The sequence below is a fragment of the Novosphingobium resinovorum genome (assembly GCF_036352595.1).
Taxonomy (GTDB): Bacteria; Pseudomonadota; Alphaproteobacteria; order Sphingomonadales; family Sphingomonadaceae; genus Novosphingobium; species Novosphingobium resinovorum_B.
In genome coordinates this window covers 1-57671 of sequence record NZ_JAZFAX010000019.1, presented here as the reverse complement: position 1 = coordinate 57671, position 57671 = coordinate 1, and the positions used below count along the sequence as shown (strand labels likewise).

Sequence of the window (57671 nt, the reverse complement as noted above, 5' to 3'; positions counted from 1 at the left end):
ATAGCGCGGCCGGATTAGGCCCGCGATCACCACGAGACTGGCGAGGGCCTGGAGGATCACCGGCCCGAGCCGCCAGATCAGCCCCTCGACGACCAGCGTCAGGCTATAGGGCAGGCGTTCCAGCATGCCGGGAACGCGGCCGCTGCGGCTGTCGCGCGCCGCGGTGATCTCGGGCAGGGCCGCAGCGAGCGCGCGGATGGTGTAATGCCGCGCCAGCGCATCGACCATTTTCGCGGTGCACGACAGCCTCGCGCTCTCGAGGATCGATGCACCCGCCCAGCATCCCACGAACAGCATCACGGTGACGAACAGATACAGGAGCGATTCCGAGGGACCTGCCAGCATGTCGATCAGGAGCTTGAGGGCGTAGGGTCCGGCAACGCCCATCGCGATCACGAGGGCTTCGAGGGTGAAGGCCTCGAGCAGGCTTCGCCTTGCGCCGAGGCGCGCCGACAGCATCAGCTGCGTAAGCCGCGCCAATATAGCAAATGTCGTCACTGCACAGACCTCCTGGCGATCGATGAGCCAGAAGGAGGATTTGGAACGCGGCCGCTATCCTAGCGCCAAATCAGCTTCTTTGGAATGCGCGATCCCATGATCCGGAAAGGGGGGAAGGGGGTGCGGGAAGGTGACGGGAGATGTGGATCGTCCCGTTACCCTCAAGCTCAAGGAGATGGTTCCCATGGCGAGCATGGCCCGCACGACCGACACGCCCCCCGTGTCCGCTCCCTATCGCATCGACGTCTCGCGCGGCGGCCGCAGTGGTCGCGTGTCCTCGGAATGGTTCTCCCGGCCCGACGACGAGAAATTCCTCTCGCTCTCCAGTCTTTACGACAGCGTGCGAGCCCGCGCCGATCGCTCGACCACCCGGACCGTCGAAAGCCGCGCGATCCGGGTCGAGGCGAGAAGCGATGATCCCGAACGGCTCACGCTGATCGCCCCTGGCGACGAGCGTCCGCTCACACCTACCAACTGGTCCTTCGGCCAGGTCGCGAGCCTCGTCGGCGCCCCGGCCTCCTATCTGCGCCAGCTGCCCGCGGCGCTCGCCGGTATCAATCTCCAGCACGGTCTGGTCACTCACAGAGGCGAACAGGTCAAAATATTGCAGACCGACGATGGCCGAACAGAACTGCGTGCCGCGACCGGAAGCCAGTATGGCAGGGTGTACGACTGGGAACTGATACAGGCCATCATGGCGTTCGCCGGGGACGGCGTTGGCGATACACGATGGAAAGTCCCTGGAACTATTGATTGGGGAAGCATGAGTTATAACCCCTATGTCGATATCACCAAGGAGACGACCACGCTCTACGCATCGGACAGGGATGTCTTCGTGTTTCTCGTCGACGACACCCATCCGATCGAGGCCGGTAAACTGCCGAATGGTGATCCCGACCTCTATTTTCGCGGGTTCTACGCTTGGAATTCCGAAGTCGGCTCCAAAACGCTCGGCATCGCGACATTCTATCTACGCGGCGTGTGCGCGAACAGGTGCCTGTGGGGCGTGGAGAATTTCGAGGAAGTGAACATCCGCCACTCGAAGTTCGCCGGCGCCCGCTTCGCGCACCAGGCCGCCCCGGCGCTCGAGCACTTCGCGAACTCCTCCCCGCAGCGTTTCATCACCGGCATCAACGCCGCGCGCGAACGTATCGTCGCGCGCAAGGACGAGGACCGCGACGCCTTCCTGCGGCGGCGCGGCTTCTCGAAAACCGAGACGACGAAGATCATCCAGACGGTCCTCGCCGAGGAAGGGCACCCGCCCACGAGCGTCTATGATTTCGTGCAGGGCATCACCGCGGTTGCCCGCACCAGGCCGCATCAGGACAGCCGCCTCGAGCTCGAGGGCAAGGCCCGAAAGCTGCTCGAACAGGCGCTCTGAGGCGCACTTCCCGATCCGAATTTTCCCTCCATCGCCCGCTCCGGTCTTCGACCGGGGCGGCTATGCTCATGAAAGGATGAGGCCATGCGCGCCCAGTCCGATATTTACCTTTCCGATTTCACCGTGGACGTCGCCTTCTTCAGCGACGGCGAGCATTATGCCACCCAGAGCTACACAGTCACCGCCTCGACCTGGTTCAGCGCCCGCCAGCAGGCGCTGCAGATGTCGGTAAGCAGCGTCTATGACGACCCGCGCATTCCCGGGCTCAGCCGCACCGCCACCCTGCGGCCCGGCTCATGACCCGCGCACGTACCCGACGCCTCGGCACGGGAATCTCCGCGCTGATCGCCGCGTCGTCCCCGCCCGCCACCACGCTGCCGCTCGCCAGCATCAGCGCCGGGTATAATCCGCGCCGCTATTTCGACAGCCGAAAGCATGACGAGCTCGTGGCATCGCTGCGGCTGCGCGGAATGCTCCAGCCGATACTGGTTCGTCCCGCCACGGAGACGGGTGAGGGCTATCTCATTGTTGCCGGGGGGCGTCGTTACCGTGCGGCGCTGGAAGCCTTCGGGCCCGAGGGCGAAGTCCCCGTCATCATCCGCGAGATGACCGACCAGGAGGCCCTCGAGGCAGCGATCGACGAGAACGACGTGCGCGACGATGCCTCGGAATCCGAACAGGCCGATGCGGCGGTCCGCGTGCTTGCCGCCTGCCAGGACGATCGCGGCGAGGCTGCTCGCCGGCTCGGGTGGTCCAAAACCAAGCTCGATCGCCGTCTCGCGCTCGCTGGCCTCTGCGAGCCGGTCAAGCACGCGCTCGACGAGCGCCGGATCAAGCTGGGTCATGCCGAACTGCTCGCCGCCGTTCCCGCCGACAAGCAGGAGAAAGCGCTGGAGACGATCCTCACCTCCGGTCTCGACGTCGGGAAGACCCGCGACCTGCTGATGCGGGTCACCCAGGATCTCGCCCATGCCTGCTTCGATAAGAGCGAGTGCCTGGCCTGCCCGTTCAACTCCGCGGCGCAGCGCGCCCTGTTCGAGACGCATATCGAGGACGGGCATTGCACCAATGCCGGGTGTTTCGAGCTCAAGACCCAGACCGCCGAAATGATCCGCTTCGAACAGGAGGAATGCGCTGAAAAGGCCGCACGGACTGCGAAGGTTTCCGCTGACGACGATACCTGTGGTGATGAGGCCGAGGACGAGATCGACGCTATCGAAGGTCCGGATATCGAAGCCGATGCCGATGCTGCTGACGCTGCCGATGGTGATGACGACGACCACAGCGAGATTAGCGGTGCGCCCTCCCTCCATCTCCAGGATGAGCAGGCCGCGTCTTCTGCGAATGATGCCGAGAAACCGACAGCGCCGATCGCCGCGAGCGATACTGGCGCCAGGAAGCCGGACACGCCGAAGTCTTCCGTCACTGCCCGGTCGATCGCCATCCGGACCAGGGAACTGCGCGAGGCGACCTGGCGCATCGCGCTCGCCCGCGCGCTCGCCGCTAATCCGGCCCATGCCCAGGCCACGATCCTGGTCGCCGCGATGTCAGGCACGCTCCCGCAGATCAAGGCGGAGACATTGCGCGGGCGGGCCGGGCTGCTGGTTGGTACGTCCTTCCCCGATCTCGATTTCAGCGAGAAGATCGCGGTGGTCCAGGCGCTACCGGAACCACAGGCTGCGACAGTGCTGTCCGCCATCGGCGCGGCCTATGCGAAGGATGTCACCAGTTTCGATCATGTCGCCGATCTGGCGCGGGTCTTCGCCGTCGACCTGCGCGACGCCTGGCAGGTCGATAAGGCCTTCCTCGAACGCTACTCGAAGGAGGAACTCAGGTTCGTTGCCCGCGAATGCGGGATGATCGCACACATCGGCGAGAAGGCGTTCGCGAAACTGCTCGGCCAGAAGAAGACCGATCTCATCACCGGCATGCTCCATGCACTCGGTTTCGAGTGGGCAGGGCGTCTGCCGAGCGCCATGACCCTCGACGGCGCATATGGGCCCCCGCCTGCGCGCCCAGTTGCACCGGCGAACGAGGCTCCGATTACGGACCTCGCCGCCTGAACGCTCCCTCGCTCTTCCAGAAGGATTTCTCCCATGCTGATAACCAGCCTGCTCCCGCTGCTCGCCCGCTATTCGCTCGGCTGCGATCTTGTCGCCGGGCCCGAGGGCATGGTCACGCTCACCATCATCCCGCGCATGATCGAAGGCGGCGGCCACAAGCCCGAAGCCGGTGAACTCCGGCCGATCTCGCTCACTGCGAGCGCCGCCGAGATCGATGCCGAACTTGCGCGGGGCGAGGACGGCGCGCTCGGCCAGCTCATCGCGGGTCGCAAGGCGCTCGCCGACCAGCTGGAAGAGCAGCGCCAGGCTATCGAAGCCGCCCGCGCTGCCGCGGCCGCGAAGACCAGAGCTGCGACATCGACGCCGAAACCGGCGACCGCCGACACCCAGCCTCCCGGCAATCCGCCGTCCGACGCCAAGCCCGAAGAGCCGGCCAGCCTTTGGTGATGCACGGCGCGGAAACCTCGCCCCATCGCTCCCGTCCATCTCTGGAGACAGTCATGCAGATCGATCATCTCACCCGAACCTATCGCTATGACGGCATCGACCTGCCCGTCCCGCCGCATCTCGCGCAGGACCCGGCCGCGCTGCGCGCCTATCATGCGACGCTGTACCCGGCGATCCTCAACGCCGCGATGGTCGATGCCGGGGTCATGGGCGGCGCGCATGTCACCGAATATCGCCGCGCCATCGGCACCAAGGGCTGATCGCGGTGCCGACGGCGCGGCGACGCCCCGGCGCGGCCATCCCCCCTGCGCTGCGCAAAACCCTCCTGGACTGGATCGAGACGGACGATGGCGACACTGCCGGCTTCACCCCGCCCGCCTGTAGCCCCCGGGCCCGAGCCCTCCATGCGCGGATCGTCGTCGACCCGCCGGGGCACGCGGGCGAAACCCGCGAACTGCTCCAGCCGCCGGCCGGACTTCGCCTCCCGCCGCTTGGCTGATCTTGCCAGTGATCTTGCGGGCGATCTTGCGGGCAGGGCCGTCGCGCTATCGTCCGATGTCCCGGCGATCTTCGACGCGCCGCTCGCGCCCCATCACCGGGTGATCGGGCGCTGGGCCGCGTCCCGGGCACAGGATGCGAGAGCCTGTACGCGGCTCGAAGCCCGTCGCCACATCGAGGCGGTGTTCGATGCCGCCGTGCGAGAAATCCTGGACCCGATCGATATCGTCGATCTGCGCATCGCGGTCCTGGGCAGCGAGGCGGATGGGCCGCCCGCGATCGCCATCATCTGCGACAGCATGGGACAGCTTGATCTGGGATGGATCGAAACCGGCGATGCGCCCACCGCCTGGCGCGCCGCTGCCTACCGGGCGCTTGAGCAGACACTCGGGCGGATGCTGCCGGTCTTCAGCTACCAGGATCTCTTGGACGAGATGTCCATGTACTACTGGGAGGGGGAAATCGATGACGAAGCTGCCCGCCGCAGCCTGATCGAATGTCACGGCGCGGACGCCGAGGATCTCGACGGTCACATGCTTCCTTCGCAACTGGACGAGCGCCGGCCGCCCTGGATGATCGCAGCGAACGCGGCGCCGCTAAAGCGGCTTCCCGCTGCCTTTCGTCGCAAGCTGGCAGATCTGCGTGCTGCGCAGGAGGTGCTTGGCACACTCTCGCCCGAAGCCGGCGCCTGGCACTTCGATTTCGAGGTCGCGAGCGCATATCTCCCCGGTATCGAGGAATGCGCCTCGCTGCCGCCGCTGACCTTGGTTCCCTTCGTGCCGTTCGCCCGCGAACTCGACGATGTCATGCGCAGCGGCATGGAAATGGGGTTCACGGATATCGCCGGTATCTGCCCGCTGCCGGATGTGGCCTGCATCGACGACTGGTTCGCCTCACTGCGGCTCGGCGCACAGTTCCTCCTCACGGTCCAGAACCTCATCCGCTTCGATCCCCCCAAGCCCAGGAGCCACCCATGTCCGACCATAGCACCCACTTCGAAGCCAGCGGTGGCGGTCTCGTCCTGACGAACGCCATCCTGCTCTATACGAACCAGGCGCTTCGACATCTCAAGCCCTACGGCGCCTCTTCGATCGATACGGCTGCCTTCGCCAGCATCCATGCAGTGGAACACGATGGCGATGGCCGGCCGACCATCGCGGCCGGCAGCCCGCTGACGCGCGCGCATCTGCGGCAGTGGTCGGAAGCGCTTGGCCGTACCGTCGTGCCGGAACTCCTCCCTGAGCATGTGCTGGTCGCTCATCCCGACATGCTGGCCTGGTGGGTGCCGGCTAAGGTGCGCCCGGCTCATTTCGCGCTTTCCGATCCTCCTGCCGATCTCCATGCGCTCGCTGCGCGAACGACGCTGCCGGTTCCCTATCCACCCCATCTCCTGATCGCCACACGCCATGGGCTTGGCGTCTATGCCCTCCCGGCAAATGAACGCCCGGGCGCCGACACGCCGGTGCTGCACTCGCCGATCCTCAACGTCTTCGTCGACGGGCGTCTCTGCTGGGGCAATATCCCGAAACCCAGGGTGCTCAGCATCGCCTCCATTCCCGCCTATGAGAGCGCGCTGTTCGACTCCTGGTCGACGCATCCCAATCCCGGGCAGGACCGGACGATACGCGGGAAGGGCGGGCTGGTGCGGCTCTGGGACGATCTGGCGGCGCGGGGTGCGCGCCGGTTTCCGGTGAGCCGTCTCAAGCCATTTGGCGCCGGCACGGCCGGGCAGGGGATAGGCCCGCGAAGGACCGCCGCCTGCGCGGTGACGGTAGGCCGGCTTATCGCGCGGGGCCGGGTATGACGATGCTCACCGATGATGCGACGGCGGCGGCGGTGCTTGAGGCCATGCCCTGCTATCCGGTGCCGCCATTTGGAAGGTCGCCCGCCATCGAGGCGCTGCGCGCTTCCCGCGTCGGCCATGGTCTCGCCATCGGCCATGACGGTGTGAAGCTGATCCTGCGTCGCCCGTGGCTGGCGCTGGACGTGCCGGTTGCGGCGCCCATCGCCGGCTATGTTCCTTATGGCAGCATCGGGGCACCGCGGGCCGATCTACGCTGCGGCCTGGTACCCCGGCGTTATTTCGTGCAGATATTGGAATTTCTCAAGGCGGCCCTGCCGAATGAGGCCGCCGCATTCATCCTGTGGAACGAGGCGAGCCGTGAATTTGCCGTCGAGTTCCCCGATATCGATGAAGCGACGCCGACACGACTCGTATATCGCATGCCCAGACTGCCGCCTGACTGGCACATGGTCTGTGACATCCACAGCCACGCGCGCGGCCGTGCATTCTTCAGCGCCACCGACGATGCCGATGATGCCTATGCCACCAAGATAGCGATCGTCTTCGGACGTCTCGACCATCCCGATGGTCCCACCATGGCTGCGCGGCTCTGTGCGGGCGGTATGTTCCTGCCCTTGCCGCGCTGTCCGTTTGCAGGAGCTCCCGATGCAGACTGATCAGGCACGGCGGCACTATCTTCCTGCCGGCTTTGACGATCGTGCGATCACGATCCTGCTAGTCGGATGCGGCGGGAACGGAGCGCAGATGCTGATGGGTCTCGCCGCGCTTGATACGGCGCTACGCGCGATCTCCTCGCGCTCGCTCGACGTCACCGTGGTCGATGACGATATCGTCACCGAGGCGAACCTTGGCCGTCAGCCATTCTACCGCTGCGATATCGGCCATTCCAAGGCGCGTACGCTGACCGAGCGCATCAATCTAGCGCATGGCCTTGCCTGGGAGGCGGTTCACGGACGCGCTCCTGAAGCGATCGGGATCGACGGCTTCGACATGCTCATCAGCTGCGTTGATACCGCCGCGGCCCGCCGCGCGCTGGGGGCGGCACTGCAGACCGGCAGAAATCCGCCCGTCTACTGGATGGACCTCGGCAACCGCTCCGGCGACGGCCAGTACCTGATCGGCTGTCCGCAGCGCACCAGTCACAGCGATCGCCCCCGTCTTCCCACCGTACTCGAAGCCTTTCCGGAACTCGCCGACGAAAGCCTGGCTGAAAACGATGCGCCATCCTGTTCGGTCGCCGAGGCGCTCGAGCGTCAGTCGCTGTTCGTCAACCGCGTCCTGGCAAGCCATGCTCTCGCGCTGCTCTTCGATCTTTTCGGGCGCGGTTCGATCGGGCATGCCGGGGCCTTCATCAATCTTGCCGGCGGTCAGACCGTTCCGATCCCACTTCCCTTCGCGAATGGCGCATCACTTGCGGCAGCCGGGCACGCAAACATCTCGCATTCTTAGCCTGTATAGGCTATGTCATATGCCAAGGAGTCGCCATGAACCTCGAGCGTCACGTCAAACTGTTCAAGAACGGCCGCAGCCAGGCGGTCCGCATTCCCCGTGAGTTCGAGCTTCCGGGCGAGGACGCCATTATCCGCAAGGAAGGCTCGCGCCTGATCATCGAACCCGCGCGTCCGCGCTCCCTGCTTGCCGTTCTCAAGACATGGGAGCCGCTCGATGAAGAGATCGGCCCGATCGAGGACCTGCCCGCAGAATCGGTCGACATCTGATCCATGTTCCTGCTCGATACGAATATCCTGTCGGACCTGATCCGGCAGCCCGATGGCATGGTCGCCCACGCTATCGCCGACGTCGGCGAGGACGCGGTTGCGACCAGCATCATTGTTGCCGGCGAACTGCGCTATGGCGCAGAAAAGCGCGGATCGCCGCGCCTGAAAAGCAAGATCGAGGATTTGCTGTCTCTCATTGCGGTGCTGCCGCTCAAGGACGATGCCGACGCCTGCTATGGGCGTCTGCGTGCCGACCTCGAGCGTCGTGGCACGCCGATCGGCGCTAATGACATGCTGATCGCCGCTCATGCGCTCGCAATCGACGCGACCCTCGTTACCGACAACATCCGCGAATTTGAGCGCGTCGATGGGCTGCAACTGGTGAACTGGCTCCGAACCACCTGACGCCCGGTTCACGCGGCGTTCCCGGTCTGATTCCCGTGGTCAGCGAGCATGAAGAAGGGAAGGGAGCCGCCGGGTGAAACCTCGCCCGCTTACGCCCAGGGCTTCCGCGATGGCGGTGGTTGTTTCGAAGATCTGTTCGACGGGGCCAGGCGATCCTACGCGGCTGCCGCACGAACCGGAGACCCATTGCCGATTTCCGCCACGCCTCGGGTTTCAAAGCCATCTCCGAGCAGTTGGCCGTCTCCGACAGACGCCCCGCGTCCCGCCCGGTGGTCGAAGCGCACCGTGATCATCGGTGCTGCCACTGCATCCGATGCAAAGGCAGGCTTGATGACGATGCTCCAGGCACAGCCCGGGCATGAAATGGCGCACATCATCATAGCCGACGCCGGTAGGGGCTTTCGGACGTGGCGTGGTGGGGAGCCCGCCCAGACCTGTGATCCGGCCGATCAGTTACGTGCGTTGCTCAGCGGCATCGAGCCCGACGACTTGCTGATCATCGCCGACGACAAAGATCTCGCCTGGATAGATCGACATGCCGGCGTGCTTCCGCTCTGCCGGACCATGGAGCGCATGCGTAATTCGGCGATCCAGCAGCGCGCGCAATTGCGCGCCTGGCTCGAGCGCGGACTATGCGAGGGGGAGGTCCTCGCCGGCGGCCATATCCGCTGGACCAAGCTCGCGCAGGGGCTGTCCGGCCGCCTCGGCGAATTCGTCGCCCGCTATGCCGATAAAGCCCAGCCACGCGGACACCGCCTCGTTATCGAACTACGCGATGGCGATCCCGCCATCGGCTTCATGACGCCGCAGGGCGAACTGCTGAACCCCGAACCGATCATCACCAACAAAGCGCATATGCGCAGGCACATGGCGGCGATGCTGCGATGCTTTGCAGCCGCCATTCCGCATCACCGCGACATGGCTGCCCGCACAGCACGACCAGACAATCCGGGAGTACCCCATGAACGAGATGACCAGCTTGCCCGTCATGCGGGGCAAGGACGCGCGAGCGGCAATCCTCCTGCCGGGACCGATCGACGATGGCCGTTGAACCGAGCGGGGCACAAGCGGACTTCCCGAGATTGAGCCGCGCCGAAATCCGCAACGCCATCCCCACACTTCCCGCTGCGTGCTTGTCGCGCTCCTGCCCGGTGACCTTCAGAAGAATGCCCGTGCGAAAGCACACCAGAACTGGAAACGGTATCACCGCTTGGGCCGGGTACGTTTGGCGAAGCCTTGGTATCCTCCCGACAATCGCAGTCTGATATACGAGCTGTTACCGCAACCGAGTTTTCCGACGATTCCGGTTGATACCACTCCTTGGCTGCGAAAGCCCAGCTCGGGCCGGTAGGCGACTGTCGCGTTCGGAGCGCAGATACAGAGATAGTTGCCGCTCAGCTGCGTCGCCTGCCGACCAGACCCAGTCGTTCGTGGCTAACTTTTTGAACGGCTGACTATTCCGATACCTGCCGGTGGCTGCAAACCAGCATTGAGGCAACAATCGAGCTATCCCAAGCCATCTGATCTTGCTTCGAAGACGGCGCACTGTGCTGTTATTGATGATCAAGTCTTTGGGGCTGCGTAGGCGCCACCTCACACTCGCTATCTCACGCGGCGAACCATAGTCGCAAAAAGTGCCGCCCGGATCAAACGTCCGGGCGGCTGTCAGGTGAGGGTATCAATTGCGAAGGCCGGCTCAGTTCGGGGCGGTTGCCGGAAACACCAAGGCCTGCATGTTGGGGTAGAAAGCGTGCAGTTCGTTGCTCTCGCCTTCGATGCGCTGCACGACTAAGGCGATTTCGTGGTGCCCGGCATTTAGCGGGAAAACGAATGAGCCGTCCGCGGACTGGCGATCGACCTGATACTTGTCGCCGATCATGGTCCTGGCAGTACCCAGATTGACGCGCTTGATGACGATGGGGTCCATCCCATCGAGTTGCAGCGAGACCCGCACCGAGCACGGGCATCCTTCGGGAACTACGGTCGCCAGCCCGCTGGTGAACTGGACCATGACGTTGGACGACTTCTTCAGATCGACAGTGACTTTGCCCAGGGTGATGGGATTGCCCTTGGCGATCAGCACATGCTTGCGGTTGGGGGTATTGTAGAACGCGATCTGCGAGGTGGAGATGGCATAGGAATCCGGCAGTTCGGCATCGGCATGGACGGGATGCGCCATCGAAGGTGCCGAGGCGGCCAGCGAAACGAACGCGACGGCGGACAGGCCCAGTTTCGACGTAATCTTCATTGTGGCTCCGATGCTTGGTTTACAGGCCGATGGTAGCGGTGGCCGGGCGGCGAACAATTTATCTGTGGTTGTAGGTCTATGCTGCCGGGTTATGCCTTGCCCGCCTGTCTTCCCAGTGCGCGATCACGCCCGTGGCAATTGCGTTGCCCAGGGCATTGGTGGCGGTGCGGCCCATGTCCATGAAGTGGTCTATCGCAAGGATGAAGGCGACGCCCTCCACGGGAAGATTGAACTGGCCCAGCGTTGCGGCAACCACTACCAGACTGGCCCGCGGGACTGCGGCGATGCCCTTGCTCGTGACCATGAGGACCAGCAGGATGGTGATCTGGGTGGCGATCGACAGGTCGATGCCGTAGGCCTGCGCGATGAAGATGGTCGCGAAAGTCGCGTACATCATCGATCCGTCGAGGTTGAAGCTGTACCCCAAAGGCAGAACGAAGCTGTAGATGCTCCGGGGAACGCCGAACTTGTCGAGCTGTTCCAGCATCTTGGGATACGCGGCCTCAGACGACGCGGTGGAAAAGGCGATCAGCAGCGGCTCGCGAATGCATCGGGCCAGCACGACCATGCGCCTGCCCAAGAACAGCGCGCCTGTGCCGAACAGAACGATCCACAAGGCGACCAACGACAGGTAGAACTCGCCAATGAGGGCGCCGAACGTTGCCAGCACGCCCAGACCCTGCCGGGTGACGACCGCTGCCAGCGCGCCGAACACCGCAAGCGGCGCGACGCGCATGACGTATCCGGTGATGCGCAACATCAGCCCGGCGATCGCTTCCACCAGCACCACGACGGGTCGGCCTTCCGCCCCCATCGCCATCAGGCCGACGCCAACGAACAGCGAGAAGACGACGATTTGGAGGATCGAGTTTTCCGCCATCGCGCCCACCATGGACACCGGGAAGACGTGCAGCACGAAGCTGATGAAATTCAGGGCCTCCGGGTTCACGCCGGGGGCCGCCGCCGAGCGCACCAGATCTAGGCCGCTGCCCGGCGCGAAAAAATTGATCGAGACCAGGCCGATCGTCAGGGACAGCAGACTGGCAATCATGAACCAGGCGAAGGCGCGCCCGCCGACGCGCCCCAGCGCCGCGCCGTCGCCCATGTGGGCGATACCGGCGACCAGCGTCGAGAATACGAGCGGGGCGATGATCATCTTCACCAGATGCAGGAAAATATCGGCCAGCAGGCTAAAGTACCCGGCCACCTGTTCCACCCGCGGCGCATCGCTGCCGATCGATATATGTGTGACGAACCCGGCTGTCAGGCCGAGCACCATGGCGATGAAAATGGACTTGGTCGCGTTGATGCGCATGACGTGAAGGTCTCTGAAAAGGAATGCTGCAGAAAAAGGCGGGTAGGGCAGGGCGCAGGCAATCTCAGCAGCATTTCCCCGCGCCGGTTCCGAAGCGTGCCTGCTCCCGGTTGCGGAAGAACTCGACGCGGCTCATCGGCGCGGCCTCCGGATGGTTACGCGCCATATGGGCGAGGTAGACCTCATAAGGCGGCTGCCCCACCATCAGGCGCAGCATGTTGCGCAGCATCCTCATTCCGCCGGGACCATCTGCACGGGGGCCTCGTTCACGCTGGGCCGATCTTCGCGCAACGCGGCAAGGCACGTCCGCACGGTGAAGACCAGCAGCGAGACGACCACCGCCAGAAACACCATGCACAGCCCCGCATCAACGCGGTCGTTGAAGACGATGGCCTGCATCTGCTCCATCGATTTCGCCGGGGCCAGCACCGTGCCGGCATCGATCGCGGCGCCGAACTTGGTGGCATGGGCAAGGAAGCCCACGGTCGGGTCGCTCGACAGCAGCTTGAGCGAACCAGCGCTCAGCGTGCAGATCAGCAGCCACGCGGTGGGGATCACCGTGACCCAGGCGTAACGCTGCTGCTTCATCCGGAACAGCACCGTGGTTGCCAGCATCAGCGCCACCGCCGCCAGCATCTGGTTGGAGATGCCGAACACCGGCCACAGCGTGTTCACCCCGCCCAGCGGATCGGTGACGCCCTGGTAGAGGAAGAAGCCCCAGCTCGCCACGCACAGCCCGGTCGCCACCACACCCGGCACCCAAGAGGTTCCGGCGCGGAACGAAGGCACGAAAAGGCCGATCAGGTCCTGCAGCATGAATCGCCCGGCGCGCGTGCCCGCGTCGACCGCGGTGAGGATGAACAGCGCCTCGAACAAGATCGCGAAGTGATACCAGAACGCCTTCATCGCCGCCCCGCCCGCGACATGGCTGAAGATCTCCGCCATCGCCACCGCCAGCGTCGGCGCGCCGCCGGTGCGGGATACGATGGTATACTCGCCCACGTCGCGCGCGGTCTGGACGAGGAGGTCGGCGCTCACCGGGAAGCCCATCGCGGTCACCGCATGGGCGGCGCTGGCGGGGTCGGTGCCCAGCACGGCAGCCGGGCTGTTCATCGCGAAGTAGATGCCCGGATCGAGGATCGAGGCTCCTACAAGGGCCATGATCGCCACGAACGCCTCCATCAGCATCGCGCCATAGCCGATGAACGGCGCGTCGGTCTCCGTGCCGATCAGCTTGGGCGTGGTGCCGCTGGCGATCAGCGCGTGGAAGCCGGAGACGGCCCCGCAGGCGATGGTGATGAACAGGAACGGGAACAGCGCGCCCGACCATGCCGGGCCGCCCCCGCCGACGAACTGCGTCAGCGCGGGCATCCGCAGCGGCGGCGCCATCACCACGATGCCGACAGCGAGCGCCGTGATCGCGCCGATCTTGAGGAAGGTGGACAGATAATCGCGCGGCGCCAGCAGCAGCCACACCGGCAGCAATGATGCCAGCGCGCCATAGCCGATCAGGATCCAGCACAAAGTCTGCGGGGTGAAGGTGAACAGCGGTCCCCAGACTTCGGAGGCGGCCACGTTCTGACCGAACACGATCGCCGCGATCAGGCCGATGAAGCCCAGCACCGAGACTTCGCCGATGCGGCCCGGACGTATCCAGCGGGTATAGACGCCCATCGCCAGCGCCAGCGGGATCGTGGCGGCGACGGTGAACATCCCCCAGGGACTTTCCGCCAGCGCGCGCACCACGATCAGCGCCAGCACCGCAAGGATGATGACCATGATGAGGAAGGCACCCGCCAGCGCGATCGTGCCCGCGGCCGCGCCCATCTCCATGCGCACGAGTTCGCCGAGCGACTTGCCGTCGCGCCGCATCGAGATGAACAGGACCATGAAGTCCTGCACCGCGCCCGCCAGCACGACGCCGAAGATGATCCACAAGGTGCCCGGCAGATAGCCCATCTGCGCCGCCAGCACCGGCCCCACCAGCGGCCCCGCGCCCGCGATCGCCGCGAAGTGGTGGCCGAACAGCACGCGCCGGTCGGTGGCGACATAGTCCAGACCATCCGCGCGGTAGATCGCCGGGGTCGCCCGGTTCGGGTCGAGCCGCATGACATGCCGCGCGATGTAAAGCGCGTAATAGCGATAGGCGACAAGGAAGCAGCTTACTGCCGCAACGACGATCCACAGCGCGTTGACCGGCTCCCCGCGCGATACTGCTAGAACTGCAAGGCAGATCGCGCCCACGATCGCTAGTATGATCCAGGGAAGATGTCGGGTCATGCAAGGCTCCCTTGTGGCAGCCAAACCCGGCTACTCGCTTTGCCCGCGAAACGAGCCGACCGCGCCGTTGATTACAATTGATAGTCCAGCACTACTCCATGCCGGAATGTTATGCGGTCCGCTCAGGAGCTGGTTCCGCTGTGCAATGCGCACCCCCGGCAATTCTCATGGGACGGGGGGTAAGCCATAACGAAGGTTTATGGACTGCGAACAAGTCGCCAATTGAGGTCACGGATCGGACCCTGCAATATGCCCTCACGCAAGAGGACACCGATGAAGGATCTGACCAAACTCGTTCATCGCCCGGAAGTGGAGGTGGCAGGCTTTTCAAGCCTTTCGGTTCCGACGCATCGTGCCTCGACGATCGTGTTCCCCACGGCAGAGGCCTACGCAAAGCGGCGCCTGCGCGAGCCTGACGGGTATGCCTATGGTCTTGACGGGACACCGACCACGCGGGCGCTGGAAGCGCAGATCGCCGCGCTCGAACAAGGTCGGCGCACGATGCTGCTGCCCTCGGGCCAGGCCGCGATCGCGCTGTTGTTCCTGACGGTTCTGCGCCCGGGCGACACGGTGCTGATCCCCGACACAGTGTACCCCCCGGTACGTGCCCTGTGCGCGAACGTGCTTGCGCATCAGGGCATAGCGCATCGCCTCTATCCCTCCCTGACAGGGCGCGGGATAGAGGACTTCATCGACGGCAGCGTGCGCCTGATCTGGACCGAATCTCCCGGCTCGGGGACGATGGAAGTGGAGGATATTCCTGCCATCGTCGATGTCGCCCGCCGTCGGGGCCTCCTTGTCGGCTGCGACAACACATGGGCCACGCCGCTCCTGTTCAAGCCGCTTGCGGCTGGCGTGGATTTCTCGGTCGAAGCCCTGACGAAATATGCGGCCGGGCACTCCGATGTGCTGCTTGGCTCCGTGACGGTGCGCGATCTTGACTGGCATGCGCGCTTGCGGGCGATGGCCAAGGTGATGGGGATCGGCGTCTCTCCCGACGACTGCGCTCTGGTGCTGCGCGGGATCGAAACGCTGGGTGTGCGCCTTGCGCACATCGGCAGAGTCTCGATCGGGATCGCCGAAGCCCTGCGAGATCATCCCGCCGTCTCGCGGGTGTTGCACCCCGCGCTTGCCGAGTGTCCGGGGCATGGCTTCTGGAAGCGTGACATGTCCGGCGCCAGCGGTGTGTTCTCTCTTGCCTTGCAGCCGGCACTGGATGCCTTGCTGAACGAAGCGCTGGCGGACCTGCGCGTATTCGTCATAGGCGGTTCCTGGGGAGGCACGCGCAGTCTGGTCGCGCCGATGACGGTTCAGGGAAGGCTCGGCGGAGATCCGGCAGGCCGCTTGCTGCGCATCAGCATCGGGCTTGAGGACCCGGACGATCTTCTGGAGGATCTTGTGGGCTTGCTTGACCGTCTGCTCATCGCGGGCAATCCGGCACATTCATGACCCATACTCGCGCCTTCCTTGCCCTGGCCTGCGCGGTGGTCGGCGGCGCATTACTGTCGGCCTGCTCGGACGGGCCGACGGCGGCGGCGAGCGGCCCCACGCTCGCGGAAGTGCGGGCGCGGGGATATGTGCGGTGCGGAGCGGGCAAGGACACGACGGGTTTCAGCGCTCCCGACGGGCATGGTCGCTGGCTGGGGCTGGATGTCGATACCTGCCGGGCGATCGCGGTGGCGGCGCTCGGCGATCGGGACAAGGCGCGCTTCGTTCCGCTGACCGGCCAGCAGCGGATCACCGCGTTGCTAACGGGCGAGATCGACGTATTGCCCCGCACGACGACATGGACCCTCCAGCGCGATGCGGGCGGGATCAATTTCACGATACCCAATTACTACGACTACACGGCATTCATGACCGGCGCGGCCAGCGGCGCGAAGACGCTGCGCGATCTCGATGGTGCCACGGTCTGCGTGCAGACCGGGTCGCTGACCGAGATCGTCTTTGCCGATGTCGCCCGCCGCAACCACATCACCCTGCATCCGGTGATCTTCGATAACGTGCAGAGCACGCGCCAAGCGTTTCTGGCAGGGCGCTGCGATGCGCTGGCCACGGACCAGTCGGCGCTCGTCGCGTTGCGGGCGATGAAGCCCGGGCAGCGTTTCACCATCATTCCCGCAAGCGATGACATCGCCCCACTGACCCCGGCGGTGCGGCATGGCGATGATCAGTGGTTCGACATCGTCAAGTATGCGATCGAGGCGATGATCGTGGCAGAGCATCTGGGGATCAATCGGACAAACGTCGAGGCGATGAGCAGTTCGCGTGACCCGGTGATCCGGCGTTTTCTGGGCGTGGAGCCGGGCAATGGGCGTGCGCTGGGTCTGCGCGACGATTTCGCCTACCAAATCGTGCGGCAGGTGGGCAATTACGCCGAAGTCTACGATGACAACCTCGGAGCCCGCAGCGGGCTGAACATCCCGCGCGGTCCCAACCGTCTGCGGCGCGACGGTGGGCTGATGCTGTCCATAGGGTTCTACTGATGCAGCGGAGCAAACCCTCTCGCGATATGCTGCGCTGGTGGCTGCCTCAGGCGCTTTTCGCGCTGGTCTTCATGGCATTCATCGCGGTCATGGTGGGGATGGTCGAGCACAACCTGTCGGTTCGCGGCATGGCTCTGGATTTCGGCTTTCTGGGGAGCACCGCGCGCTTCCCGCTCTCCGAAACGATAGTGCCGTATTCGCCCTCGGCCACCTTTGCGCGCGCCTTGCTTGCGGGGCTAGGCAATACCGTGGTGCTGGCGCTGGTCGTGATCGTCCTGTCCACATTGCTGGGCGTTCCACTGGCTCTGGCCCGGCGGTCAGGGCATCCGCTTGCGGGCGGCGTAGCCTGCAGCTTCATCGATGCCGTGCGCAATACGCCGCTCGTGGTGCAGCTGCTGTTCTGGTATGGGGTGCTGACGGTGGGATTGCCGCCGCCCGGCAAGTCACTCCAGCCCATTCCCGGCATCTTCCTTAACGATCGCGGGCTTTACCTCACGTCTTTCGGGATCACCGGGACGGCGTTGCCGCTGCTGCTGGTGGCCGTCGGAGGACTTGTCGCGGTGGCCGTTCTTGCATGGCGGGGCCGTCTGCATCAGGCGAGCCTGGTGACGCTGGCCACGGTCATCGCGGCGGCGGTGCTGTGGGTGTCGCTCGGCCTTGGCGTTGCGCCCGACGTGCCGCACCTTGATCGCTACAATTTCATCGGCGGGTGGAGCTTCACGCCGGAATTCGCGGCGGTAGTGGTCGGCAGCGTGCTTTATGCGAGCGGCTTCGTTGCCGAGATCATCCGTGCCGGTATCGCGGCGGTCCCTTGCGGACAGTGGGATGCCTGCCGCGCCATGGGCCTGAGCGACCGGCAGAGCCTGCGGCTCGTCATCGTGCCTCAGGCGCTGCGGGTTATGGTGCCGCCGATGACCAGTCAGTTCGCCTCCATCCTCAAAAATTCGACGCTGGCACTCCTCGTCGGGTATCCGGACCTGAACTCGGTGGCGAACACGACGATGAACCATACCGGCCATGCACTGGAATGCGTGGTTCTGGTTGCCTTTGTTTATCTAATCCTCGCAGCTGCGATTTCATTGGGCATGGGGCTTCTGGAACGGCGCAGCGCAAGGTGGGCGCGGTGAACTACGTACAGACCTCGCCCGAGCCGCAGCTGGCTCCTACACCCGTTCGCAGCCCGCGCGGTTTCGGGACACTGATCAACGGCGGTGCCAATCTGCTTGCGACGCTGGTTCTGGTGGCGGCGCTGGAGCAGGCGCTGCCGCACCTGATGGCCTGGGCCGTCACGCATGGGGTATGGCAGGGCAGTGCCGGGACATGCCGCCATGCGGGTGCCTGCTGGCTGTTCCTGCGCGAAAAGGCGCCGTTCATTCTCTTCGGCATTTACCCGGAAACACAGATGTGGCGACCGATCGCCGTCGTCACCGTTCTGGCAGCGCTCACGCTCTGGACGATGCCGCGTGCGCACTGGACCCGGTGGACGCTGGGCGCATGGGGTGCCGGGCTGATGCTCGTGCTGGTGTTGATGGCGGGCGGGATCGCCGGACTGGCGCCCGTGCCGGTCTCGTCGTGGGGTGGGTTGCCGGTGACGCTGCTGCTGACGGTGCTTTCGTTGGCGCTCGGCTTTCCGCTGGGCCTTGCGCTGGCGCTGGGACGGCGCAGCCCGCTGCCGCTGATCCGGTATGGAGCAACCGGGTTCGTGGAAGTCCTGCGCGGCGTGCCGGTGGTGACGCTGCTGTTTGCCGCCTCGTTCCTGGCTCCGCTGCTGTTTCCCGAGACGGTCCGGCTAGAAAACCTCACGCGCGCGCTGGGCGTGTTCACGCTCGTGAGCGCCGCCTACTTGTGCGAGGTGTTGCGCGGCGGCTTGCAGGGGGTCGCGCATGGCCAGTGGGAATCGGCTCAGGCGCTGGGCCTTCGCTATCGCGATGTCCTGTTGGTCGTGATCCTGCCGCAAGCCATCCGCAAGGTGCTGCCGCCGCTGACCAGCACGATCATCGTCGTCATCAAGAACACCAGTCTAGTCGTGGTCGTCGGACTGTTCGACCTCGTCAGCGCGGGCAGGGTGGTGCTGAACGACCCTGCCTGGCCGATGCCCTACGCCGAGACGTACCTGATGGTTGCGCTCGTGTATTTCGTGATCTGCTACGGAGTTGCCTGCTATTCGCGACACCTTGAAAAATCGCTGGCGGAGAGCCGGCGATGACGGCGCTCTCCCTGACCGGTATCCACAAGTGGTACGGCGACTTCCACGCCCTGCGCAACGTGACGCTGCATGTGCAGCCGGGTGAGCGCGTGGTGATCTGCGGTCCGTCGGGATCAGGCAAGTCCACCCTGATACGCTGCGTCAACGGCCTTGAGCAGCATCAGACGGGAGAAATTCTCGTCGGCGGCCATGCCGTGTCGGACGATCCGATCACCTTGCGGACCATCCGTTCGCGGGTGGGCATGGTGTTCCAGGACTTTAATCTGTTCCCGCACCTGACCGTCCTGCAGAACTGCACGCTGGCACCCGTCCGCGTGCGTGGGCTGTCCGAGCAGAAGGCCCGCGATGTCGCCTGTGCCATGCTGGAGCGGGTGCGGATCGCCGATCAGGCGGACAAGTTTCCGGCCCGGCTTTCCGGCGGCCAGCAACAGCGCGCGGCTATCGCGCGGGCCTTGTGCATGGACCCCGAGCTGATGCTGTTCGACGAGCCGACGTCCGCGCTCGACGCCGAGATGGTCAAGGAAGTGCTCGACATCATGAAGGCCCTCGCACGCGGCGGCATGACGATGGTGTGCGTCACCCACGAAATGGCGTTCGCCCGCGAAGTGGCCGACCGCGTCGTGTTCATGGACGAAGGCCAGATCGTCGAGATCGCCGACGCTGAAACCTTCTTCACCGATCCCCGGCACCCCCGCACGCGGGCGTTCCTCGACAAGATACCGTTCTAAGGAGATTTCATGCTTCGCATCGCGAACAGGCTTGCCCAGCTCGGCATCGCCTTGCCCGAGCCATCGGCGCCGGTTGCCAATTACGTCCCGTACACGCGCTCCGGGCGGATCGTCCATGTCTCGGGGCAACTGTCCAAGGGCACCGCGCAGGAAGTGAAGGGCATCGTCGGCGAAGACGTCACGCCCGAACAGGCGGTAGAAGGCGCGCGGCTTTGCGCGATCAACCTCATCACGCAGTTCCGCGCGGTCTGCGGCGGCGATCTGGACCGGGTCACGCAAGTGTTGCGCCTTGGCGGCTACGTTCAGGCCGGGCCTTCGTTCTTCGCGGTCCCCGCTGTCATCAACGGCGCCTCGGACCTCATGGTCGATGTTTTCGCGGAACACGGGCGGCATGCGCGCTCGGCGGTCGGCGTTTACCGGCTGCCGCTGAACTACGCCGTCGAGATCGACGCCATCATCGAAATTCGCGCCTGATCAGGCGCTTCATCCAGATCCCACGTTTCGGAGTGACAAGATATGAATAACAGGCGGCAGTTCCTTGCCGGGGCCGGAGCAGTGTCCATAAGCACGTTGCTGGCAGGCCGCGCGCTGGCGGCGCCGGCTCAGGCAGGCGTGCGCAGCGTGCTGGGTGCCGGGCTTTCGTTCGAGCAGACCCAGCAGCGGCTGGCAACGCTTTACGACATCGACAGATCGATCGTGAACTTCGATGCGGCCTATTACGGGGCGATGACGAAGTCGGTTCACGCGGCCTATCTCGGCAAGGTCGCGTGGGTGAACCGGTACAATTCCACGTTCCTGCGCAGCGGCGTTCCCGACATGCCGCGCGATCAGGAACTCGACAAGTCCCGGCAGGCGGTGGCCGACCTGATCGGCGCGTCGCTTGACGAAGTGGCGCTGAGCGGCGGCGGGACCGAGGGGCTCTATGCGCTCATCACCAATTACGCGCTCCTCAAGCCCGGCGATGCGGTGATCTACTGCGATGCCGACTATGACGAGATGCAGTTCGCGATGGACTACCTCGAACAGAGCCGGGGCGTTCGAGTCGTGCGGTTTTCCCTGCCCGAGCCGCATACCCGCGCCAATATCCTGGCGGCGTATGAAAAGGTCCTGAAGCAAACGCCGCGCGCGAAACTGTTGCTCCTCACGCATGTCTCCAACCGCAACGGGCTGATCCCCCCGGTCAGGGAGATCGTGGCGATGGCGCGGGCGCGGGGGGTCGATACGATCCTCGACAGTGCTCAGGCGGTGGGTCAGATGCCGTTCGACGTTGCCGATACCGGCGCCGATTTCATCGGTTTCTCACTGCACAAATGGGTGGCGGCCCCGCTGGGGACCGGCGGCATCTACATCCGCAAGTCACGCCTTGCCGACATCCAGCCCTGGCTCGGCAACCGCATCTATTCGGCGGACGAGATACGCTCGCGCATTCCCAGTGGAACCGTCGATTTCGCGGCGCGCCTGACGATCCCCGCGGCGCTGGAGGTTCAGGCTGCAATGGGCATTGAACGCAAGTTCGCGCACCTGAAAGCCTTGCGGAACTACTGGGTCTCGCGCGTGCGCGACGTGCCCGGCATCCAGCTGATGTTGCCCGACGAGCCGGGCAATTACGGCGCGATCAGCGCGTTCAGGCTGCCCGGTATGGACACGCCCGCAAAGGCCAAGGCGGCACAGGCGCTGTTCGTGGAAAAGCACAAGCTGCTTGTCGTCGCCAAGGCGGGGCTGGCATCGGGCGCGGGGCTGCGCGTCACCCCGGCGCTGTTCAACACCAGTGCCGAGCTCGACCGGCTGGTCGCCGCGATCCATCAGGAACGAGGCACCTTCGCCTGACCCTGCGCGCCAATTACCACGACAGTTTCGGAGTAGATCCATGACGCTTACTCGTTTCGCGGCGATGCCGTTCGTTTTGCTGGCGGGCCTGATATCTACCACTGCCTTGGCCGCCGATGGTGCCGTGCTGTTCAAGCAGCGCTGCGCGGCATGCCATGCCACCGAGGCGGGCAAGAAGTCGGGCTCAGGGCCTAACCTGTCCGGCATCGTCGGGCGCAATGCGGGCACGGGGGCCTATCCCTATTCGCCCGCGCTTAAGAAGGCGCAGGTCCGCTGGGACGCGCGTACTCTCGACACGTGGCTGTCCGGTCCCTCGAAGATGGTGCCGGGCACACGCATGTTCACCAGCGTTCCCAAGCCCGATGAGCGCAAGGCCATCGTCGCCTATCTGGCAAGCCTGAAAGGGCACTGACGGAGCAAATTCGTATGAAGGTTATGGGATCGCGCAAGGCCCATAACCTTCATGCATGGACTCGTTCAAACCCGTCACTTGTCCCTCACGATGAGCAGGGCAAGATGGCGGGGACGGGCAGGATATGGGCAAAGACCCACGGTATCAAAAGAATACCAACCTTCCGTCCGCAGGAGCGTGCAATTCTTTACCAGGGGGTAGCATGCATTTGAGACTGTACACCTCGCCGGAGCCACACGGCATCCGAAACGACTGCAGCTGAACACAGGCAGACGTTCGGCCGGTGCCAAGCATCGGCCTGGAGTTAGGCTGTCCTAGCGGCAGCCAAATAAAATCCGATCATCGCCATCCGGCGTGGCGGCAAGATTGTGTCCGCCGATGACGGGCGGGTTGCACGCGTCTATCGATAAAACAGGGAAAGCTAAGAACATGAGGCAATTTCGCGGCATCGCCATGGCGTCCACCGGACTGGTGGCGCTCTCCTGCATCCTGCCGAGCGCGGCTGCGCTGGCACAGGAAGCGGACGCAGGCACCGACATCGTCGTCACCGGCTCGCGCTTCGGTAGCCGTTCGGCGGCGCAATCGGTGGTGCCCATCGACACCATCAGCGCAGACGATCTAGCCCGGGGCGGCCGCTCCGAAGTGCAGGACATGCTCAAGACTTCGGTACCCAGCTTCAACACGCCCCGCCCCAGCGCGTCGGGCGTTGGCGATTTTACGACCCCCCCGACGCTACGCGGTCTGTCGACCGGTCAATTGCTACTGCTTGTTAATGGCAAGCGTCGCCATTCCACCGGCGATCTGAGCACCAGCAACGGCATCGGCCGAGGCGACGTCGCCTATGACTTTAATGCGATACCGAGCATGGCGCTCAGCAACGTCGAAATCCTGCGCGATGGCGCGTCGGCCCAATACGGTTCGGACGCGATCGCCGGCGTTATAAATCTCACGCTCGACAAGTCGACCGGGGTGAAGGGCAAGGTCTCGACCGGCATTACCAAGGAAGGCGACGGCGAGTACGTCGACGTTGGTGCCAGTGTCGGGTTGCCGGTTTGGAATGGGGGCGTGATCCGCGCGACCGTCCAGTACCAGAACCATTCCGCGACCGATCGCTCCATGGACGATACGCGTCAGCAGTACTTCGGCACCAATGCCGCTGGCGCGCTGGTCATGCCGTCGGCATTCTACGGTTCGGGGACTGGCCTGACAGCCTCGGCCGGCAGGCTGGACGCGCGCGAGGCGACGGTAGATCGCCGCACATCGCGGCAGGGCAACTCGGCCTACGAGATGAAGTCGGTCTTCCTCAATGCCGAAATCCCGACCAACGGTGACGGGGCGACCATCTATGCCTTCGGCGGCTACAGCGATCTCGACGGTAAGACCCCGTATTTCTTCCGCCGTGCCGGTCAGGACCAGACCGTGCGGGCGCTGCATCCCGACGGCTTCATCCCCTATGGCAACATCCGCCTGCGGAACGTTTCGGCGACCGGGGGCCTGCGCGGCGAAGACCTTTTCGGGTTCAATTGGGATGTCTCGACCGGTTATGGCAAAAGCCTGATCGACAACGGGACTATCAACGCCAACAACGTCTCCTACGGTCTCGCGAGCCCTACCAGCGCGCATCTGGGCTCCACCCGCTATGACCAGTGGACCACCAATCTCGACCTCACGCGGCAATTCGACCTGGGTGACGGCGCGCCGCTCAACTTCGCCCTCGGCGCCGAGTACCGCGAGGAGACCTATCGCCTGATCGCGGGCGAGCCGGTGAGCTATGCGGACGGTGGCGCCGTCATCCTCGACGGTCCGAACGCCGGCAGGCCCGCGCCCGTGGGCTTCCAGCCCAGCCCCGGCATCAACCCGCTCGACGAGACCTTCGGCAAGCGCGACAGCAAGGCTCTTTATGCCGAGCTGGAGAAGGAACTGTTCGGGCGCCTGACGCTCGATGCCGCAATACGGCATGAGAACTTTTCCGACTTCGGCGGTACGACCAACTACAAGCTGTCCAGTCGTTTGCAGGTTATCGAGCCGATCGCCGTCCGGGGCTCGTTCAGCACGGGTTTCCGCGCACCGCATCTGGCGCAAATCTTTTTCAGTAACACCGTCAACGACTTCATAAACGGTGCCCCGGTGCTGCGCCGCAACCTGCCGGTCAACAGCGCCGCCGCCCAGCTCATCGGTGCTGAGCCGCTGCGGCCTGAAAAGTCGAAGAACATCTCGGCGGGTATCGTCTACGACCAGGGCGGGCTGACGATAACCGTTGATGCCTACCAGATTAAGCTGAAGGACCGCATTGTGCAGTCCTCGGCGTTCCAAGGGACGGCGCTGACCAATCTGCTGGCGGCGAACGGCGTCAGCGGCATCGGCAGCGCCAGCTACATCACCAATGCTGTCGATTCCACCACGCGTGGTATTGACGTGACGCTGACCAACAGATTCGACTTTGGGTCGCTGGGCGAACTTTCGGTGCTGCTTGCGGGCAACTACAACAAGACCAAGTTCGACAAGGTCGCCGGCACGCCAGATGAGATCGCAGCGCTGGGGATCACCACGCCTCTGTTTGACCTGACGCAGCAGGTACGTATCTCGGACAGCCAGCCACGCTCGAAGGTGCTGCTCAACCTGAACTGGAAGTCGGGCGACTTTTCGCTGGGCCTCACGAACACTTACTATGGCAAGGTATCTGCCGTTGCCTTCACTAGCCTGACGCCCGCGCAGATCGAAGCGCTGACGACAGGTTACGACGTCACGCTGGTGCCGGTTTCCTCGACCAGCGCCAACTCGCAGGTGATCCAGCATTTCAAGGGCAAGATCATCACCGACATCCAGGTGAATTACGACTTCACGCCGGGGATTACTCTCAGCGCAGGCGTGAACAATCTGTTCGACATCTATCCTACGCAGAACCTGCGCTCAACCGTAGCCAGTGTCGCGGCAGGGACCAACGGGTCGGACAATGCGGGTACGCTGCCGTATAACGCGATCTCGCCGTTCGGCTTCAACGGCATGTCGTTCTTCGCCTCGGCTGCGTTCAAGTTCTGAGCGGTCGACAGATGAGCATGCGCCGTACCGTCGTTCTGAAGCTCGGGCTTCTCGTGACGGTCTGCGCATGCCTCCCCGGCGGGATCGCCTCCGCCCGATCTTCCGGGCCGGGCGAAGTTGCGCGGATCGAGGCGCAGCTGGCTTCGGGCAAAGTCAGCTGCCTGTCCGTCATCCAAGCCCGCCTCGATCGCATCGCGCGGCTCGACGGATCGCTGCATGCGGTAGTCGCGCTGAACCCGACCGCCCGCGACGAGGCCCGGCGCATCGATGCTCTGCCCCGCGCCGCGCGGCAGGAATTGCCGCTCGCCTGCGCGCCGTTGCTGGTGAAGGACAACATCGACGTCGCCGGGATGCCAACGACGGCTGGCTCGGTGGCGCTGGCGGAAAACTATGCGACTGCTGATGCCGAAGCCGTGGCGAAGCTGAAGCGCGCGGGCGGGATCGTCATCGCCAAGACCAACATGTCGGAATTCGCCTTCAACTATCGCGGGCGATCGTCCATCCGGGGGCAGACGACGAGCCCCTTTGCCTTTGCCGAAAGCGCGGGCGGATCGTCGTCGGGAAACGCAGCGGCGCTCGCGGCCGGTTTTGGCGTGATCGCGCTGGGCACGGATACCTCGGGATCGGCGCGGGTGCCGGCGGCGCTGACCGGAACGGTCGGTCTGCGCCCGTCTTTCGGTGCGATGCCGATGGGCGGTGTCCTGCCGCTCAGCCCGACGCAGGACGTGATTGCGCCGATGTGCCGGCATGTCGCGGATTGCATGGCGATATGGTCCGTGCTCGTCGACACAGGCCGGGCCGGCCCCCGACATCCGCTGAAGGGACTGCGCGTCGGGGTCCTTGCCGCGTTCATGCGGGCCGGTGGCTATGCCGAGGCGCAGGCGCTGGATCGCATGCGTAAAGCAGGCGCAGTCGTCGCAGACATGCATCTGCGCGATGAGACGGTCCTGACCGGCAAGGACGCGCCTTCAGGAGAGACGGCCATGTTCGCAAGCCGCTCTGCCTTCGATTTTCCGGCGGTGATGGACGCCTATCTGCCTTCGCGCGCGGGCGTTCCGCAGGATGCTGCCGCTTTGCTCGCCGAACTGCGCCGCCTTCAGGCAGCCGGGAGCACCGATCCGCGTGTGGTGGAAGACGTGGCGACTTTCAGCGCCAACCGGGCCGGTGCGGCAGCCGATCCGCGCTATCGCGTGAACGGCGCGTTTCGGGATCGCTATGTCGCAGAAAGGCTGGATGAGGCGTTCGACTGTGAGGGCGGCCATCCTTGCGTGGACGTCATCGTCTATCCATCCGTGCAGGCACCGTCCGCTCCTGTGGATCGGGGGCCGGAGACTGCCGGAACCCACCGTCTTGCCGCCTATTCCGGGCGTCCCGCGATGGCGATTCCGGTCGGCGTGGTCGGGACGCCTCAGGGACCGCGCCCGGTTTCTCTGGAACTGCTGGGTAGGCGCGGCGACGAGGCGCGCCTGATGGCGATTGCCGCGGCCTGGCAAGCGCGCCTGCCTTTGCACCGCATGGTTCGTTGCGAAAGCGGGCAGGCGCTGGTGTGCCTTACTGCCCCGGCCCGGACCGCAACGCGCCGTTGAGTGCCGATACGAATTCGCGGACCAGCCGCGCCCGCTGGGCGTCCGGCCGGAACAGGATATAGGCCCGGAAATAGACCGCCGGTTCGTAAGGCTTGATGACCAGCCCGCGCTGTTCGAACCCGTCCGCCGCGAACGGATTGACGAGCCCGAGGCCCACGCCTTCGAGTGCAAGAGCGCATACGGTCAACGATGCGGGGGTTTCGACCACGATATGCGGGTGCGCACCGACCGCGTCGAAGGTCTCGGTCATGCGCGCACGCGCCCGATCTTCCGGGGCCAGCGCGATGAAGGCCATGTTGTGCAGGTCTTCGGCACGGATCACGTCCCGGTTCGCGTAAGGATGATCCGGCGGCATCACGCAGACCGCGCGCACGCTCTGGAAGACGCTGTGATCGACGCCCGAAAGGTCGACCTCGTCTGCGGCAAGGCCAATGTCGAACTGCTGGTTGACGACATGGTCGCGTACCGCCGCCGATGACAGGATCTGCAAGGTGATCGAGACCTGCGGGTTGGTCTCGCGGAACTTGCGCACAGCACGCGGCACGAGCGTCGAGCCGAGCGCGGCGAGGCTGGCGATGCGCAGGCTGCCCGAACCGAAATCGCGGATGCGTGCGGCCGACGCGCGCAGGGTGTCCAGCCCGGTGAAGGCATTGGTGACATCGCGGAAGAACAGCTCGCCTTCGGGCGTCGCGATGAGGCGGCCCTTTACCCGATCGAACAGCGCGAAACCGACGCGGTGTTCGAGTTCCGAGATGGCCCGGCTGACGGCAGGTTGCGTGATGTTCAGCAGTTCCGCGGCGCGTGACGCCGAACCGCCGATCATCAACGCGCGGTATATCTCGAGCTGCCGGAAGTTCATGCGAGCCTGATAGGCCCGGCTCGCGGCGCTGTAAATTCGCCGCGACAGGGCGCGGATCGCCGCCCGCACGGGACGCGGGGTCTTGCTCCCGTGTGGGCGACGAAGGTCATGCGGTGATGTACCGCGAAGGACGGTAGGGCGCCAGGATCGGCGCTTCCACGCCGGTCATGATCTCCTGCGCGGCATAGCGGCCCAGGATCGGGGCGAGGGTGATGCCGCTGTGCGTGACCAGCACATAAGCGCCCTTGATGCCCGGCACCGGCCCGGCGATCGGCTTGTTGTCGAGCGGGTAGGGGCGGAAGCCGAGCAGCACCTTGGTGGCCTTCGCCTCGGCAATGGCGGGCATGTATTCGGCGGTGCGGGCGATCAGCATGTCGCCATGGAACTGCTGGAGCGCCGGGTCCGGGTAATTCATCTGGTGCTTCAGGATCTCGGCGTGCTGGGGCAGGTTCGGCGGACCGCTGGTGAAGCTGGTGAGATAGCGCCCGTCCGCATACTGTTTGAATTCCAGGATGCTCGAAGCTTCGTAGACCAGCTTCGTGGTGACGGGACGCGGCGTTGTATGCACCACGAGGCCGGGCTTGTGCGCCAGTTCCAGCTTGCGGTCCATCAGCGCCATGATGCGCGGCGTATCGGTGCCGGTCACGCTGACGAGATGGTCGAGTTCGAAATCGCCCTTCGTCGTGGTCACGCCGGCGATTGCGCCGCCGACGACCTTGATCGCGGTCACTTCGCACGGATAGAGAACCTTGGCGCCGAAACGCTTGGCTGCCGCCAGATAGCGCTGCGTGGCGAAGACCGGATCGACATGACCGTCCTTGGCGGTCTGGAAGGCAAGCTTGACCTCGTCGCCCGGAAACACGCCGGGGCTGGCCTTGGTGATGCCGGCAGCGTCGAGATAGACCGGGGGATCGTCAGTCGCCTCCAGCAGCTTCGCCTTCACTTGCAGCGAGTCTTTCTTGTTCGCGTAGGCCCAGCTGATCGAACCGCCCCAGATCGCCTTCATGCCGAGCGCACGGTCGTCGTCGAGCCAGGCGTCCATGCTTTCGAGGCGCAGCTTCATGTAGTGGGCATCGTTGACCACCGGATTGATCCACGCGACCGACTTCTCGGTTGCACCTGCGGCGGGCCGGGTCTTCTCGAACACGATGACCTCGGCGCCGGCCTTGGCCAGTTGGGCGGCGACCGAAGCGCCGATCAGGCCGCCGCCGATCACGCCGACACGCAGCCTGCGGCCCGGCTTTGCGCAGGCGCCTGCGGCCTGCAGGGCGGCCATCGCTGCGAAACCGCCTAGAATGGTCCGGCGCTGAAACGTCATGGTGATAGGTACTCCGAATTTCGATTGATCGTCGATGTTACTTTATTACATGAAGGCGTCCGGGTCAGGTGATGAAAGCGCCTTGGTCCATGCATTTGCCTTATGGCTTGAAGCGCGCGAGCGCGGCGGCGGCGACTTCGCCGTCCTGCGCCGAAGTGCCTCCGCTGATGCCGAGGCCGCCTGCAACCGTTCCGTCGATAAACACCGGCAGGCCGCCTTCCAGCGCAACCGCGTTGTCGGCCCCGGCATAAGCGACGGCCCCTGCCGCCGCTGCGTCCTGCAGGACCTTGGTGGGCTTGCGGAAACGCGCCGCCGTTCGTGCCTTGGCGGGGGCGATCGCGGTGGAGGCATACTGGGTGCCGTCCATCACTTCGAGCAGTACGGGATCGCCGGCAGGCCCCGCTATTGCCACGGCCATTGCCAGACCGCGCGCGCGAGCCTCTTCACGAGCGATGCGCGCCAGTTCCTGTGCGGCCTGCAACGTGATCGCCTCGCCATAGCGCGGCGCCTGCTGCGCCACTGCCGGACCGGAGGGCAATGCGGCCAGCGGCAGGAGAGACGCCAGCAGCGCTGCGGGACGGGACAGGCGAATGTTCATGAAAAGCAGCGACCTTTGCGAGCGGGCGAATGTCCTGACCTTGTGTTCGCTCGCATAGCGATTACCGGCAATGGGGCATCCGTTGTAAGTCCATGCATGAATATTATGGAATTGCGGGCCGTGCGCCTTGCAAATCACTGGTCATGACAAAGGAAATGGCGGATTTCGGTCGAGTACGGGATTTTCTCCGTCGCCCGGGAGCGCGACAGGCTGGATTGCCCCCCGACCAGGGCGGGTGACAGCGCCGGGGGCCGGTGTTAAGCGAATGGCCGTGCGCCGCTCCGCCTTCCTCATGCTGCTTGTCAGCCTGCTTCTTACGCTTGGCGTAGGGGCGATGGCGCATGCCACGGAAAGTCTGGCGCAACACGACGTGGAAAAAGTCGCGTGGCACTGGGAGGGCGATGGCGATCATTCGCCTCCCGATCAGGACAGTCCCGTTCCCCATCACCATGGCGGGTGCCATGGCCACCATATCGGCACGCCCACCTTGCTGCCGGTGGTCGCAGGGATCGGGGCTCTGGCCCTTGCCGGCGAGGCCGAAGTCATGACAGCGCTGCGGCCGGTCGAGCGCCAGCCCGAGATCGACCCACCCATTTTCTGAACGACGCCGATCGGCTCCCGGAACGCGCATGCGACCGGGGCCTCCAATGACGTCTTCAGGAGATTGATCCCATGTATCGTACCATCGCGGCCTTTGCGGCTGCGGCGTGCTGCGCCTGCGGCGCCCACGCGAGCGAAGGTGCGCCTTCGCTCACCCTGGCGGGTGCGCTTGAGCTGGCCGGTGCCGGTTCACCCGTCGCCGAGGCCGGAAACGCGCAGGTTCGCGCAGCCGATGCCGCCCGCGCCGTCGCCGCCCTGCGTTCCAACCCTTCGCTGAGCCTCCAGACCGAGAACGTCGCCGGAAGCGGCATCTATCGCGGTTTCGACAGCGCGGAGACGACCGCGCAGTTCACCATGCCGCTGGAGATGGGCGGGAAGCGTTCCGCCCGCATTGCCTTCGCCGATGTTGGGCAGGAACGGGCATTGGTCGAACGCGCGGTTGCCCTTGCCGATCTCAGGCTTGCGGTGACGCAAGGCTACGTCGCCGTGCTTGCGGGGGAAAACCGCGCGCGGATCGCGGCGCGGCAGGTGGAAATCGCAGGCGAGGCGCTGCATGCCTCGCAAGTGCGGGTCCGCGCCGGGCGGGCGTCGCCTTTGGAAGAACAGCGCAGCCAGCTGATGCTGGCCAATGCCCGTCTCGCCGACGAGCAGGCGAAGCGGCTGGCGCAAGTGGCGCGCGAGAATCTTTCACGCCTGATCGCCGCGCCGGTGGCAGGGGATCTGGATGCGGCGTGGTTCGATCGTCTCGATCCCGCCGGGCCGGTCGAACGGGTCGTCACCGAGGATACGCTGGCGGTTCGCGCGGCAACGCTCGATGTCGCGACGGCTGAAGCACAGGTCCGACTTGCCGCCGCCCAGCGCGTGCCGGACATTCAGGTCTTTGCCGGACCGCGCCGACTGGAAGCCACCCGCGACACGGCGATGACCTTCGGCATCTCGATCCCCCTCCAACTGTTCGACCGGGGGAGCGCCGCGCTGAGGCAGGCGCGTGCCGAGCGGGACCAGAGCGATGCCCAAAGGCGCGTTGCACTGATCCGCATCGCGCAGGCCGTCGCCACCGCCGATGCCGAAGTCGCCAATGCCGAGACGGCGGCCCGCATGGCCGGCGGCGCCGCGCTCGCCGCCGCGCAGGAAGCCGCGCGCATTGCCCGCATCGGCTACCGCGAAGGCAAGTTCGGGCAGCTCGACCTGCTCGATGCCGAACGCGCGCTTGCCGAAACCCGTCTGGCTGCCGTCGATGCGCTAGCCGCCTATCACGACGCTGCGGCGCGCAGGGAACGTTTGACCGCGCCCGCGCCACACCTGACCGAGGATTGATCCGATGAAGATTGTGAAACGCGCCGTACCGCTGGCGCTCGCCCTCATGCTGGGCGCCTGCAATTCCGCGCCTCGGGAAAGCGAAGGCCATGCCCACGAGGAGGGGCATGATGAGGGCAGCGAAGAGAACCATACGGACCATGAGGAAGGTACCGTTTCCCTCAGCGCCGCACAGTTGCAGGCTGCGGGCGTGGAGGTGGTGACGGTCAGTTCGGCGGGCGCGGACGGAGCGGTCGCGCTGCCCGCCACGATCGAGGCCGATCCGCAGGGTATCCGCATCGTCACCGCTGCTATAGGCGGCCGGATCGTGACGCTGGGCCGCAACCTTGGCGATACCGTTCGCGCGGGCGAAACGCTTGCCATTGTCGAAAGCCGCGAGGCGGCGCAGATGCAGGGCGAGATCGAGGCTGCGGCGGCGCGCCTGACGCTTGCCAACAGCAATCTAGCCCGCGAACGGCGGCTGTACGCCGAAAAAGTCTCGCCTGAGCAGGATCTTATCAAAGCCCGCACGGCTGCGACCGAAGCGGGAATCGCGCTGCGTCTGGCGCGCCAGCAGCTGGCGGCGACGGGAAGGGCGGCTGGCGGGCTCAATCGCGTGGCCTTGCCTTCGCCGCTCTCCGGGCAGGTGATCGCGCGCAGCGCCACGCTGGGTCAGGTGGTGGCGCCCGACACCGAACTCTACCGCGTCGCCAATCTCGGCAAGGTCACGATCGCGCTGTCGCTGTCCGCCGCCGATGCGGCCCGGTTGCGGCCTGGTGCGGCGGTAGTCGTGACGGCGCCGGGGCGAAGCGCCGAGGCCAGCATCCGGTTCCTCTCGCCGGTGCTCGATCCCGAAACCCGGCTGGTTCCGGCGATAGCCGAACTCGACAACCGGGCGGGCCAGTGGCGCGTCGGCGAGACGGTGAACGCCGAAGTGACGTTGCCGCTGGAGGCGCGCGCGAAGGCGGTTTCCGTCCCGCAGGTTGCCATTCAGACCGTGGGCGGGAAGCCAGCCGTCTTCGTGCGCACGGCGAAGGGGTTCCGTGCCGTCGCCGTCGAAACCGGGCAGGCAAGCGGCGGCAATGTCATCGTCACGCGCGGCCTCAAGGGCGGCGAGCGGATTGCCGCGACCGGATCGTTCATGCTCAAGGCCGAACTCGGCAAGGGCGAGGCGGAGCACGAGCACTGAGCCATGATCAACGCCATCGTTTCCTTTTCCGTCGCGCGGCGCTGGCTGGTGCTGCTGCTGACCCTCATCGCCTGCCTCGTCGGTGGCTGGGCGCTCCAGCGCCTGCCGATCGACGCGGTCCCCGACATCACCAACAACCAGGTGCAGATCAATGTGCGCGCGCCCGCGCTCTCGCCCGAACTGGTCGAGAGCCAGGTGGCTTTCCCCATCGAGACCGCGCTTTCGGGTATTCAGGGGCTTGAATATACAAGGTCGCTGAGCCGCAACGGTTTTGCCCAGGTTACCGCCGTCTTCACCGACGCCACCGACATCTACTTCGCGCGCCAGCAGGTGAGCGAACGGCTGGCGACGATCGGCGGCACTCTGCCCGAGGGCGTCGCGCCCGAGATGGGGCCGATCGCCACGGGCCTTGGTGAAGTCTACATGTGGACCGTGCGCCTCGATCACCGCGCGGACGACCGCCATGAACCCGGCGAGCCGGGCATCCAACCCGACGGCAGCTACATCACGCCCGAGGGCGAGCGTCTGGTCACGCAGGCCGATCAGGCGACGTACCTGCGTACCGCGCAGGACTGGATCGTCACGCCGCTGCTCAAGAATACACCGGGACTGGCCGGGATCGATGCCATCGGCGGCTATGTGAAGCAGTTTCAGGTGGTGCCGGATCTGCAGCGCCTCGCCGCACTGAAGATCGGCATCGATGAACTCGCCCGTGCACTGGAAGAGAACAACAGCGCGGTCGGTGCGGGCGTGGTCGATCGCAACGGCGAAGGTCTGGCGGTGCGCTCCGACGCGCGGCTGCGCGGGCTGGCCGATCTGGCCGACACGGTGATCGCCACGCGCGAGGGCACTCCGATCCTGTTGCGGCAGGTCGCCACTGTGAAGGCCGGGCAGGCGCTGCGGATGGGCTCGGCATCCGAGAACGGGCGCGAGGTGGTGGTCGGCACGGCGGTGATGCGCGTCGGTGAAAATAGCCGCAGTGTGGCATCGGCGGTGGCCAGGCGTCTGGACGAAATTAACGCATCGCTGCCGACCGACGTGATCGTCCAGCCGGTTCTGGACCGCACCGCACTGGTCAATTCGACCATTGGCACTGTGGCCCGCAACCTCGGCGAAGGCGCGCTGCTGGTCATCGTCGTGCTATTCGCACTGCTCGGCAACTTCAGGGCCGCATTGATTGCGGCGCTGGTGATCCCGGTGACGATGCTGCTGACCGGCTTCGGCATGTTGCAGGGCGGCGTTTCGGCCAACCTCATGAGCCTTGGCGCGCTGGACTTCGGGCTGATCGTCGATGGCGCGGTTATCATCGTCGAGAACGCCCTGCGGCGCATGGCCGAGGGTCAGCACCGCGAAGGTCGCGTGCTGACGCTGGCCGAACGTCTCGAAACGGTGGCGGGCGCGGCGCGGGAAATGATCCGGCCTTCGGTCTTCGGGCAAGCGATCATCATCCTCGTCTACGTCCCGCTGCTCACGCTGACGGGGATCGAGGGCAAGACGTTCGCGCCGATGGCGCTGACGGTGATCTTGGCGCTGGTCTGTGCCTTCATCCTGTCGCTGACGTTCGTGCCGGCGATGCTGGCGACCCTGCTCTCGCGCCCGGTGGCGGAGAAGGAGGGGCGCATCATGCTCTGGCTCAAGCGCCGCTATGAACCCGGTCTCGATCGGGCGATGCGTCGCCCGCGCCGGACCATCGGTGTGGCGCTGACAGCCTTCGCGGGGGCGCTCGGCGTGTTCGGACTGCTGGGGCAGGAATTCCTGCCGCAACTCGACGAGGGCGACGCGACCGTCCAGGTGCTGCGCGTACCGGGTGCCTCGGTCGATCAGAGCCAGGCGATGCAGTTCCAGGTGGAAAAGGCCATCGCTGCGCTGCCGCAGGTGCGTTTCGTCTTTTCCAAGACCGGGACGGCGGAACTGGCGTCCGATCCGATGCCGCCCAACATTTCCGACACCTTCATCATCATGAAGCCGCGCAAGGAATGGCCCGATCCGGTGCTTGCCAAGGCCGATCTCGTCGCCCTGATTGAAAAGCAGCTGGAAGCCCTGCCGGGGCAGAACTTCGAGATCAGCCAGCCCATCCAGATGCGCTTCAACGAACTGATCGCAGGCGTGCGCGGCGACGTTTCCGTCAAGGTTTTCGGCGACGATCCTGTCGCCATCGGGCGCACGGCAGAGCGCATCGCCGCAGTCCTGCGCCGGACCGACGGGGCAAGCGACGTGCGGGTCGAGCAGACCGAGGGCCTGCCGATGCTGGACATCCGTCCGCGCCGCGCGGCGATGGCGCAACTGGGCGTCTCGGCGAAGACCGTTCAGGACGTTGTGGCGGCCGCGGTCGGCGGGCGCGATGCCGGGATGATCTTCGAAGGTGACCGGCGGTTCGCCGTGACCATCCGGCTCGGCGATGGCGAGCGATCCGATCCGGCGAGGCTGGCGCAGATACCGGTTCCGACACCGGGCGGTGTGCATGTGCCGCTGTCCAGCGTCGCCGACATCGGCATCGTAAGCGGTCTCAACCAGATCAGCCGGGAGAACGGCAAGCGTCGCATCGTCGTGCAAGCGAACGTGCGCGGGCGCGACATCGCCAGCGTCGTGGCCGATGCGCAAGGCTCTATCGCGCGCGACGTGCGCCTGCCTGCCGGGACGCATGTTGAATGGGGCGGGCAGTTTGAGAACCTCGCCTCGGCCCGGGAGCGCCTGATGCTGGTCCTGCCAGCCTGTTTCGCGCTGATCCTGCTGCTGCTTTACGGGGCACTTGGACGCGGGCGGGATGCAGCGATCGTGTTCACAGGAATACCGTTGGCGCTGGTCGGCGGGGTGTTCGCACTCCTTTTGCGCGGCATGCCGTTCTCGGTTTCCGCAGCGGTCGGCTTCATCGCGCTGTCGGGTATCGCGGTGCTCAACGGTCTGGTCATGCTGACGGCGATCAGGGACTTGGTGCTTCAAGGCATGGACCCGGCGCAAGCTGCCCATGAAGGCGCGAGGAGCCGACTTCGGCCGGTGGTGATGACGGCGCTGGTGGCATCGCTCGGCTTCGTGCCCATGGCGCTGGCGACCGGATCCGGTGCCGAAATCCAGAAGCCGTTAGCTACCGTGGTCATTGGAGGACTAATTTCCGCGACGCTTCTCACCCTGTTCGTGCTGCCTACGCTTTACGCCCTGTATGGCCGCAAGGATGTGCCGCTCGACGACAACCAAGACGAGCCACAGCATCGGCCCAATGGAACTGACATCGTCCCAAAGGCTCACTGATGTATGGTGGGAGGATATCGTCTAACCGCCGACTTCCTCCCCAGCTATCGAGGATAAGAAACCGCGTCAGCTGGCTATCGTGATCTTAATAGATCGGCGCGCTCCGCGTTGAGGTAGTTCTCCGGCTTTCGCCGTGAAGGTCGGCTGTTGGCAGATGCCGACCTTCACAGGAACATATTTGAACGGCAGTTATGTCCCAAGAGCTCCCGGCAGCAGTCGACCAGCTTACGTCATTGCGACGCGGGCGCGCGAACGGCAGGTTATGTTAGAAGCTGCCGGAACGGATTTCACCTGATTCCCGTTGGAGCGTCACCGCGCCGGTGGCATAGATGGCGGTGCTGCTGATAGGGAAAGCTCGTGCTTCGAAATGCTGTCATAAACATTGCGGTATTGGCTTTGACGGTTCCGGCGTGCGCGAACGCGCAGAATGGCGACGCGCAGGTGCTTGCCGACAATATGCCTGCAATGGAGCTTCAGACCGACGCGACTATCAGTTCGGCCTACAAGCCCTATCTCGACTGTTACGCGCGGACGATAGAGTCAGGGCCAGGATCGAGCTTGACCGACGATGGTGAAGCTCGGGAGACGTTGCAGCGTGCAGCGGAGCACTGCGCAGCCTCCAAACAGACCGGCACCGATCTGGCGGTTTCCCATCTCACTTCCAGCAAGCCTGAAATGTCTGAAGGGCAGCGCAATGACCTTCTGACGCGCTATCGTCGGCAGCAGGGAGTTTTTGCGTTGATAAACCCCTACCGAGAGCGAGGGCGATCCCATTTGCTCCAAGCGTATTTCGAGCGCATCGGACGTGCCGAACGTGAAAACAGGACATTTGTGATGCTGTCTGCTGAATAGTGCGGACCTGCATCTGCCTTCGGAAACAGCCTCATTGCCGGTAGTATCGAGAGGGATTAACCTGACGGTCGGACAATTGTGCAATGAATGCGGGGCTCGACCCACAGAGAAGCACTGACAATGAACGTGGCCCCCTTGATCCCAACAGAAGATGAAATCCGAAAGCAGCAGGCTTGGGATGAATTCCACATGGAAGATGAAAACGTGTGGCGGCACTGGCTTTGGCTTGCCCACGATCTTGCCAAATCGCCTGAAATTATGCGGCGCGTTCAAAATGATGATTTTGCAAACAAGCTTCTGAACGCACTGTTCAAGGGGAATCATAGATATGCGCCGGATGGCAAGCTGGTTTGGTTCGCCGGAGAGGATGGGCACCGAGACATTGTTGCCCGTCTGCGGCCCTTTGGTGAGCACCATAGCGATTTCGTCGTAGGCGGCCTCTCGCGCGATGATGGCGAAGCGGCCGATCTATTAGCCCACATGGGCTATGTCCCAACCTAACGGCAATCACATCATTCCGGACCTTTCGAATGAGGAAGCTTTCATTCGAAGGGTGAAACGAGAACGGCGGCTTCCTCCAGGGTGTCGGAAAACCCTTCGCGTACGAAATGCCGTCATCCGATCTACGTTTCATGTGACAGCTCGCGACCAAACCAGGTCGTTCACTAGGGTCGTAGGAATTGCCGGATCAAACTGGAGCGGAGGATTAAGGCCAACGTCACGCAAACTGAGCAACCTCCTGAGTGCCGACGAAGTGGGGACTCAGGAGGCTTGTCACCGCTGAAAGCGTATGCCGCGCTCAACTCATCCTATACGGCGCGACACCGCCAAGGGGTTAGTGATCATGCGTCGCCCGATGATAGGCGTCGATGATGAGCGAGCAGACCGCCCCTGGGGTATAGCGATGCTCACCGATCTCGCCGACCGGGGTAATCTCGGCGGCAGTCCCGGTCAGGAAAGCCTCATTTGCAAGCGCAAGCTCGCCCGGATCCATATGCCGTTCGACAACCTCGAGACCGGCTGCACGGGCAAGGTCAATGACCGTCCGCCGCGTAATACCGTCGAGGAAGCAGTCCGCAGTCGGCGTATGGAGCTTCCCATCGATCACGAGGAAGAGATTTGCACCCGTCGCCTCGGCAAGGAAGCCGCGATAGTCGAGCATCAAGGCATCGTCGAACCCTTCCTCCTCGGCCTTCTGCTTGGCAATCGTGCAAATCTGATAGAGTCCAGATGCCTTGGCTCGTACCGGCGCCGTATCGGGCGCGGGACGACGCCAGTCGGAGTGGGTAAGGCGAACCCCCTTCATCTTCTGCTCGGGCGAGAAATAGGAAGGCCAAGCCCAGGCCGCGATCGCGAGGTGTACGCTCGCACCGGCTGGAGACAGGCCAAGCTTGTCGGAGCCGCGCCATGCGGCGGGCCTTAGATATCCATCGCTCAGCCCATTGGCGGCGAGGACGTCCTTGCAGGCCTGGTCGATCTGGTCGGCGGTGAAGGGAATGGTATACCCCATGATCCGCGCGCCATCGATCAGACGATCTGTATGTTCGCGCAGCTTGAAGATTTTGCCCCCATAGGCGCGCTCGCCCTCGAACACGGTACCAGCATATTGCAGGCCATGCGTGAGGAAATGCACTTTTGCGTCACGCCAGGGGATCATCTTGCCATCAAGCCAGATGCTGCCTTCGATATCGGCATAGTCGGTCATATATGCTCCTTGGAAAGTGGGTCATCGGATTGCGGACGGGCTTTGCTATCGCCGCGGAGGGAAGGCGACATGGCAAGATAGCGGTCGGGGCGGTGCCAAAGCGCCACCACCGCGCCCATGACGATGGCACTGAGCCCAGACCAGGCGATCTGGTCCAGGGTCAGGAAATAGGTGGATGCGGCCAGGATCAGGGCGTCGATAGCGATTTGGACAGCCCCCATGTTCCAACCCCGCCGATGATGAAGCCAGAAGGTCACGATCCCGACGCCGCCAACCCCCGCGCCATGGCGAACGAAGGCGAGAGCGCCCATGCCAAGCAGCGTGCCAGCCCCGATTGCCGCGACGAGCGGGTCATGGACAAGGATCGTCATCGATCGCTCGGCAACGGTCGAGAGCAATGCGATGCAGCAGCTGCCAAGGACCGTACGCAAGGTGAAGAGGCCGCCCAGGACGCGCAAGGCCAGAAGAAGGAAGGGTATGTTAAGCAGCGCAAAGAGCAACCCTGGGGGCAGTTCGACCCAATGACGGACCAGCAGGGCGAGGCCAGCCATTCCTCCGGTGACAAGGCCAGCGGCATGCAGAACGGAAAGCCCCAGTGCGAGAAGAATGCTACCCACCACGAGGGCATAGCCATCCTCAAGTCGGCCATGCCGCGTGGCGCTATTGCCGGCCGAGCGGGTCATGGCACGGATTGAGGCAGGTGCGACGACGACGCGCCCCAGAAATGATCGCCGATCTCGATCATACCATCGGTGTAGCGGGCCCCGCCGACCATATCCTTTTCGCGAAACTTGGGGCCGTCAAGGTCGACGAAGTCGCACAATTGCGCCAGCAGATAGGCCGGTGCCGCCGCCAGGCTCGACCCCCCCATATTGCCGACCATCAGCCCGAAGCCGAGCTGGCGCGCGCGCTGCGCCATCGCGAGGCCATGGGTGAACCCACCGCATTTGTCGAGCTTGATGTTGATCGTCTGGAAACGTCCGACAAGGCTGGGCAGGTCCTCGATGCTCAGCACGCTTTCGTCGGCGGCCAGCGGGATGGAGAGCTTGATGCCGTCGAGACTGGCCTCGGTGCCGCGCGCCACGGGCTGCTCTATCAGGCGCACATTACATGCAAGCATGGTGGGCATCAGTTCGGGCAGCGCTGCAGCATCATAGCCTTGATTGGCGTCGACCATCAGCCAAGCATCTGGTCGCTCCCGATAGACGATCTCGATCCGCTCGATATCCGCCGCCATGTCACCATCGAGCTTGAGCTTGAGCGCGCGGGCATCGCCATAGGCCGCGAGGCTCTTGCGCAGCTGATCGGGACTATCGGCACCCAATGTATAGGTGGTGACCTGCGCGCGCGGTCGCTTCATGCCGGCGATCTCCCAGATGGCCCTCTGGCTGCGGCATGCCTCCAACTCCCAGAGCGCGGCATCCAGGGCATTGCGCGCGCCGCCGGGCGGCAACATGTCCTGAAGGGCCCTGCGATCGGCCCCCACCTCTATCGCTGTGCGGACCTGATCGATCTGCTCGAGCATATGGGCAACATCGTCACCGAGGAAGAAGACACCGCCTGCCTCCCCGCGGCCGATCAAGGCCTGCTCCCGGATCGTGACCTGAACGGCTGGAATGCCCGCAAAAACACGCCCCGCAATGCGTAGAGGCTCGCGAAACAGACCAGGATCGACCTTGGTCTCGACTGTTCGTGTCATAGGAATGTCCTGATCGCAACAATGATATGGCCCAGCAGGCCGGGCAAATGCCGGACGGGAGCTGAGGAAAATCGGGCTGGTAGACATGGCGCTCGTCTCTCGACCTCAGGCTCTTCGCATGACGCAATAGGGTTCAGGGGCAATTTCGGGCCTGGTCCGGGTGATAAGGTCTGCCAGGAGACGCGCCGACCCTGCCGCCAGGGTCCACCCCAAATGACCGTGCCCGCTGTTGATCCACAGCCCCGGGGTCTGGGTCTCGCCGATATAGGGGCGACCGTCCGCTGCGACCGGACGCAAACCAGTCCAGGGCTTGCCGGTGGCAAGGGTCTCGGCCGTCGCGATCTGGGGGTAGACAGCTTTCATGAAGGCCGTGAGATTATCGACCCGCTCACGATCGAGGTGGAGGTCCCCGCCGGCAAATTCGGCCGTGCCGACTGACCGAAGCCGTCCGCCCAGCGGCGTTACTGCCGCATGATAGGCATCATCGACCACCGGAATAGCCGGGAGACGCTGTCCTGGCTCTGGCTCGTAGGTGATTGAATAGCCCTTGACCGGCTTGATCGCGAGCCGGACGCCAAGTCGCTTCACGAGCCCCGGACTGGCGGTGCCGGCAGCCACAATGATATTGTCTGCCCGCAGGGTTTCCTCGCCCAGATCGATGCCGATCGCCTTGCCACCACGCAACTCAATGGCGTGTACCTCGCGCCCGAAATGGAACGTGCCGCCAAGCCTTCTGATGCGATCGGCAAGCGCCCGACAGAGCAGGTATGCGTCTCCCGACTTGTCCTGGGGATAATGGATTGCACCGACAAGCTGGCTGGCAATCGGCTCCAGGCAGGGCTCGAGGCGGATCATCTCCTCGACACTCAGCATCCGGGCATCGAGCCCTTGCTCACGCAGCAAGTCCGTCACCCCGACCACGGCATCGAAGGCGCGCGACGACCGGAAGAATTTCAGCGTCCCCACGTCGGAAGCGTCAATGGAAAGAGGAAGCCTGGCGCGCCATTCGTCAAGGATGCCCAGCGAGTACATGCCAAGCTCGAAGTTGGCGGCGATCGCTGCTCGAAAACGGGCCGGCGTAGAACTCAGCAGGAAACGTCCGCCCCAGGCAAATAACGACGGGATCGCACTCCAGCGCAGCTTGATGGCCGAGGAGGAGCTGAAGAGAAATTCAGCGAGGTGGCGGTGGATGCCAGGTGCATTCCAGGGGTCGGACATGGCCGGCGTCAGCAGGCCGCCATTGGCGAAGCTCGCGCCAAGGCCTTCCTGCGGCTCTTGGTCCACCAAGGTGACGTCCTGACCGCGCTCGAGTAGTTCCAGCGCGGTGGTCAGACCGATCACGCCTGCGCCGATTATGATATTTGTCACGCCGCGTTGATCCCCTTGCTCGCTTGCGCAGATATCCAGGCCGAAGTCGCGCAGGCGCTCCCACCTTCCCCGCGATGGTCGCGCAATCTGAGCGGCACGACACCGAAAAACTAGAATATTCAGGACAATCATTTGTATATTATGCACACGCCCCGTCAGAGCAGGCGTTGTTGCGCGCCCTGCACCCAACTACCGCCGAGCTTGTGCCGCAGGGGCTGGCGCAGCGATCATGCATATTATTTCCCGATTGCTGGCGGGGAGGGATCGGCCGATAGCTGACATAGTCCCGTTCATTCCAATGCTCGCCCTCCCCGGCCGGGTCGACCGGCCGGTAACGTCAGCGTACCGCCTACCTCGAGGATGGCCTCAGACCGTCGCTGCGACGATCATGATCTCGATCCGATATTCAGGGGCTGCAAGGCGGCTCTCGCCGGTCGCTCGCGTCGGGGGATCGATCTGGGCGACCCAGGCGTCCCAGACCCCATTCATCGCCTCGTAATCGGCCATGTCCGCGAGCCATATCATGGCAGAGAGAATATGGTTCTTGCTACTGCCGGCAGCCTCGAGCAGCCGCTCGATATTCTGGAGGATGGTCTTGGTCTGCGTGGCGACGTCATCGCCGGGTGTTCCCACCTGCCCCGCGAGATAGACGGTGCCGTTGTGGATGACGGCCTGGCTCGCGCGCGAACCGGATTCGATGCGGGTGATAGACATGATTTCTCCTCCTCACTGGGATTGCAGCGCGGGCGGGGACTGCCGGGATTTACGACGATCGCAGGGGCCTCCCGATGCCCCGCAACCCAGTCATGGGAGACGCAGCAAGGCCCCTCGCCCACTTGAGAGGCGGGATAAAAGAAGGGGCTACGGCAAATCTAGAATATGCAGGACAATCTCTGGGAGATCGCTCCCTTTGACGTCATGCAGGCGAAAGCTCTGACATGAAGCTGCCTGCAACGGCGCGCGGACCGGTTGCCTGCGCCCGTAACTGCGCGCGAACATCGCTCGGCGATGTATCGAACACTTCCTTGAACATACGCGAGAAGTGGGACGCGTCGGAAAAACCGCACTCATAGGCGATTTCGGACATGCTCTTGCCGGTATGGCCGATCAGCCAAAGAGCACGCTCGAGCCGGATTTGCCGGTAGGTATGGGCTGGCGACATGTCGAGCTGCGCATGGAAGGCCCGGGTAAGCTTGCGCATGTTAGTGCCAAGTGTCTCGGCGATGCTCTGAATGGTGACGGGACTGCCCAGATTCTGCTGCATCAAAAGCAGAGCACGTCGCACGAACGGATCCCTCACCGGCGCACTGAGGTCGAGGGCGGTTCGCGCCTGGGGATGATTGCTCGCCCTTGCCTCGTCGAACAATAGCAGCGAGACCGTCTTGAGCGCCCGTTCCCTTCCGCAGTGCCGCTGGATGAGATGGATGGCGAGGTCGAATGCGCTCGCGCCCCCTGGACAAGTAAGCCGAGGACCATCGATCGTGAACAGCCGGTCGGACTCCACCATGATGTCGGGGAATTCGGCCTGGAACTCGGCCGTGTGGAACTGATGGACGCAGGCCCGCCGTCCTTGCAACGCCCCCGTCCGCGCCAGCATGAAACTGCCAGTGCATGCGCCTATCATGGGAACGGTCCCGCCGGCCGCATCGCGCAGATAGTCGGTAATTGCCGGGTCGGTTCGCTCATGGCTTTGGAGCTTCCCCCCCACCACGACGATATAATCGAAATTCTCAGGCGGCTGGAGCCTGGCGGTGGGAAGGACGGTCAGGCCACAACTCGATCGGATCTGGCGACTGTCCGGGGCCATGATATCCCAGCGGCAGTAGAGGTTGCGGCTGAGATCGAACTCGTCGCCCGCGATCCGCAGCGCCTCGATAAAGCCGGTGAGCGCCAGGAGGGTAAAATCGGGAAGGAGCAGGAAACCCAGCCGCAGTTCCAAGACCGGAGTTTCGAGCTTTCGCGTATAATCCACGACCATCTTGCGATCACTTGGCTAGGTTGGAGGCTCGCTAAGTCGCGTGCCGATCGACAGGATCGTCGCTCATCTTCCAGAACTTGTCCATAACCTTCTATCCCTCCATCCCCACGCCTCGCACATTCTGCAAGGCGAAGGCGGGCGATGCGACGTCGGGCAGATGCGGAAATTCTTTGGATCGTGGGCTTATGCTCGATGCGCAAGGCAGGTTCAGCGACGCAGCGGAATTCGCGTCGAGCGCATTTCTCTCGCCAGCCGCGACTGTTTGGGGAGGGCCGCCAGTGGCAAGGAAAGTAGCGACGCATTGCGATGAGAAGGCGTTGGACGCGGTTTTCGCTTCTGTCGACCAGTCCCATCTTCCTGGAGTGGTCGCTGGCATCGCGCTCGACGGCGTGCCGGTTTACCGAAAGGGTTTTGGCCGCGCGAACATCGAGTTGCCGACCCTTTTGACGCCGGCGATGCGGCTTCGGATCGGGTCCAGCTCGAAGCATTTCGCCTCATTGGCCTATATGCTGCTGTGCGAGGAAGGCCTTGCCGGCATCGACGACGAGGTCGGCCAGCATGTGCCTGGTCTTGGGCCGGTCAACGCACGCGTGACAATGCGCCAGCTCATGGGTCATGTCAGCGGCATCCGCGACCTGCTTTCGGTGACGATGCTCTTCAATGGCATCGGTCGCCCAGTCACCGACCAGGAAATGATCGCCTATTACCGGACCATCGAGGATGTCGATTTCGAGCCCGGAAAACGCTGGAGCTATAATAATGGGGGCTATATCCTCCTGAGCGCGGCGATCGAGACGATCACGGGCCAGCGACTGCAGGATGTGCTTCGCGAGCGCATTTTCGTGCCCGTCGGTATGCATGACACGGCGCTGCGCCGCTGGGACCAGGATTTCCTTCCCAACAGCGCGACGCTCCATTTTCGCGATGGGAAAGGCGCGTGGTCTCGCACCTATATGGGCATGGAGATCAGCGGCGCGGGCGGCATTGTATCGACCATCGACGACATGTTGCGATGGCTCGGGCATATGGATGCCCCCTTCATCGGCTCGCCGCAGACATGGCACCAGATGCTTGAGCCACACATGCTCGAGAACGGCCATTCCACCCATTATGGTCTAGGCCTCTTCACGCAAGATTATCGCGGCCTGAAGGTCATTCACCATCCCGGCACCGTCATGGGCGGCAATTTCCAGATGATCGCAGTGCCTGAGGCGAGGTTGCACATCGCGATCGGCGCCAATCGGAGCGATGTCAGCGCGATCGCACTGGCGCACAATGTAATCGATGCCTGCGTCGAGGGGCTCGCGCCCTTGCCCGACATGCGCGTTCAGGAAAAGCGGACCGGTATTTTCCGCTCGCCCCGCGACGGCCGTATCATCGGGTTGAGCGCATCCGAAGACACACAAATGCTGTCCATCGATGGCGCCGCGCCGATACCGGTCACCCCCGATGATACGGGCATGCTGCAGCTTCCACCTGCCGCGTCCTTCCTCCAGCAATCCATCCGGATCGATGGCGATGCAATCGTCCACCGCGACTTCGGCAACGAGGACCGGCTCGTCGAGATCGACACGGACCCTCAGGCAAGACTTGGCCGCTATGCCGGTACCTACCGCTCGCAAGACATGGATACGACCTTTGAACTGTCCGAGGACGGAGATGGCGCACAGGCCCGCAGCCATGGCCGCCATGGCTGGGCGACCTATGTGGCAACGCCCATCTCCGCGGACATCTGGAGGCTTGAGGACAGGCTCTCCGGCACGATCGGGGCGGTGATCACATTCGAGCCCGACGCAAGTGGCTTCGTGCTGGACTTTGGTCGCCTGCGCCATGTGCGCTTCGGCAAAGTCGGCTGAGGACGATGCCCGCGCTGCTGCGCCTGCATATCTTTGAGGCTTTCCAACAATGACGGGTGCCTTCCGACGCCGCCAACGCGCGATATTCGCAGAGCAATGCCTCTGCCCTTCCTCGACAAGAGGGACAGCATCATGACCGGCCAAGGCTCATCTTATGACGCAGGCGCGCAATATGACTATCCTCCCCTGCGGCAGGCCCGCTACGCCCAATATGTCCTCGGCGTGATCGCGCTGCTTGCGACGATGGATGCTGGGATCGTCGCCTTGCTGCTCGAGCCGATGAAGCATGACCTTGGCCTTACCGACATGCAGGCCGGCATTGCGAGCTCAACCAGCTATTCGGCTGCCTATGGCCTTATGAGCGTACCGATGGGACTGCTGGTCGACCGCACCAACCGGGTGAGGCTGGTCTTCCTGGCGATGCTGCTATGGTGCACCTCCCTGGGGCTCGCCGCATCGGCAAGCGGCTTTTGGACGCTGGTGCTGGCAAAGCTCATCATGGGAACCGCCACAGCCGCACTCCTTCCTGCCGCCCTGTCCCTGTTCGGCGACTATTTCGCGCCCGACCGGCGCGCCGCTGCTTCGGCGACCTATCCGTTCGGGAGCATATTGGGCGGGGCTGCGGCAGTACTGGCGGGTGGGTTGGGCTTCGATGCCCTCGCCACCATTCATGCCGCCGATGCCCAGGCGCTGGCTGGATTGACGCCCTGGCGCGCCGTCTTCGCGCTTGCGGCGGTAGCAGCCTTGCCGATCATCGGCCTGATCCTCTTCATGCGCGAGCCAAGGCGGATGGAGATGGGTACGCCAGGTGGCGGGAGCTGGCGCGCACTATGGGCGCATCGGGATTTCCTCGTCCCTCTCCTGACCGGCGTCGGGCTCCTGACCGGCCTGTCGACCTGCATCACGACCTGGGCTGCCCCCGCCCTCATGCGACTTTATGGGCAGCAGCCGGGTGATTTTGCCGGCTGGTATGCCGCTGTGACGCTCGGCTCTGGCATCGTGGGCGTGGCGGCCTCGGGGCGACTGGTGGGTTGGGCACAGCGCAACGGCGGCTATCACGCGGTCATGACACCCGCGGCCTTGGCTGCCTTGTTGTGCGCACCGGCCACAGCCATGGCGATGGCCCCTGATGTCAGGCTCTTTGCGGTCGCGATGACACTGTTCCAGCTCGCCTATTCCGTTGCGATCGTCGTGCCGGTCATATCGATCAATTTTCGCGTTCCCAACGAACTGCGCGGACGAACCTTCGGCCTCTATGTCATATCGAGCGCGATCGGCAGCAGCCTGTCGGCGCCGGCCGTTGCTGCGCTGAGCGGCGCGATGGGCGGCGAAGCCATGCTGGGCCGGGCGATGGCCGGTGTCGGTGCGCCGCTGGCCCTGCTCGCTGCCATTTGCCTTGCCGCAACTATGAGGGCCGGGCGCCGCGAGAATATCGCCACCGTTGGCGCGGCCTTGGGCTAGCCAGCGCCGTCGCGACCCAATTTCGCTGCGTGCAGGCGTGGCCCCCTCCCTCCGGGCAAGGCCTTGGTGACACATGACCAGGTCGTTCCAGGGCCGGAAGACCGGGATATATTGGACTAGAGCCGCAGACATGCCCCATGTCGCCGACTTGCATCTGCCGCTATCCCGCCGAGGCTCGCTACATAGCGCCGACGCGGCCGTAAAACTGTCGCCCGCAGCGGGGGCGGACGCTTCCGCGCACCTACCCCCGACGCGCGACCTGAGCTGTGGAAAGAGCCTCCCGCCCGGTTACACAGGATTGACATCAATCTTCCATAAATTGTCCACATCCTTCTATCACGATACCCCTTTTGCCCCACACATTCATCCTGCTCAAACGCACCGCGAGACTCCAATGCCTCAGATGAGGCGAGATACACGGCAGGGCTTGATCGGGGGGACGGGACTTGCACGTGATCCACTCATATCATGTGCGGCGATCGTTCCTCGTCGATACGAGGGGGAGAATGAAAATGACCAGATTGTGGATTGCTCTGACCGCAAGCACGGCACTCTTGCCTGTGCCGGCCCTGGCGCAGGCCGCGGCTACCGATGCTTCAGCTGCTCCGGCAGATACCCAGGATTTCGGGCAGGAAATCGTCGTGACCGCCCAGAAGCGGACGGAGAGGCTCAAGGACGTACCGGCTGCTATCACTGCGCTGACGAGTGAAAGCCTGCAGGAAAGGGTCGCATCCAAACTCGACGACTATGTCGCACGGATTCCGGGGCTCGTCGTTTCCCAGGCCGGTGGTGCCAGCGGCGCGACGCAGCTCTCCATCCGTGGCATCACGACCGGTGCCGGCGGCAACCCTACGGTCGGCGTCTATATCGATGAATCCCCTTTCGGCGCCTCGACCGGCTATGGCGCATATACGGTTCCCGATCTCGATCCGCAGGATCTTGCTCGCGTAGAGGTCCTTCGCGGCCCCCAGGGAACGCTTTATGGCGCGGGTTCGCTCGGCGGCCTGCTCAAATATGTCACTGCCGACCCCGATCCGACCCGCTTCTTCGGCCGTGTGCAGGTCGACGGCTCCACGGTCGATGGTGGCGGCAGCGGCTATGGCATGCGTGCGGCGGCCAATGTCCCGCTCAGCGAGACCGTGGCACTACGGGTCAGCGGTTATAATCGCCGCGACCCGGGCTTCATCGACAATGTGCAGACCGGCGAGAAGGACATCAACGCGACGCGCTATTATGGTGGCCGTGCGGCGTTGGGCTGGCAGATCAATGACGATTGGAAGATCCGCGCCTCGGCCCTTTACCAGCATTATAGCGGCAGCCCCCCCATCGTCGATTATGACTCGATGACCTTCCAGCCCAGCTATGGCGCGCTCAAGCAGTCACGCGCCCCCGACACGACCAATGTCCGCCAGAATATCGGCGCGTACAGCCTGCTCGTCGAAGGAGATTTGGGTTTTGCCACCTTGACCTCGGCAAGCACCTACAATCACCAGACCATGCGCTTCAATCTTGATTATTCGCCGCTCCTCTCGCCCCAGCTCGCACCGGCCTTCGGCATTCCAACGCTCGGGTTCAAGAATACAGCGCCGGTATCGGTCGACAAATATACCCAGGAACTGCGACTTTCCTCGCCGACGAGCGACAGCCTGTCCTGGCAGCTGGGTGCCTTCTACACCCATGAAAAGCAGAAGGCCTTCTCGCAGATACTCAGTATCGATCGCGAGACCGGAGCACCGATCTCCAGCCTTCCCGACATCGGGTCCGTCGATGGCCATTACAAGTTCGAGGAAGTCGCCCTGTTCGGCGATGCGACCTATCATTTCAGCTCCGCCTTCGACATCACGGCCGGCCTGCGCTACAGCAAGAACAAGCAGCGCGTACGCAATGTGAATTCGGGACTTCTGTTCGGGAGCACGATCTTCGAGACCCCCTCGAAGGACGACGCACTGACCTTCCTCGTCAGCTCGAGCTACCATATCGACAAGGATATGATGGTCTTCGCGCGGATCGCGAGCGGCTATCGCCCCGGCGGGCCGAATGCGACCTATCCCGGCGCGCCCCCCACCTATGGCCCCGACAAGGTCACCGACTATGAGCTCGGGCTCAAGAGCGACCTCTTCGACCGCAAGCTCAGCCTCGAGCTTTCCGGCTTCTGGATCGACTGGCGCGACATTCAGATCCAGCGCGTCATGCTCGGCTCCTATGTCGACAATGGCCCTTCGGCGGTCAGTCGTGGCTTCGAGGCAGCGGGAACGGTGCGCCCCGTGCGTGGCCTCGAGATCTACGGCAATATCGCCTACACCGATGCGCATCTCACCGAAGATCTTCCCACTGGCTCGGCGCTTGGAATATCGGGCGACCGTCTCCCGCTGACACCTCGCTGGGGCGGCGCTGCGGGGGCTACCTACACTGTGCCCTTGTCGGGTGACTGGAATGGCGACCTTGGCATCGACTGGCGCCATGTCGGCTGGAGAGCGGGGGCATTCCCCAATGCAGGACAGGTCCGCTTCCACCTTCCAAGCTACGACACGGTCGACCTGCGCGCGGGTGTCAGCAACGATCGCTGGACCTTCACTCTCTATGCCAAGAATATCGGCGATGTACGCGGTCTGAGCACCGATGTTAACCTGGGCGCCGGCATGACCAGCGTCTCGGTTATCCAGCCACGTACATTCGGTGTGTCGGCCGCGGCCAAATTCTGACCCGGTCGGCGGCTGCGCTCCTTGGGGGAGGAGCGCAGCCTCTCATATTGGAGGATGATGATTGGACAGCCCACTCCTGCAGGTCATTGCTGGCCCACCTCGTAGACGAGGTCACCAGATGCAATCGCCCCGGATCGGCTACTGCGCAACCGGGCGCGAGGTGCGGGGCGGCATGGTCGGCGCGTCCCTGGGCATCGCTGCGCAAGCAACATCGCCCGGCACAGGCAAGCCCCTCCAGGCTATAAGCGAGCCGAGTGCCATTGACCCGAGTCTGTTTAGCCCGCTTCTGTAAAGGTAGTGACATGACCCTCTTAATCACCGGTGCCACGATTATCGACGGTGTCACGGACAAGCCGGTCGCCGGTAATGCCATCCTCGTTGAAGGCAATCGCATCACCGCGATCGGTCGCAGCGAAGCGCTGAATGTCCCGGCCGATGCCCAGACAATCGACCTCAGCGGGAAATTCGTCATCCCCGGCTTGATGAACGCCAATGTTCATCTCCTCGTCAACACGACGCTCGAGACGCTGCTGCGCTTCGAGGGACGCTATGAGGAACTGATCACCGAGGCGGCACAGGTCGCGCTCAAGGCAGGCATGACCACGGTCTTTGACACCTGGGGGCCACGGCGCGCACTCATGGCGGTTCGCGACCGGATCGACCGAGGCGAGGCTGTGGGCAGCCGCATCCGCTGCGCAGGCAACATCATCGGCTTCGATGGCCCCTTCTCGGGCGACTTTTTCGGCAAGGCGGCCGAGGTGGCGAGCTCCTGGTTCGTCGATCGCGTCAATGCGACCTGGGTCGAGAATAGTGGACGCCATTTGATGTGGATGACCCCGTCCCAGGTCGGCGAGGAAGTCACGCGCTATATCGAGCGCGGCATCGATTTCGTCAAATATGGAGCCTCCGAGCATGGCGCGCTGGCAGCCGGCGCCTTCCTTCAGTTTTCCGAGCGCGTGCAGCGCGCGATCGTGGAGGCGGCCCATGCCGCGGGGCGGACCGCACAGGCGCATATCACGACGGTCGAAAGCCTCCGCATGGCGCTCGAGGCTGGATGCGACCTGATCACCCATTGCAACATGACCGGGCCAGTGCCGATCCCGGACGAAACGCTCGACCTGTTCTCACGCACCCAAAGCGGCGCAGTGATCTTCCCGGTGACCGAGGCAGGGCTTGCCCATGTCAAGGGCGCGGTATCCGATCATGAATGGACGATGTGGGCGGCATCCGACATCAACGCGCGCAACCTCATCGGCTCAGGCGCGCCGATCCTGCTGGCCAATGACGGCGGCGTCTTTGCCCAGGAAATCCTGCGGGAGCCCTGGCTGAAGGCGACCTGGAACGGCATGCCCGAGCAGGAAGCGCTCGGCAGGCTGGCAACCGGGCATTTCGCCTGGCTGCGCGCGATGGAGGAAAAGGGCATGGCCGCGATGGACATGCTTCATGCCGCAACGCGCAACATCGCCCGCGCCTACCGGGTCGACCATGATCTCGGCACGCTCGAGGCCGGCAAGATCGCCGACATGCTGGTCCTCGACAAGAACCCGCTGGAGGCTGCCGACCATTATCGCAGTATCCACGCCGTCATCAAGGATGGCGGGGTAATCGACCTCGCGCGCCTTCCAGAACATCCCCTGTTGACGAGGGATTTGCCGCCACCGCTCGAGGAGGAAGCCAATTTCAAGCGCCTCCTCCACCATGGCGCACGACTGCCCGGCTGCCCTTCCTGTGTCAGCGGCGGACACTGACGGCAAGCATCTTGAGGGAATTTCTGAAATGAGCATGGACTATGGGGCGATTATCGCCGAGCTGAGAGGGCGCGGCGAGGTCACCGGTGCATCCTTTGCCTATTGGGATGGCACGGAGCTTCACGAAGCCGTGGCAGGCCTTCGCAACAGCGTGACGAAAGACCCTGTCACGCTCGATACGCTCATGCATATCGGCTCGATCACCAAAGTACTCAACGCCGCCCTGTTCATGCAACTGGTCGATGACGGGCTGGTCGCTCTCGACGATCCGGTATCCCTGCATCTGCCCGAACTGCAACTGGGCGACCCTGCAGCCCTCGCCAGGATCAGCTGCAAAATGCTCATCAACCATACCAACGGCATCGATTATGATGTTCCGCCCTACCGGGGCTTCGATGAGCAACGGATCGTCGATGCAATCGACGAATGCACCGGCTTGTCGCAGATTCATGCTCCCGGCGAGGCGACGGCCTATTCGAACATCGGCACCGTTATCGCTGGGTATATGGTGCAGAAATTGCGAGGCGAGAGCTGGTACAGCCTGGTACGCTCGCGCACATTCGAGCCGCTCGGGCTAAGCCATTCGCTCGCCGACATCACCGAATTGCCCCGGTTCCGCGTCAGCGTCGGTGACCAGGTCGATGAAGGAGGCAGGCTGGTCCAGAGCAGTCGACCTTTCCTGCCGTTGAGCTTCGCCCCGGCAGGAGCAACGATCATGATGACCGCAACGGACCTTGTCACATTCGCCCGTGCGCTCATCAATGGCGGCGTGGGCGTCAATGGCGCGCGCATCCTTTCGAGCGCGAGCGCGTCGGCGATGGCGACCGAAACGACGCGGTTCATCTCCCCTTCCTCATGGCATGTCGGCCTGGGCTGGATGATTTTGCCAGGCGACGTCCTGTTTCATGGCGGTGGTGGCCCCGGCGTTTCTTCGGTCCTCTATGCGCACCCTGCAAGCGGCAAGGTCATGGCCCTGCTGACCAACTGCTCGAAGAATGGCATGTTCGACGCAGGACTGGTGGAGCCCATTCTTTCAAGCTGGGGCGCTCCGATCGAGGCGCTGGTCCCGGTCGAGGGAGACATCGAGGCATCGACCTATGAGGGAAGCTTCGAAAACCAAATCTATCGCTTCGATATCTTTAGCGTAGACGGGCGGCTCCATGCCAGGATGGCCGCAAGGGTGGATTTCTACGAGACCGACAATGCCAAGGCCACGGTCTTTGAGCTGGAGCGGGTCGGCGACCATCTCTTCCGCATGGTTCTCGACGGCGCTGCGATCCCCTACCCGCTCGCCTTCGTGGATCCCGACGCTGCCGGCAAGATGCAGCGCCTTGGCGCGATGGCACGGATCTTCAATCGTGTTGCCTGACCCGACAGACATGCGCCATGGCTTGATCCACTAACGCGTCCCATGGAGTGAGAGCCCGTCATGTCGGCTGCCGATGAAAGCGAGAGCGCCAAAGACCTGATCGCCTCGAGTCTGGTGTGGGACAATCATGGCTGCATGCCGCTTCGACCGTTCGATGAGGCGTTCCTGCCGCGGCTCGAGCTCTATCGGGAAAGCGGCGTGGATGTCGCGATGCTCAACATCGGCTTTGGCGAGCAGGGTATTGAGGAGCATGTGCGGATGCTCGCCCATTTCCGCCGATGGATAAGGGTGCATGACGACCGCTTTGTGCTGATCGAAACGACCGCCGACATCGATCTGGCGCGCGCGACAGGCCGGCTCGCGATCGGCTTCGACATGGAAGGCGCCAATGGCATCGCCGACCAGCCCAGCCTCATCTCGCTCTATTACGACCTTGGCGTTCGCTGGATGCTGATGGCCTATAATGGCAGCAATCGCATCGGGGGTGGCTGCCAGGACGACGAGGACCTGGGACTGAGCGCATATGGACGCGAGGTGCTCGACGAAATGGCAAGGGTCGGCATGGTCGCCTGTTGCTCCCATACCGGCTACCGTACGGCGAGGGAGGTGCTGGAATATAGCCACAGGCCGGTAATCTTCTCCCATTCCAATCCGCGCGCCCTCTCCGACCATCCGCGCAACATCCCAGATGAACTGATCCTGTCATGCGCAAGGACAGAAGGGGTCGTGTGCCTCAACGGCATCGGCAACTTCTTGGGGCACAACGACACCAGCACTGAGAATTATTTCCGACATGTCGACCATGTCGTCCAGCTTGTGGGCGCAGGCCATGTCGGGATTGGCCTCGACTACGTCTTCGACACTGCGGAACTCGACGATTATCTCGCCCAGATGAGGCACATGTTCCCGCCCGAACTCGGCTACGAACTCGAAGGCGGCTTTAGATGCGTATCCCCCGCTCAGATCGAGCCGCTGGTCGAACTGCAGCTGAAGGCGGGCTATTCCAAGGAGGATATTCGCAGTATTCTGGGCGGAAACCTGCTTCGCGTGGCAAATACTGTATGGCGGTAGGAGCGGCCTCGAGCCGTGGGCCATAGTCACGCCCCGATACGATGAGCATATCTCACGGGTGAGCACCCTTGCATATGACTTCAGGGCGGGACGCGAGCCGCAAAGGGAATTCTGAAAAAAAGTTCAGCATGGAGTGACCACCATCGCTTTGCGCGCGAATAAGAGATCATGAGCTCGGACTTCCTCTCGAGATTGATCCCAAAGACCGCGCCTAGCAAAGCGCCGGTCATCCGCGAGCGTGCGACCACCGCCGCGCGGGACGATTGGAGCAGCCTGATGGTGGCCGCCCAGAATGGACACGGCGGTGCCTATCGGCGCCTGCTCGGGGATATCTCCGAGTGGCTTACGCGCTACTTCCAGCGGCGACTGCCGCCCGGCGAAGTGGACGATGCCGTTCAGGAGACGCTGCTTGCCGTCCATCGGCGACGTCACACCTATGATTTGCAATATCCGCTTCGCCCTTGGCTGGCTGCGATTGCCAAGAACAAATGGATCGACCAACTCCGCAGCCTGGCGCGACGACCGGTGGATGAATTATCTGACGAGATAGCGGTCGGGGACCACGAGGCCTCGATAATTAGTAGTTCGGTGTTAGCCAGTCTTCTCGATGAACTCCGCCCTGCGCAGGCCCAGGCGATCCTTCTGGTCAAGGTGCAGGGCTACAGCATCAAAGATGCGTCTGGTCAGATCGGTCTCTCTCCGTCGGCAGTAAAGATGAACATCCACCGCGGCCTCGCCCGCCTTACTGCAATCATTGAGAAGACCCCCGATGTCGAATGAAGCGTTGATTTTCGACCTATCATCCGAGCTCGTGCCGGTCCGGCGGCGCAGCATGCTGCGAGAGGGCGCGCTCGTCCTCGCGCTTGGCACAGTGGAGCTGGCGGCCTTCCTCGCCATGGGCATGATGCGTCCGGACATGAGCCACATGGCGGGGTCGCCATATCTGATTTGGCGGGTGGGAAGCCTCGGAATGCTGGCCGTCGTCGCCTGCCTCCTAGCAATCCGATCATACGCGCCTACCGCGCGGCCGCGGCGAGGGCTGATGGTCGCCAGCGCTGCCGCGATCATCGCGATCGTCAGCAGTGTGTTCGTCATCCCCGAAGGTGTGAGCGAGCGGGCGTTGCTCGATCGCATCGATCCTGCGCACGGAATAATGTGTGCCGCGTCGATCTTCGTGCTCTCGCTCCCGATAATGATGTTGCTCGGCGGCCTAATGCGCAGGGCCGCGCCGACGCAGCCTCGGCTGAGCGCACTCGCGTCCGGCATCGCCGCCGGCGCGTGCGGAGCCTTTGTGTTCGCGTTCTGCTGCCCCTTCAATGACCCGCTCTACGTAGTGGTCTGGTATTCCGTCGGATGCACCGCCGTTGCGGCCACGGCGCGATGGCGCCTGCCGCGACGCTTCCGCCTCTAACCTAAGCCGACGCGGCGCCCAGCAAGCCGCGCAACTCCTGAACCAACCATCACCAACCCACCTGGCTTGCGGGGCGGAAGACGTGCGCCTGCATCACAAAGGAATTATGCCATGAAAATGATCACCGAAGCGAAGTCCCCGAATCGGGACTGGCTCAAGACTTACTACTTTCTTCGCTTCGCGATCTCCGCGATCTGGGTTGCGCTCGCCTTCACAGTTGCCAAGGCTCTTCCGCCACTAGCTGCGGTAATGCTCGTCGCCTATCCCGCTTGGGACGCGTTAGCGAATTACCTCGACGCCAGTCGGAGCGGCGGGCTGGCTAGGAACATGAGCCAGCTGCTGAACCTCGTCGTCAGCGTACTGACCGCGATCGCCGTCGCAACAACCATTTCGCATGGCATGCACGCAGTTCTTCAGATCTTCGGCGTATGGGCTGTCCTTTCTGGCCTCTTCCAGCTCATCACCGGTGTACGGCGCTGGAAGTCGTATGGCGCACAGTGGGCAATGATCCTGAGCGGTGCCCAGTCCGGGCTCGCCGGGGCGCACATGCTCAGCAAGGCGGCCGGTACGGCGCCGGTGAGCATCGCTGACATCGCGCCCTACGCTGCCTTCGGCGCGTTCTACTTCCTCATCTCCGCAGTCTCGCTGACCGTCAGCGACGCGCTCCTCCGCTCGAGGGCGCCTGTAGCCTGAGTGGCCTCACTCTCACTCTGAATGCGGGAATGGTTCGAACGTCGGCCAGCCAATCATAGTCCCGCGCCGGTCGGCGCCCAGACCCCCGATGGTTCTGATCCGGCCTGATCGGCCTGCTCGATCTCACGCTCCCGGAGGGGGAGACCGTCCCCTCCGCAAACAAGGAAAGCTGAAGTATGTCAAAGCAGCAAATCGATTTTGAACGCAGACTCCGCGATGTCGAGGACAAGCTCGCCATCTACGAGCTGATCGCCGCACATCCGCCCAGCGCGGATACGGGCTCTGCAGATTACACGATCTCGGTCTATCGCGACGACGGTGTCTTCGATCGCGGATCCGGGCTGGACGGAGCTGAAGGCGCGGAGGCAATCGCCGCGTTCATCCGTCGTCCGGAGCACGCCGCCGCGATCCGGGACGGCCTCGCTCACTTTACCGGACTGCCGCTGATCGCGCTAAACGGAGAGAGGGCGGTGGTGACCTCCTACCTCATGATCGCTCACCTCGATCACCAAGGATCCCCACGCCACCTTCCGAACCATGGAGTTTCCACCGGATACCGCGTCCACCGGGCTGTCGTGAATCGGTGGGAGCTCGTTCGGAGCGACGGAAGCTGGAAAATTGTTCGCCGGACGCTTCTCCCGGTGGATGGGTCCACAGAGCATCAGCGATTGCTGCGTCGCGGGTTGGAAGATGCAGTTCTTCAGGACAGATTGTTTTCCGCGTCAAGCTGTGACCTATCTCCCGCGAGCAGCGAATAAATGAACATGAAACTTTATCCTGCCAAATCGACGCTCCATCTTACCCGCTTGATGTCCGTCGTCCCGGCATTCTGTCTTATGGGCGCGGCGCTTCCGGACAGTCGTATCGCAGTGACTTTGCCAGCGACTGTCGAGAGCGCTGCAAGCGGCCGTCTGCTGGTCTTCGCCGAAAGGGTTACGGCTGAGAATGCAAGCGCCGATGCTGTGGATATAGGCAGCCCCGAAGCGAAGGTCGCGGTAGCATCTCGGGAGGTTTCCGACTTTGGTCCGGACCGCCGCGCGATCATCGACACGAACGACGTTGTATTCCCAAAGGGCTTCGCCTCGCTGCCACCTGGCGACTATCATTTACAAGCGGTCCTCGACCGTAATGGCGATTACAATTATTCTGGCAGAGGTGAAGGTGACCTCGTCTCGAAGGTCGCGACTGTCAGCCTTCCGCTTTCCTCACCTATGAAGATGGCGCTGGATCACGCCATCGAGCCTAGCCCCCGTCAGTTTGACACAACCGGCTATCCGCCAGCTGCCGCTGCGCAGATCGCCTCCTCTCGCGGACATCTGCACGATGAAAGCATTGCATCCCCCTGCCTGACCCGGTTCCGTGGCACACCCCAGTCGATCAATGCCTGGGTGCTGACCCCCCCGGGGTATGACCCCGAGGCGAACGAGACCTATCCCGTGATCTACACAGCCGGTGGGTTCGGCACGACGCATCGGCTCGACGGCCAACAGCTGTCCCGTCAATGGCATCTAATGGAGACTGGAGCCATCCCCCCGATGATCTGGGTGGCGCTCGATTTCTCTTCGGCGACAGGTACGACCGAATGGTCGTGTCCCGCAGGGTGGTGTAGGAACCGTCGATCCACGGCAGGATCGAGTTCAGGTCAGGCTGCCAATGCTGGCAAGCTGACAATAGGGTTATGGCTCACCGAGCCGAGGGTTTCCAGTGTCAT

At 63.8% G+C, this 57671-nt stretch carries 52 protein-coding genes and 1 pseudogene (1 of these 53 running past the window's edge); 39 read left to right on the top strand and 14 right to left on the bottom strand.

Annotated features, from left to right (window positions below):
• A protein-coding gene (locus V2S85_RS17325) for an ABC transporter ATP-binding protein (protein WP_330704095.1) crosses the window boundary here: on the bottom strand, positions 1-459 show its beginning. The gene continues 1269 nt to the left of window position 1, outside the view; the window shows 459 of its 1728 coding nt (coding positions 1-459); it begins with the start codon at positions 457-459; the stop codon falls past the left edge of the window.
• 223 nt (positions 460-682) lie between these two features.
• Here V2S85_RS17325 and V2S85_RS17320 point away from each other — a divergent pair, with 223 nt between their 5' ends.
• The 12 genes from V2S85_RS17320 to V2S85_RS17265 all read left to right on the top strand — a co-directional run bounded on the left by V2S85_RS17320 (position 683) and on the right by V2S85_RS17265 (position 9900).
• On the top strand, positions 683-1879 hold the full coding sequence (locus V2S85_RS17320; protein WP_330704094.1) for a DUF932 domain-containing protein: 1197 nt from the start codon (positions 683-685) through the stop codon (positions 1877-1879).
• 84 nt (positions 1880-1963) lie between these two features.
• On the top strand, positions 1964-2179 hold the full coding sequence (locus tag V2S85_RS17315) for a hypothetical protein (protein ID WP_330704093.1): 216 nt from the start codon (positions 1964-1966) through the stop codon (positions 2177-2179).
• A complete protein-coding gene (locus tag V2S85_RS17310) occupies positions 2176-3942 on the top strand; it encodes a PRTRC system ParB family protein (RefSeq protein ID WP_334183859.1) in 1767 nt (588 codons plus the stop codon). Before V2S85_RS17315 ends, V2S85_RS17310 begins: the two co-directional genes overlap by 4 nt.
• A gap of 33 nt (positions 3943-3975) precedes the next feature.
• Complete coding sequence (locus V2S85_RS17305; protein ID WP_330704092.1) at positions 3976-4389, top strand: PRTRC system protein E; 414 nt, start codon at positions 3976-3978, stop codon at positions 4387-4389.
• Positions 4390-4442: 53 nt separating this feature from the next.
• Positions 4443-4649 carry a PRTRC system protein C gene (locus tag V2S85_RS17300; RefSeq protein WP_330704091.1) on the top strand — a complete coding sequence of 69 codons (207 nt, stop codon included), beginning with the start codon at positions 4443-4445 and terminating at the stop codon, positions 4647-4649.
• Positions 4650-4793: 144 nt separating this feature from the next.
• Entirely contained in the window at positions 4794-5912 is a 1119-nt protein-coding gene (locus tag V2S85_RS17295; protein WP_330704090.1) for a hypothetical protein, read from the top strand.
• On the top strand, positions 5861-6691 hold the full coding sequence (locus tag V2S85_RS17290; RefSeq protein WP_330704089.1) for a PRTRC system protein B: 831 nt from the start codon (positions 5861-5863) through the stop codon (positions 6689-6691). Before V2S85_RS17295 ends, V2S85_RS17290 begins: the two co-directional genes overlap by 52 nt.
• On the top strand, positions 6688-7347 hold the full coding sequence (locus V2S85_RS17285) for a PRTRC system protein A (RefSeq protein WP_330704088.1): 660 nt from the start codon (positions 6688-6690) through the stop codon (positions 7345-7347). Before V2S85_RS17290 ends, V2S85_RS17285 begins: the two co-directional genes overlap by 4 nt.
• Positions 7337-8140 (top strand): PRTRC system ThiF family protein, encoded by an 804-nt coding sequence (locus V2S85_RS17280; protein ID WP_330704087.1) that lies wholly within the window; start codon positions 7337-7339, stop codon positions 8138-8140. The genes V2S85_RS17285 and V2S85_RS17280 overlap by 11 nt, the downstream gene beginning before the upstream one ends.
• Before the next feature lie 35 nt (positions 8141-8175).
• Positions 8176-8409, top strand: coding sequence for an antitoxin (locus V2S85_RS17275; protein WP_330704086.1), 234 nt, complete (start codon positions 8176-8178; stop codon positions 8407-8409).
• Between the two features lie 3 nt (positions 8410-8412).
• The gene (locus V2S85_RS17270) at positions 8413-8814 is read left to right on the top strand and encodes a type II toxin-antitoxin system VapC family toxin (RefSeq protein ID WP_330704085.1); all 402 of its coding nucleotides are present in this window, start codon (positions 8413-8415) and stop codon (positions 8812-8814) included.
• Between the two features lie 330 nt (positions 8815-9144).
• Entirely contained in the window at positions 9145-9900 is a 756-nt protein-coding gene (locus tag V2S85_RS17265) for a hypothetical protein (RefSeq protein WP_330704084.1), read from the top strand.
• A 610-nt stretch (positions 9901-10510) separates the two neighbouring features.
• On the opposite strand, the gene V2S85_RS17260 is transcribed toward V2S85_RS17265, so the two are convergent.
• From V2S85_RS17260 to V2S85_RS17245, 4 genes are all read right to left on the bottom strand, one after another.
• Positions 10511-11062, bottom strand: a complete 552-nt coding sequence (locus V2S85_RS17260) for a hypothetical protein (protein WP_330704083.1) — start codon at positions 11060-11062, stop codon at positions 10511-10513.
• Between the two features lie 76 nt (positions 11063-11138).
• A complete protein-coding gene (locus V2S85_RS17255) occupies positions 11139-12377 on the bottom strand; it encodes a dicarboxylate/amino acid:cation symporter (protein ID WP_330704082.1) in 1239 nt (412 codons plus the stop codon).
• Positions 12378-12441: 64 nt separating this feature from the next.
• Positions 12442-12606 (bottom strand): YbdD/YjiX family protein, encoded by a 165-nt coding sequence (locus V2S85_RS17250; RefSeq protein WP_330704081.1) that lies wholly within the window; start codon positions 12604-12606, stop codon positions 12442-12444.
• Positions 12607-12608: 2 nt separating this feature from the next.
• Positions 12609-14657 carry a carbon starvation CstA family protein gene (locus V2S85_RS17245; protein WP_330704080.1) on the bottom strand — a complete coding sequence of 683 codons (2049 nt, stop codon included), beginning with the start codon at positions 14655-14657 and terminating at the stop codon, positions 12609-12611.
• A gap of 273 nt (positions 14658-14930) precedes the next feature.
• Here V2S85_RS17245 and V2S85_RS17240 point away from each other — a divergent pair, with 273 nt between their 5' ends.
• The 10 genes from V2S85_RS17240 (at position 14931) to V2S85_RS17195 (ending at position 26941) form a co-directional block, all read left to right on the top strand.
• Complete coding sequence (locus V2S85_RS17240) at positions 14931-16106, top strand: trans-sulfuration enzyme family protein (RefSeq protein WP_330704079.1); 1176 nt, start codon at positions 14931-14933, stop codon at positions 16104-16106.
• Positions 16103-17143 carry an amino acid ABC transporter substrate-binding protein gene (locus V2S85_RS17235; protein WP_330704078.1) on the top strand — a complete coding sequence of 347 codons (1041 nt, stop codon included), beginning with the start codon at positions 16103-16105 and terminating at the stop codon, positions 17141-17143. The genes V2S85_RS17240 and V2S85_RS17235 overlap by 4 nt, the downstream gene beginning before the upstream one ends.
• Complete coding sequence (locus tag V2S85_RS17230) at positions 17143-18270, top strand: ABC transporter permease subunit (RefSeq protein WP_330704077.1); 1128 nt, start codon at positions 17143-17145, stop codon at positions 18268-18270. Before V2S85_RS17235 ends, V2S85_RS17230 begins: the two co-directional genes overlap by 1 nt.
• Positions 18267-19349, top strand: coding sequence for an amino acid ABC transporter permease (locus V2S85_RS17225; protein ID WP_330704076.1), 1083 nt, complete (start codon positions 18267-18269; stop codon positions 19347-19349). Before V2S85_RS17230 ends, V2S85_RS17225 begins: the two co-directional genes overlap by 4 nt.
• Positions 19346-20077 (top strand): amino acid ABC transporter ATP-binding protein, encoded by a 732-nt coding sequence (locus V2S85_RS17220; protein WP_330704075.1) that lies wholly within the window; start codon positions 19346-19348, stop codon positions 20075-20077. Before V2S85_RS17225 ends, V2S85_RS17220 begins: the two co-directional genes overlap by 4 nt.
• Before the next feature lie 9 nt (positions 20078-20086).
• Entirely contained in the window at positions 20087-20551 is a 465-nt protein-coding gene (locus tag V2S85_RS17215; RefSeq protein ID WP_330704074.1) for a RidA family protein, read from the top strand.
• A 42-nt stretch (positions 20552-20593) separates the two neighbouring features.
• Positions 20594-21904: an aminotransferase class V-fold PLP-dependent enzyme gene (locus tag V2S85_RS17210; protein WP_330704073.1), complete on the top strand. Its 1311-nt coding sequence runs from the start codon at positions 20594-20596 to the stop codon at positions 21902-21904.
• 40 nt (positions 21905-21944) lie between these two features.
• Positions 21945-22316, top strand: a complete 372-nt coding sequence (locus tag V2S85_RS17205; protein WP_330704072.1) for a c-type cytochrome — start codon at positions 21945-21947, stop codon at positions 22314-22316.
• A gap of 378 nt (positions 22317-22694) precedes the next feature.
• Positions 22695-25355, top strand: coding sequence for a TonB-dependent receptor plug domain-containing protein (locus V2S85_RS17200; RefSeq protein ID WP_330704071.1), 2661 nt, complete (start codon positions 22695-22697; stop codon positions 25353-25355).
• An 11-nt stretch (positions 25356-25366) separates the two neighbouring features.
• The gene (locus V2S85_RS17195; RefSeq protein WP_330704070.1) at positions 25367-26941 is read left to right on the top strand and encodes an amidase; all 1575 of its coding nucleotides are present in this window, start codon (positions 25367-25369) and stop codon (positions 26939-26941) included.
• On the opposite strand, the gene V2S85_RS17190 is transcribed toward V2S85_RS17195, so the two are convergent.
• From V2S85_RS17190 to V2S85_RS17180, 3 genes are all read right to left on the bottom strand, one after another.
• Positions 26907-27800 (bottom strand): LysR substrate-binding domain-containing protein, encoded by an 894-nt coding sequence (locus V2S85_RS17190; RefSeq protein ID WP_330704069.1) that lies wholly within the window; start codon positions 27798-27800, stop codon positions 26907-26909. The genes V2S85_RS17195 and V2S85_RS17190 overlap by 35 nt on opposite strands.
• Before the next feature lie 106 nt (positions 27801-27906).
• Entirely contained in the window at positions 27907-29118 is a 1212-nt protein-coding gene (locus V2S85_RS17185; RefSeq protein ID WP_330704068.1) for an FAD-binding oxidoreductase, read from the bottom strand.
• Positions 29119-29218: 100 nt separating this feature from the next.
• Complete coding sequence (locus V2S85_RS17180) at positions 29219-29716, bottom strand: heme-binding protein (RefSeq protein WP_330704067.1); 498 nt, start codon at positions 29714-29716, stop codon at positions 29219-29221.
• A gap of 265 nt (positions 29717-29981) precedes the next feature.
• On the opposite strand from V2S85_RS17180, the gene V2S85_RS17175 reads away from it, so the two are divergent.
• From V2S85_RS17175 to V2S85_RS17150, 6 genes are all read left to right on the top strand, one after another.
• Positions 29982-30317: a hypothetical protein gene (locus V2S85_RS17175; protein WP_330704066.1), complete on the top strand. Its 336-nt coding sequence runs from the start codon at positions 29982-29984 to the stop codon at positions 30315-30317.
• Positions 30318-30388: 71 nt separating this feature from the next.
• Positions 30389-31633 (top strand): TolC family protein, encoded by a 1245-nt coding sequence (locus tag V2S85_RS17170; protein ID WP_330704065.1) that lies wholly within the window; start codon positions 30389-30391, stop codon positions 31631-31633.
• A 4-nt stretch (positions 31634-31637) separates the two neighbouring features.
• A complete protein-coding gene (locus V2S85_RS17165; protein ID WP_330704064.1) occupies positions 31638-32801 on the top strand; it encodes an efflux RND transporter periplasmic adaptor subunit in 1164 nt (387 codons plus the stop codon).
• A 3-nt stretch (positions 32802-32804) separates the two neighbouring features.
• Positions 32805-36047, top strand: a complete 3243-nt coding sequence (locus V2S85_RS17160; protein WP_330704063.1) for a CusA/CzcA family heavy metal efflux RND transporter — start codon at positions 32805-32807, stop codon at positions 36045-36047.
• A gap of 357 nt (positions 36048-36404) precedes the next feature.
• On the top strand, positions 36405-36899 hold the full coding sequence (locus V2S85_RS17155; protein WP_330704062.1) for a hypothetical protein: 495 nt from the start codon (positions 36405-36407) through the stop codon (positions 36897-36899).
• Positions 36900-37019: 120 nt separating this feature from the next.
• Complete coding sequence (locus tag V2S85_RS17150; RefSeq protein ID WP_330704061.1) at positions 37020-37400, top strand: hypothetical protein; 381 nt, start codon at positions 37020-37022, stop codon at positions 37398-37400.
• Between the two features lie 334 nt (positions 37401-37734).
• Here V2S85_RS17150 and V2S85_RS17145 read toward each other — a convergent pair whose 3' ends face one another.
• The 6 genes from V2S85_RS17145 to V2S85_RS17120 all read right to left on the bottom strand — a co-directional run bounded on the left by V2S85_RS17145 (position 37735) and on the right by V2S85_RS17120 (position 43649).
• The gene (locus V2S85_RS17145; RefSeq protein ID WP_330704060.1) at positions 37735-38604 is read right to left on the bottom strand and encodes a branched-chain amino acid aminotransferase; all 870 of its coding nucleotides are present in this window, start codon (positions 38602-38604) and stop codon (positions 37735-37737) included.
• Positions 38601-39287, bottom strand: a complete 687-nt coding sequence (locus V2S85_RS17140) for a YitT family protein (protein WP_330704059.1) — start codon at positions 39285-39287, stop codon at positions 38601-38603. The genes V2S85_RS17145 and V2S85_RS17140 overlap by 4 nt, the downstream gene beginning before the upstream one ends.
• Entirely contained in the window at positions 39284-40303 is a 1020-nt protein-coding gene (locus tag V2S85_RS17135; RefSeq protein ID WP_330704058.1) for an enolase C-terminal domain-like protein, read from the bottom strand. The genes V2S85_RS17140 and V2S85_RS17135 overlap by 4 nt, the downstream gene beginning before the upstream one ends.
• A 105-nt stretch (positions 40304-40408) precedes the next feature.
• Complete coding sequence (locus V2S85_RS17130) at positions 40409-41671, bottom strand: FAD-dependent oxidoreductase (protein WP_330704057.1); 1263 nt, start codon at positions 41669-41671, stop codon at positions 40409-40411.
• A gap of 366 nt (positions 41672-42037) precedes the next feature.
• Complete coding sequence (locus V2S85_RS17125; protein ID WP_330704056.1) at positions 42038-42385, bottom strand: RidA family protein; 348 nt, start codon at positions 42383-42385, stop codon at positions 42038-42040.
• Positions 42386-42587: 202 nt separating this feature from the next.
• On the bottom strand, positions 42588-43649 hold the full coding sequence (locus V2S85_RS17120) for a GlxA family transcriptional regulator (protein WP_330704055.1): 1062 nt from the start codon (positions 43647-43649) through the stop codon (positions 42588-42590).
• 185 nt (positions 43650-43834) lie between these two features.
• Between V2S85_RS17120 and V2S85_RS17115 the strand changes: the two genes are divergently transcribed.
• The 11 genes and pseudogenes from V2S85_RS17115 to V2S85_RS17065 form a co-directional block, all read left to right on the top strand.
• The gene (locus V2S85_RS17115; protein ID WP_330704054.1) at positions 43835-45505 is read left to right on the top strand and encodes a serine hydrolase domain-containing protein; all 1671 of its coding nucleotides are present in this window, start codon (positions 43835-43837) and stop codon (positions 45503-45505) included.
• A 132-nt stretch (positions 45506-45637) separates the two neighbouring features.
• A complete protein-coding gene (locus V2S85_RS17110; protein WP_330704053.1) occupies positions 45638-46966 on the top strand; it encodes an MFS transporter in 1329 nt (442 codons plus the stop codon).
• A 512-nt stretch (positions 46967-47478) separates the two neighbouring features.
• Positions 47479-49668, top strand: coding sequence for a TonB-dependent receptor (locus V2S85_RS17105; protein ID WP_330704052.1), 2190 nt, complete (start codon positions 47479-47481; stop codon positions 49666-49668).
• Positions 49669-49970: 302 nt separating this feature from the next.
• Positions 49971-51416, top strand: coding sequence for an amidohydrolase family protein (locus V2S85_RS17100; RefSeq protein WP_330704051.1), 1446 nt, complete (start codon positions 49971-49973; stop codon positions 51414-51416).
• Positions 51417-51444: 28 nt separating this feature from the next.
• On the top strand, positions 51445-52785 hold the full coding sequence (locus V2S85_RS17095) for a serine hydrolase domain-containing protein (protein WP_330704050.1): 1341 nt from the start codon (positions 51445-51447) through the stop codon (positions 52783-52785).
• A 60-nt stretch (positions 52786-52845) separates the two neighbouring features.
• A complete protein-coding gene (locus tag V2S85_RS17090) occupies positions 52846-53856 on the top strand; it encodes a dipeptidase (RefSeq protein ID WP_330704049.1) in 1011 nt (336 codons plus the stop codon).
• 168 nt (positions 53857-54024) lie between these two features.
• Positions 54025-54636, top strand: coding sequence for a sigma-70 family RNA polymerase sigma factor (locus V2S85_RS17085; RefSeq protein ID WP_330704048.1), 612 nt, complete (start codon positions 54025-54027; stop codon positions 54634-54636).
• The gene (locus V2S85_RS17080; protein WP_330704047.1) at positions 54626-55267 is read left to right on the top strand and encodes a DUF1109 domain-containing protein; all 642 of its coding nucleotides are present in this window, start codon (positions 54626-54628) and stop codon (positions 55265-55267) included. Before V2S85_RS17085 ends, V2S85_RS17080 begins: the two co-directional genes overlap by 11 nt.
• A gap of 111 nt (positions 55268-55378) precedes the next feature.
• The gene (locus tag V2S85_RS17075) at positions 55379-55960 is read left to right on the top strand and encodes a DUF308 domain-containing protein (RefSeq protein ID WP_330704046.1); all 582 of its coding nucleotides are present in this window, start codon (positions 55379-55381) and stop codon (positions 55958-55960) included.
• A gap of 176 nt (positions 55961-56136) precedes the next feature.
• Positions 56137-56718: a nuclear transport factor 2 family protein gene (locus V2S85_RS17070; RefSeq protein ID WP_330704045.1), complete on the top strand. Its 582-nt coding sequence runs from the start codon at positions 56137-56139 to the stop codon at positions 56716-56718.
• Positions 56719-57671: pseudogene (locus V2S85_RS17065) on the top strand (hypothetical protein); the annotation flags it as partial.

Bases quoted from the DNA above. Each gene is read 5' to 3' on its own strand.
- V2S85_RS17135 (WP_330704058.1), bottom strand. From the start codon at position 40,303: ATGACACGAACAGTCGAGACCAAGGTCGATCCTGGTCTGTTTCGCGAG.
- V2S85_RS17195 (WP_330704070.1), top strand. From the start codon at position 25,367: ATGAGCATGCGCCGTACCGTCGTTCTGAAGCTCGGGCTTCTCGTGACG.
- V2S85_RS17120 (WP_330704055.1), bottom strand. From the start codon at position 43,649: ATGGTCGTGGATTATACGCGAAAGCTCGAAACTCCGGTCTTGGAACTG.
- V2S85_RS17300 (WP_330704091.1), top strand. From the start codon at position 4,443: ATGCAGATCGATCATCTCACCCGAACCTATCGCTATGACGGCATCGAC.
- V2S85_RS17205 (WP_330704072.1), top strand. From the start codon at position 21,945: ATGACGCTTACTCGTTTCGCGGCGATGCCGTTCGTTTTGCTGGCGGGC.
- V2S85_RS17215 (WP_330704074.1), top strand. From the start codon at position 20,087: ATGCTTCGCATCGCGAACAGGCTTGCCCAGCTCGGCATCGCCTTGCCC.
- V2S85_RS17305 (WP_330704092.1), top strand. From the start codon at position 3,976: ATGCTGATAACCAGCCTGCTCCCGCTGCTCGCCCGCTATTCGCTCGGC.
- V2S85_RS17105 (WP_330704052.1), top strand. From the start codon at position 47,479: ATGACCAGATTGTGGATTGCTCTGACCGCAAGCACGGCACTCTTGCCT.
- V2S85_RS17290 (WP_330704089.1), top strand. From the start codon at position 5,861: ATGTCCGACCATAGCACCCACTTCGAAGCCAGCGGTGGCGGTCTCGTC.
- V2S85_RS17075 (WP_330704046.1), top strand. From the start codon at position 55,379: ATGAAAATGATCACCGAAGCGAAGTCCCCGAATCGGGACTGGCTCAAG.
- V2S85_RS17235 (WP_330704078.1), top strand. From the start codon at position 16,103: ATGACCCATACTCGCGCCTTCCTTGCCCTGGCCTGCGCGGTGGTCGGC.
- V2S85_RS17110 (WP_330704053.1), top strand. From the start codon at position 45,638: ATGACCGGCCAAGGCTCATCTTATGACGCAGGCGCGCAATATGACTAT.
- V2S85_RS17315 (WP_330704093.1), top strand. From the start codon at position 1,964: ATGCGCGCCCAGTCCGATATTTACCTTTCCGATTTCACCGTGGACGTC.
- V2S85_RS17160 (WP_330704063.1), top strand. From the start codon at position 32,805: ATGATCAACGCCATCGTTTCCTTTTCCGTCGCGCGGCGCTGGCTGGTG.
- V2S85_RS17285 (WP_330704088.1), top strand. From the start codon at position 6,688: ATGACGATGCTCACCGATGATGCGACGGCGGCGGCGGTGCTTGAGGCC.
- V2S85_RS17140 (WP_330704059.1), bottom strand. From the start codon at position 39,287: ATGACCCGCTCGGCCGGCAATAGCGCCACGCGGCATGGCCGACTTGAG.
- V2S85_RS17190 (WP_330704069.1), bottom strand. From the start codon at position 27,800: ATGAACTTCCGGCAGCTCGAGATATACCGCGCGTTGATGATCGGCGGT.
- V2S85_RS17230 (WP_330704077.1), top strand. From the start codon at position 17,143: ATGCAGCGGAGCAAACCCTCTCGCGATATGCTGCGCTGGTGGCTGCCT.
- V2S85_RS17295 (WP_330704090.1), top strand. From the start codon at position 4,794: ATGCGCGGATCGTCGTCGACCCGCCGGGGCACGCGGGCGAAACCCGCG.
- V2S85_RS17145 (WP_330704060.1), bottom strand. From the start codon at position 38,604: ATGACCGACTATGCCGATATCGAAGGCAGCATCTGGCTTGATGGCAAG.
- V2S85_RS17275 (WP_330704086.1), top strand. From the start codon at position 8,176: ATGAACCTCGAGCGTCACGTCAAACTGTTCAAGAACGGCCGCAGCCAG.
- V2S85_RS17320 (WP_330704094.1), top strand. From the start codon at position 683: ATGGCGAGCATGGCCCGCACGACCGACACGCCCCCCGTGTCCGCTCCC.
- V2S85_RS17185 (WP_330704068.1), bottom strand. From the start codon at position 29,118: ATGACGTTTCAGCGCCGGACCATTCTAGGCGGTTTCGCAGCGATGGCC.
- V2S85_RS17080 (WP_330704047.1), top strand. From the start codon at position 54,626: ATGTCGAATGAAGCGTTGATTTTCGACCTATCATCCGAGCTCGTGCCG.
- V2S85_RS17220 (WP_330704075.1), top strand. From the start codon at position 19,346: ATGACGGCGCTCTCCCTGACCGGTATCCACAAGTGGTACGGCGACTTC.
- V2S85_RS17170 (WP_330704065.1), top strand. From the start codon at position 30,389: ATGTATCGTACCATCGCGGCCTTTGCGGCTGCGGCGTGCTGCGCCTGC.
- V2S85_RS17125 (WP_330704056.1), bottom strand. From the start codon at position 42,385: ATGTCTATCACCCGCATCGAATCCGGTTCGCGCGCGAGCCAGGCCGTC.
- V2S85_RS17270 (WP_330704085.1), top strand. From the start codon at position 8,413: ATGTTCCTGCTCGATACGAATATCCTGTCGGACCTGATCCGGCAGCCC.
- V2S85_RS17115 (WP_330704054.1), top strand. From the start codon at position 43,835: ATGCTCGATGCGCAAGGCAGGTTCAGCGACGCAGCGGAATTCGCGTCG.
- V2S85_RS17070 (WP_330704045.1), top strand. From the start codon at position 56,137: ATGTCAAAGCAGCAAATCGATTTTGAACGCAGACTCCGCGATGTCGAG.
- V2S85_RS17265 (WP_330704084.1), top strand. From the start codon at position 9,145: ATGACGATGCTCCAGGCACAGCCCGGGCATGAAATGGCGCACATCATC.
- V2S85_RS17095 (WP_330704050.1), top strand. From the start codon at position 51,445: ATGAGCATGGACTATGGGGCGATTATCGCCGAGCTGAGAGGGCGCGGC.
- V2S85_RS17240 (WP_330704079.1), top strand. From the start codon at position 14,931: ATGAAGGATCTGACCAAACTCGTTCATCGCCCGGAAGTGGAGGTGGCA.
- V2S85_RS17090 (WP_330704049.1), top strand. From the start codon at position 52,846: ATGTCGGCTGCCGATGAAAGCGAGAGCGCCAAAGACCTGATCGCCTCG.
- V2S85_RS17165 (WP_330704064.1), top strand. From the start codon at position 31,638: ATGAAGATTGTGAAACGCGCCGTACCGCTGGCGCTCGCCCTCATGCTG.
- V2S85_RS17210 (WP_330704073.1), top strand. From the start codon at position 20,594: ATGAATAACAGGCGGCAGTTCCTTGCCGGGGCCGGAGCAGTGTCCATA.
- V2S85_RS17260 (WP_330704083.1), bottom strand. From the start codon at position 11,062: ATGAAGATTACGTCGAAACTGGGCCTGTCCGCCGTCGCGTTCGTTTCG.
- V2S85_RS17175 (WP_330704066.1), top strand. From the start codon at position 29,982: ATGGCCGTGCGCCGCTCCGCCTTCCTCATGCTGCTTGTCAGCCTGCTT.
- V2S85_RS17150 (WP_330704061.1), top strand. From the start codon at position 37,020: ATGAACGTGGCCCCCTTGATCCCAACAGAAGATGAAATCCGAAAGCAG.
- V2S85_RS17255 (WP_330704082.1), bottom strand. From the start codon at position 12,377: ATGCGCATCAACGCGACCAAGTCCATTTTCATCGCCATGGTGCTCGGC.
- V2S85_RS17310 (WP_334183859.1), top strand. From the start codon at position 2,176: ATGACCCGCGCACGTACCCGACGCCTCGGCACGGGAATCTCCGCGCTG.
- V2S85_RS17085 (WP_330704048.1), top strand. From the start codon at position 54,025: ATGAGCTCGGACTTCCTCTCGAGATTGATCCCAAAGACCGCGCCTAGC.
- V2S85_RS17280 (WP_330704087.1), top strand. From the start codon at position 7,337: ATGCAGACTGATCAGGCACGGCGGCACTATCTTCCTGCCGGCTTTGAC.
- V2S85_RS17180 (WP_330704067.1), bottom strand. From the start codon at position 29,716: ATGAACATTCGCCTGTCCCGTCCCGCAGCGCTGCTGGCGTCTCTCCTG.
- V2S85_RS17250 (WP_330704081.1), bottom strand. From the start codon at position 12,606: ATGCTGCGCAACATGCTGCGCCTGATGGTGGGGCAGCCGCCTTATGAG.
- V2S85_RS17100 (WP_330704051.1), top strand. From the start codon at position 49,971: ATGACCCTCTTAATCACCGGTGCCACGATTATCGACGGTGTCACGGAC.
- V2S85_RS17200 (WP_330704071.1), top strand. From the start codon at position 22,695: ATGACGGGCGGGTTGCACGCGTCTATCGATAAAACAGGGAAAGCTAAG.
- V2S85_RS17245 (WP_330704080.1), bottom strand. From the start codon at position 14,657: ATGACCCGACATCTTCCCTGGATCATACTAGCGATCGTGGGCGCGATC.